Source organism: uncultured Thiocystis sp. (genome assembly GCF_903866365.1).
GTDB lineage: Bacteria > Pseudomonadota > Gammaproteobacteria > Chromatiales > Chromatiaceae > Chromatium.
Genome location: NZ_CAIPNF010000310.1, coordinates 1 through 57,671 on the forward strand (window position 1 = coordinate 1; position 57,671 = coordinate 57,671).

The following is a 57,671-nucleotide window of genomic DNA, read 5'->3' on the forward strand; positions in this document are numbered from 1 at the left end:
CAGCGGGTGGTCTTTTTTCCAACTGCAATCCTTCGTCGAATACAAGGCGAAGCTGCACGGCGTCGTTGTGCAATACATCGACCCGCGCAATACCTCGCGCACTTGCTGTGCGTGCGGGCATATTGCGAAGGCCAACCGCAAGACCCAATCCAGTTTTCTGTGTGTCTCGTGTGGTCATACAGCGAACGCGGATGACAACGCCGCGATGAACATCGCGACAAAGGCTGCCGTCAAACAGCCTATCGTAGCGTGCGATGATCGGAACGGATGCCGGGAGCATAGTTACAAGCTCCGCCCTTCAGGGCGGGGTCGTTGACCCATCTCAAAGTGATGCGCCGATCCGCCGTGATGCCCTATCTTGACGAATTGGCGAAATGGCCGACCTGGGAGGAATACGTCATTTGCGGCTTGATGAGCGAGCGCGGATATTGGCACCACCTGCCCCTCGTCGGTGCCGTCAAGCGCGTAAAACCGACAAGCGAATCGTCGATGCGACTGGCGACCAAGCCGCTGTGGCTGGCCGCCCTGCGCAAGGTGACAAGGCCGTTGATGCAGGCGAAGGCGCGGTGGGAGACGACGCCAGCGTTGGCCGAGTTAGGGGATGCGTTTGAGGTTAGCGGCGGCTGAATTCGCGTCTCAAATCAAGTTGCGCGGTGTCTCAAATCAAGTTGCGCACTACACCCTGTCCGGCGCCAGGAACCCGGACCCGGCTCGATGTTCCGGCCAACATGGTCATCCTTTTGCCCGCCAGAGCGACGGTTCCACCCGTCGTTCTTCCGCTCGACGCCGCCCACCCGCGCGAGGATGCGCCAATAGATCCACCCGATCCTTGCGTCTACAGCAGCGAATCCCGCACATAAAAATGACGCCACCCAGTTCCGCTCGCCGCTCGCAGCAGATCGAGCAGCGCATCGGTTGGCATCGCCTCTCCCGGAAAGACCTCTTCGACGAGAATCGCCCGCCGTCCGAATCCGCCCTGTTCCTTCCAGTCCCACTGCCAGGGCAGCCGGGTTGCGCCGCAGCTCGGGCAGGTGACGTACAGCTCCGGCTGGCTCGCCCACCGCGCCGCGCGTTCGCGCCAGTCTTCCAGTCGTCCACGGCAATCCCGACAGCGCGGAGGTCGCGTGTTGCGTCCGGCGTACAGTTGCGGATGGGGCGCGAGCGGGGGGAAACGAAGATGGCAAAAGGGCGCGCGTGGATCGGGAGCGGTCGCGATCTTGACCGCGCAGCCCGTAAAGGACACCAGACTCAGAAAAGCGGCGCCGACGCGGTAGGCCGCTCCAGAAGGGCCGGCCCCGAGCCTGTCCGACCATCCCTCCAACTGCTCGCCGATCAATTCCGCGCGGGCCAGGGCCGCGATCAGTGCCGCGCCGTCCGGGCTGGCGTTAGGATCCTCGGGCGTCAGAATCAGGCGACCGGTATGGTTAGCGATTACGGTGCCCGGTCGAACGGACGCCATGTCATCATTTAGTGGGCCGCCGTCTTGGACGGAATCAATGGTCATCGGGCGGATACTGGAAATCGAAGTTCAACTCGGGGCTCGGGATTTGCAGATAATTCCCCTGAAGGTAATCCGGGTGGCAATTCCAGACGCGGGCGATGGTGTCCTGGTCCTCGATGCCGGCGGCGATCACGGCGATACCCTGCTCGCGCAGGCGCTCGATCAGATCGATCAACTGTCCCTGCTCGGTGTTGTGTATGGTCTGGAAAGACAGCTTCGCGAACCTCGCCCCCAGTCTGCCGAGCAAGGCCACTTCTTCCGGAGTGCCGGAGACATTCGCCACGCAGACCTGGATGCCGTAGGTGCGCAGACGCTCCAGCACGGGGATCGCGGCGAGGATGTTTCGGTGCAGGTCGCTCATCTGGAATTCAAACAGCGGACTCAACTGGATCAGGTTGCGCTGGACGACCTGATCGCGGAACCAGGGAATCCACTCCGGTTCCGCCAGGGTACCGATGGTTTGATGCACCAGGAGCCGCAGCCGCGGTTTGCCTTGCGCGCCGTCGAAGAGCGGGGTCTGGGTCTGGCGCTGGCGGTCCATGGCCTCCAAGGCCCGTTCCAGCACCCAGCGGTCGACGCGCGGCATCAGCTTGCCGCGCGTCGCGACGGACAGAAAGTCGGCTGGAGGGATCTCTTCGCCGTCCAGCGTGCGGAGTCTGATCTGGGCCTCGTAAATTTCACCATCACTTGGGATGAACGGCAAGATCGGCTGAAACAGCAGGGTCAGGCCGTTCTGGGCAAGTGCGGTGACGATCAGCCGTTGAATCATCGCGTCGGATTCGGGGGCCCCGTCACGCGCCACCACCGGCGTCCAGACGCGGAACTGATTGCCGCCGGCCCGCCGGGCGCTGACCGCCGCCTTTTCTCCCCTGGAGATCATGGTCATGGCGTCGCCCGCGCTCGGCAGGAAGAGACCGATCCCGAGACTGGCCGTGATGCCGACATCCCGCGCCGGTTTCTCCGGTTGAATCTGCGCCAATAGCGCGCAGAGCTTTCTGGCCAGATCCTGCAATTGCACCCTCGTTTCCCGCTGTGCGATCAGCCCATAGCGGCAGTCATCCAGGCGCGTCGCGCTTTCGCGGGTGGTCAGGTGATGACTGATCTGAATTTCCATCTGGCGCAGCAGCTTCTCGACGCCGCCGAGACCCAGGGCCGCCAGGATGTGCGGATAGTCGTCGATGTCGATGACCAGCAGTCCGCACCCATCGCTTTCGATGGCTCCGGAACGCGCGATCCGGTCCAGGTGCCGCATGAAGACATCGCGGGGCAGAAAGCCGTTGGCGCTCTCGCGGCGATTGTCCAGGGTGTACCGATCCATCAGCCAGCGCGACATCCGAATGCGATGTTCGACGGCGCCGATCAACTGTTTGCGACGGATCGGTTTGGCGATAAAGCCATCGCCGCCTGCCTTGAGCGCCTCCAGTTGCTTGTCGAGATCGGTCTCCGCCGAGAGAAAGAGGATGGGGATTCCAAAGAGATCGTCATGATCGCGGATGACGGCGGCCATTTCGGCACCGGTCGCGCCTGGCATGTAAAGATCCATGAGGATCAGGTTGGGCCGGAACGCCTGCATCCGGCCGAGGAGCTTCATCGGATCCTCGACCACCAGCGTCTCCATGCCGGCATTCGCGAGCAGGACCGCAATATATTTGGCCTGGGCCGGATCGTCCTCGACGACGAGGATGCGGTAACGGCTCGTCTCGACCGCGCCACACATCCGGATGATCCGGCTGGCCAGGCGGCGGGGCGGGACCGGTGCCAGCACATAGCTGTTGGCGCCGGCGCGCATGGCCGCCAGGCGATGCTCCAGGGTCTCGTCGTCGGTCTTCCGGCTGGCGAGACAGATAACGCCGGGGCGCTGCCGAACGGAGAGGGAGAGTCCATCGAGAAAGCGTTCCAACCCGCTGGCACCGGCGATGTGGGTCATGTCGAGCAGCAGGGCGGCCGGCGGCGCGCGCCCGAATGACTGTGACAGATCGGCGAGACTGGCGAAGGCCGTCAGATGCAAGCCTCTTGGTTCGAGCAGAGGCGCCAGGTCGGTCAGCAAACGCTGATCGGCTCCGAGATAATCGACGCGGCGGCCAGTGCCCGCGAGGTTGAGAGGTGTCATGGTCGTGAAGAACCTGTCGTCGTGGAGCGAATGATCACCAGCGCTTGACCGGTTGACGGAGGCGCCTGTCGGCATGATGAAACGCTGGCGTGCGCGACGCAATCCAGACGGGCGGGAATTGCGGTTGAAATCACGGCGGCCTTTCGCTAGTTTCAACCACTGGAGACTGCTGGGGGTGCCCGCGCTGACCCTCTGTCGCTGAATCGTCGGTGTCTGGAGCCTGGGAGTCCAGCCGCGGTTCGATCGACAGTCGGCGTCGCGGGCTGAGAAAAGACCCTTTGAACCTGATCCGGGTCATGCTGGCGCAGGAAAGCAGGCGCAGGAAATGGCGACCGAAGATGGCGCCGCCGCACGGCAAACCATGCCCGCTCCCGAGATCGTCGGGAGCGCATGGCCCGCACGGCGACGACGCCTCCGGCATTCCCGTTTCCCGTCAGACTTTCCCCGCTGATCCGGTCGAGTTCCGTCCTGCCCGAGCGCCCTCCAGCCGCCACGCACCGATCGACCTGCGGCGCTCACGCGCCCCGTTTCAGCCTTGAGGACATCCGATGAGCGCCATCCCGCATGAATTCGTCCGCACCACCGCCCGGCTCTCCGAGGAGGTGACTGCACCCTTTCCGAACTCCCGCAAGGTCTATGCGACAGGTTCGCGCCCCGACCTGCGCGTGCCCATGCGCGAGGTCACCCTGACCCCGACCCAGACCAATCAGGGCGAGGAGGACAACCCGCCGGTCATGCTTTATGACACCTCCGGCCCCTACACCGACCCGAACGCGCGGATCGATCTCATGGCCGGTCTCTCTGACGTGCGGACAGGCTGGATCGAGGAGCGCGGCGACACCGAATTCCTGACCGGTCCGACCTCCGCCTTCGGACGCGCGCGCCAGAGCGACCCGCTGCTGGCCCATCTGCGCTTCGAGCATCTGCGTACCCCGCGCCGCGCCAAGGCCGGCTGCAATGTCACCCAGATGCACTATGCCCGTCAGGGGATCGTTACGCCCGAGATGGAATATGTCGCCATCCGCGAAACCCTGCGGCTCGACGAGCTGCGCGCCGATCCGCGCTATGCGAAGGTGCTGCGTCAACATCCCGGCCACTCTTTCGGCGCCAATCTGCCCGATCTGATCACCCCCGAGTTCGTGCGCGACGAGATTGCCCGCGGCCGCGCCATCCTCCCGGCCAACATCAACCACCCCGAAGTCGAGCCGATGATCATCGGGCGCAATTTCCGGGTGAAAATCAACACCAACATCGGCAACTCGGCCCTGAGTTCGTCGATCGAGGAAGAGGTCGAAAAGATGGTCTGGTCGGCGCGCTGGGGCGGCGACACCCTGATGGATCTGTCCACCGGCAAGAACATCCACGAGACCCGCGAGTGGATCCTGCGCAATGCGCCCATGCCGATCGGCACCGTGCCCATCTATCAGGCGCTCGAAAAAGTAGACGGCAAGCCCGAGGAACTCACCTGGGAACTGATGCGCGACACCCTGATCGAGCAGGCCGAGCAGGGCGTGGACTATTTCACCATCCATGCCGGCGTGCTGCTGCGTTACGTGCCGCTGACCGCCGACCGGCTCACCGGCATCGTCTCGCGCGGCGGCTCCATCCTCGCCAAGTGGTGTCTTGCGCACCACCGGGTAAATTTCCTCTACACTCATTTCGGCGAAATCTGCGAGATCATGAAGGCGTATGACGTGACCTTCAGTCTGGGCGACGGACTGCGCCCCGGCTCCATCGCCGACGCCAACGACCGCGCCCAGTTCGCCGAACTCGAAACCCTCGGCGAGCTGACCAAATTCGCCTGGGAGCAGGATGTGCAGGTCATGATCGAAGGCCCCGGCCATGTGCCGCTGCAGATGATCCAGGAGAACATGACCAAGGAACTGGCCGACTGCCATGAAGCGCCTTTTTACACTCTCGGCCCGCTGATCACCGACATCGCGCCCGCCTATGATCACATCACCTCCGGCATCGGCGCGGCCAACATCGGCTGGTACGGCACCGCCATGCTCTGCTATGTCACGCCCAAGGAGCATCTGGGTCTGCCCAACAAGCAGGACGTGCGCGACGGCATCGTCACCTACAAGATCGCCGCCCATGCCGCCGATCTGGCCAAGGGTCTGCCCGGCGCGCAGATCCGCGATAACGCACTCTCCAAGGCGCGCTTCGAGTTCCGCTGGGAGGACCAGTTCAACCTCTCGCTCGATCCCGACCGCGCCCGCGAATATCACGATCAGACCATGCCCCACGCCACGCACAAGGTCGCCCATTTCTGCTCCATGTGCGGACCGCATTTCTGTTCGATGAAGATTACCCAGGATGTGCGCGATTATGCGCAGGCGCATCGGATCGAGAATATCGAGGTCGCGGTGGAAACGGGTATGCAAGAAAAGGCGTGGGAGTTTCGGGAGGAAGGGGCTACTCTCTACAAGGCGGTTTAAACCGCCGGCACGGCTCCATGGCAAGGCGCGCTGGTTGCGCGCCTTGCTAGAATCTGAAATGCCGTTCCTCTCGCTCCACCGGTTGCCGGACTCCAGGACTCAAGGACGCAATGTACATCGATCCTTCCACGCTGCCTTTCGTCGGTCTGGAGAAGGTGCCGCCGATCCCGCCTCGGGCCGCCCGTCTCTATGCCGATCACGCCAACCGTCTGGCCGGCCAGGTCTCGCGCTTGCTGGCGCTTCACCCGCGCATCGATGAATTTCTCAACGGCAATCCCTTCCGTCTGTTTGAGGTCAACCATCGCAATCATGGCGCCTTCGTCGCCGAGGTGCTGCGGACGAATAATTTTGATTTACTGGCCAGGGCCTTGCCCTGGGCCTATCACGCCTACCATCATCAGGGCGTGCCCTACGATTATTTTGCCGTCCAGCTCGATGCCTGGAAGCAGGCGATCCGCGACCAGCTCCCAAGCGCCGAGGCATTAAGTCTGCTGCCGGTCTATGACTGGATGCTGTCCGTCCACGCCGACACCATCCTGGCCGCCGAACGCTATCAGTCAAAACACCCGGTGGTTCCGGCGGACCTGAGCGAGGTGTACGCGCACATCGTCGAGTCGCTGCTTGCGGGTGACCACCTGACGGTGCTCGATCACAGCCGCGCCCTGCTGGACGATGGGATGCCCTTTTCGCACCTGCTTCAGGCGATCTTCTATCCGGCCATGGTCGAGGTGGGCGTGCGCTGGGAGCAGGGCCGCATCACGGTGTCGATGGAGCATCAGGCCACCACCATGGTGTACCTCGTCCTTTCCACGCTCTATTACAAACAACCCTTCCCCGCCGCGCGGCGCGGGCGGGCGCTCGTTGCCTCGGTGAGCAACGAGTTTCATGAACTCGGCGCCTGGATGGTCGCCTCCTGTCTCGAACTCGATGGCTGGGAGGTGACCTTTCTCGCTAGCGATTGCGCCCTGGAGACGCTGGTGCAGACGCTGCGGGAGGAAGCGCCACGCTTCGTTGCCCTGTCGGTCAGTTTGCTCAGCAACCTGGAAGCGGCGCGGGAGACGATCGCCGCCCTACGCGCCGCGCTCGGGCCAGGGTCGGACACCCGCATCCTGGTCGGCGGGCGCGCGCTCTTGACGGCCCCGTCGCTGCTCGATTCGCTCGGCGCGGATCTGTTTCTCACCGACTGCGAGACCGCCGTCAGTTGGGCCCGCACGCTGGGAGAGTCGGATGAAAGATGAACACGTACCCAACCCCAATCTGACCTGGGCGCTGCAAAGCTATGTGATGGATTCGGGGCGTCTGCTGCTGGTCGAGCTTGACGATCAGGGGCGGATCGGCACTGCCAATCTGGCGTTTCGCTCCCGCTTCGCCGGCTTCTCCCGGGTCCATGGCAAACCGCTCGCGTGTTTTCTGCGCCACGAGAGCGGCGATCATCTGGGGATCGAACCCGGGCTCGCGTACCGCACGCCGGTCGCGCATGTCCTGAAGGGGGTGCTCGGCGGCGAGGCGTATCTGTTTCACGCCTATCCCATCGACCAGGGCACGCTGCTCATTGGCGAACTGGCCAATGTCGTCGAGAGCGACATCGTCGAACGCATGGGACACCTGGCGATGGAGATGTCGCGCCTGGTGCGGGATCTGCGCAAGACCAACCATAAACTGGCGCTGGCGAACGAGTTGAATCAGTCGCTGGCGCGCACCGATCCGCTCACCGAACTTGCCAATCGGCGTTATTTCATGGAACGGCTGAACACCAGCATCGCGCATGCCCTGGCGCGCGATCATCGGTTGTCGCTCCTGATGATCGATCTGGATCATTTCAAGCGGGTCAACGACCGGTTCGGTCATGCGGGCGGCGATGCCATGCTGGTGGCCTTCGCGCGTCTGCTGAAGTCCCAGGTGCGCGCCGCCGATCTGCCTGGGCGCTTTGGCGGGGAGGAGTTTGTCCTCTATATGCTCGACGCGGATCTGCGGGCCGCCACCGAGGCAGCCGAGCGCCTGCGGACCCAGCTTGCCGGATTGCGACTGCTCGATGCGGATTTCTGCGTCACCGCCAGCGTTGGCGTGACCGAGCTGAGTGCCGGGGAAACGGCGGAGACGCTCCTGATCCGGGCCGACGATCTGCTCTATCGGGCCAAGACGGAGGGACGTAACCGGGTGATCGCGGAGGCGTGCGGAACCTGAAACGGCACTTGGAACCGCAACGGCGCAAAGGACGCGAAGCACAGCTTGCGCTCCAGACGACCGTTACCCTCTGGGTGACGGTCGTCATCGAGGCACAACATTGCAATCCTTTGTGCTCTTTGCGTTCTTTGCGGTTCAACTGCCGTTTTTAGGGTCAAGCCTTATGCCTTGGGCGGAACGGCGTCGAGATGCCAGATGTCCTGGTTATATTCGGCGATGGTGCGGTCGGACGAGAAATGACCGCTGCGGGCGCTGTTCAGGATGCTCATGCGCAACCAGCGGTCACGGTCTAGATAGGCCGCGGCGGCTTGTTCCTGCACGTCGATATAGCTGCGGAAATCCGCGGCGGTCATCCAGGGATCGTGCGGGTTGCGGATCGCGAGGATGATCTGGTCGAAAATCCCGCCCTCGAACTGATTGAAATGCCCGGCTTCCAGCAGACTCATGACCTCCAGCAGGGCCGGATCGCCGGCGATGATGCCATTGGGGTCATAGTGATGACGGCGTGACTCGACGCCGGCGGCGGTCATGCCGAAGAGGAAGAAATTCTCCTCGCCCACCTGATCGCGGATCTCGATGTTGGCCCCATCCAGGGTGCCGATGGTGACCGCACCGTTCATCATGAACTTCATGTTGCCCGTCCCCGAGGCCTCTTTGCCGGCGGTGGAGATCTGTTCGGACAGGTCGGTGCCGGGCGCGATCACTTCCATGAGCGAGACGCGGTAATCCGGCACGAACGCGACCCGCAACAGGCCCGCGGTTTCCGGATCGTTGTTGACAGCGCGGGCGACGTTATTGATCAGTTTGATGATCTGCTTGGCCATCACGTAACCGGGGGCCGCCTTGCCGCCGATCAGGACGCAGCGCGCGGTCCAGTCGCGGGTGTCGCCGCGCTTGATGCGGTTATAGAGATGGATGACATGCAGGATATTGAGCAACTGGCGCTTGTATTCGTGGATGCGCTTGACCTGCACGTCGAAGATGGCATCCAGCGGAAACTCCACCCGGCAAATTTGCGCGACATGCTCGGCCAGACGACGCTTGTTGTCCTGCTTGATGGCATGCCAGCGAGCGCGAAAGTCCGCGTCCTCGGCAGAGGGCGCAAGCTGCTGGAGTTGGCTGAGGTCGCGCACCCACTCGGTGCCGATGGTCGCGTCGAGCAGTTCGCGCAGACCGGGATTGCACATGGCCAGCCAGCGCCGCTGGGTCACGCCGTTGGTCTTGTTGTTGAATTTCTTCGGCCAGAGGTCATGAAAATCGCGGAACAGACCTTCGATCAGCAGCTCCGAGTGCAGCGCGGCGACGCCGTTAACCGAGAAGCTGCCGATGATCGCCAGATAGGCCATCCGCACCTGCGGGTCGTGGCCTTCCTCGATCAGCGACATGCGCCGCTGGCGGTCGGTGTCGCCCGGCCAGCGGGTGGCGACCTCCGCCAGAAAGCGGGCGTTGATCTCGAAGATGATCTCCAGGATGCGCGGCAGCAGTTGGCGGAACAACCGCACCGACCAGCGTTCCAGCGCCTCGGGCAGCAGCGTGTGATTGGTGTAGGCCATGGTCTGGCGGACGATCGGCCAGGCGGTGTCCCACTCCAGATCGTGATCGTCCATCAGTTGGCGCATCAGCTCGGCGACCGACACGGCGGGATGGGTGTCGTTGAGCTGGAAGCAGTTATGCTCGGCGAAGCGGCTGAAGTCATTGCCGTTGAGCCGGATCCAGTCGCGCAGCACGTCCTTGATGCTGGCGCTGGCGAGGAAGAATTGCTGACGCAGCCGCAATTCCTTGCCGCATTCGTTGGCGTCGTTGGGGTAGAGCACCATGGTGATGTGCTCGGCCTCGTTCTTCTGGGCGACCGACTCCGGGTAGCTGCCGGCATTGAATTCGCCAAGGTCGAATTCGTCGGTGGCGGCGGACTTCCAGAGACGCAACGTGTTGACGGTCTCGTTGCGGTAACCGGGAACCGGGATATCATAGGGGACGGCGAGTACATCATGGGTATCCACCCAGCGGACCGTCTTGCGACCGCGTCGATCCACGCTGGTCTCGGTCCGACCGCCGAAGGGGATGCGCTGGGTGAATTCGGGACGTTCGAGTTCCCAGGGGTTGCCGTCGCGCAACCAGTGATCCGGCTCTTCGAGCTGTTCGCCGCCCTCGATCAACTGGCGGAACATGCCGTATTCGTAGCGCAGTCCATAGCCTCGCACCGGGAGTTGCAGGGTGGCGCAGGAGTCCAGAAAGCAGGCCGCCAGACGGCCCAGACCGCCATTGCCCAGACCGGCATCGGGTTCGTTGCCGGCAATCTCTTCCAGCGCCAGACCCATGCCGTAGAGTCCCTGCTCCACGGCGCTGTTGATCCCGAGGTTGAGCATGGCGTTCGACAGCGCGCGGCCCATCAGGAATTCCAGCGACAGATAGTAGGTGCGCTTGCAGCCCGCCTCGTCATACGACTTGCGGGTCAGCTTCCAGCGCTCCATCAGGCGGTCGCGCAAGGTGATGGATAGCGCCTTGTAGGAATAGTAGATCGCCTGCGCGTCATGGTCCCGCCCAAAGGTGTGGGCGTAATAGCGCCGAAAATCCTGCGCAAGCCCTTCGGAGTCCATGGGCAGCGGCGGAAGATCGAAGAACTGCGCGTTCGGATGCGATTTAGCGAGGTCGTTCAAGGGAGGCATAGGTGGTTGAATCCTGTTGGGTCGGGTTGAATATTGCGCGATATAGTAGCCGCTGGTACGGCGATGCGCGAACCTGTCGTGTCATCCGCGACAGTTCGTGGTAAATCGGCAACATTGAGTCAATCCCGAGTTCGGGATGTCCCGCGTTTAATGTCGCATCGCGATCAGGGTCGGCAGCGGCGAAAGTCCGTGTTTGAAATCGCCCCGCAGCCGGCTGAGCAAATGGGCCCGCTGCTCGGCGTTGGCGACCATCAGGGCCGCGAACGCCGCGCGCCATTGGGCCAGGTATTCCCGGTCGGCCTGAAGCTCGGTGTACAGCATCACCGCCGTGCAGTAATCGGTGGCCCGGAGGTAATCCTTGAACGGACTGTCGGTGGGAACGAGCAGCGGTGCGATCAGTTGGCGCGCCCGCTCCGATGCCGTGAGCTTCGCGGTCGTCATGTGGGCGTTGACATCAGTAGTAGAGTGTCGAGACACGCCAGCCTCGCCGGTCAAGATGCAGCCGCAGGATGACCGGCTCCGCGTTGCGCGGCCCGATCCGCGCGCGGAAATCCCGTGGACTCTCGAAAAAGCCGTCGGCGAGGAGGGACGCAAAACCTTCGCCGGGGAGTGTGCTCGCGGTCAGCTGCGCCCGCACCCAGTCGAGCGTGACGCCGCGCTCCAGCGCCTGGACGCCATGCTGCCGGACCCCCGACTCCAGCCACCCGATAAAGTCGTCGGAGAGTCCGTCGATGGCGCTGGCACGCTCCTTGTTGAGACGGCGCGCCAGTTCGTCGCGAATCGCATCCAGATCCACCAGCCGCTCCAGTGTCGCCGCGTCGCCCTGGACGAGCGCGCGGTGCAGGCTCCAGAGTGTCGTATAGGGCCAGAGTCCGTAGAGGATGACCAGCGCCAGGCCCAGGAGCAGCAGGCGTCTGGCGGGCCGGCGCGCGCGCCGCCACCAGCGGTGGAAGGCCACCAAGACCTGATGACGCGCGCGCGCGATCGCCGGCACTAAAAAAACCGCCTTCTCATGCGCGCGCATCCGGGCACTCGTCGCGGGCATGATATTGTTCGATAGACTCGCTGACCTCAAGCCAAGCGTCCTCGGTCGCTTCCAGATCCGCGCTGACCTGACGCTGCTCGGCCAGCAGGGTCAGCAATCGCGCCTTGCTCTCGGGCGCGTAGAGCTCGGATGCCGCCAGCGCCTGATCCAGGGCCGCGCGGCGCGCGTTGAGCGTCGCGAGCCGCTGTTCCAATTGCTTTTCGCGGTTGCGCAGCGGCTGCAATGCCTTGCGCGTCTCTGCCGACTGTCGACGCTGCTGCTTGCGGTCGCCGCCGTCGCGGGCGCTGTCCTCGTCCCCGACCGGACGCGCGCCGGGATCGCGTCCCGCCAGCCAGGCCGGGTAATCGTCCAGATCGCCGTCGAACAGGCGTACCCCGCCGCCGTCCACCAGCATCAACGTGTCGCTGGTCACCCGCAGCAGATGGCGGTCGTGCGAGACCAGCACCAGCGCCCCCTCGAAGCCCTGCAACGCCCCGCTGAGCGCGTGGCGCATCTCCAGATCCAGATGGTTGGTCGGTTCGTCGAGCAGCAGCAGATTGGGCTTCTGACGGATGATCATGGCCAGCACCAGACGCGCCTTCTCGCCGCCCGAGAGCGGCGCGATGGGGTCGAGCGCGCGGTCGCCGGCGAAACCGAAACCGCCCAGATAGTTGCGCAGGGTCTGTTCGGTGGCGTTCGGATCGAGCCGGCGCAGATGGCCGAGCGGGGTGCCGTGGCGGTCGAGTTGATCCAGTTGATGCTGGGCGAAATAGCCCACGCGCAGATCCTGCGCGCGTTCGCACTGACCCGACAGTAGCGGCAGTTCGCCGGCCAGCACCTTGATGAGGGTGGATTTGCCCGCGCCGTTGCGTCCCAGCAGGCCGATGCGGTCGCCCGGCTCCAGACTGAACCCGACGCTCTGGAGGACGGGCTTCGCGCCATAGCCGGCGGTTGCCTTGTCCATCCGCAGCAGCGGACGGGGCAGATTCCCGGCTGGCTCGAAACCGAAGCGGAAGGGCGAGTCGATATGCGCCGGGGCGATCAGTTCCATGCGCTCCAGCGCCTTCACCCGGCTCTGCGCTTGACGCGCCTTGGTCGCCTTGGCGCGGAAGCGCTCCACGAAGCTGTGCATGTGAGCGATTTCGCGTTGCTGACGCACATAGGCTGACTGCTGCTGGGCGAGCCGCTCGGCGCGCTGGCGCTCGAAGGCGGAATAATTGCCCGCGTAGAGCGTCAGTCGCCGATGTTCCAGGTGCAGGATGTGGCTGCCGACCGCGTCGAGAAAATCGCGGTCATGCGAGATCAGCAACAGGGTGCCCGGATAGCTTTTGAGCCAGCCTTCGAGCCAGATCACGGCGTCCAGATCGAGATGGTTGGTCGGCTCGTCGAGCAGCAGCAGGTCCGAGCGGCACATGAGCGTGCGCGCCAGCGCCAGCCGCATGCGCCAGCCGCCCGAGTAGCTGTTGACCGGACGGCGTTCGTCGCCCGGCGCGAAGCCCAGGCCATGCAACAGACGCGCGGCGCGGCTCGCGGCGTCGTAGCCGCCGATGGATTCCAGGCGGCCCAGCAGTTCGCCGTGACGCAGACCGTCGCCGGCGGCATCGGCGGCGGTCAGCTCGATCTCGATCTGGCGCAACTCGCGGTCGCCATCCAGCACGAACTCGATGGCCGCGCGCTCGGTGTCCGGGGTGTGCTGGGCGACATGCGCGACCTCCCAGCCGGCCGGGATCGAAAACCCGCCCGCGTCCGCGTGCAGATCGCCCAGCAGCAGGGCGAAAAGGCTCGATTTCCCGCTGCCATTGGCGCCCACCAGACCCACCTTCTGGCCGGGATAGATGGCGAGCGACGCCTCTTCCAGCAGGAGGTTGGGGCCACGGCGGAAACTCAGGTCTTTTAGTTGAAGCATGATCGTCGCGGCAAGGAGAGTGAGTGAGAGGTCAACGCGATGCCCTGCGCGATGACGGAAACGGGCACACGGTGAAGCTCAATCCAGGAATCGACGCGGGGTAAATTGTTGCATGGATGCCACCAAAATAGGGATTTGCGACGGCCATTCTAGCAGATGGAAGGGATTTTCCTCATCAAATTGTTGCGCGTTTTGCCTCAAAGTGTCGCTAAAAAGAGAATGCGAAGGGGCCTGATGGCGTCCTGTCGCGGATGGCCTGTCGGTCGGCGCCATGACGCTCAGGCGTGCGGCTGTCCCCGGTCGAGACGGCGATAGCCGATGGCTTCGCTCAGGTGCGTGGAATCGATGGCGTTCGCCTGCTGAAGATCGGCGATGGTCCGGGCGACCTTCAGGATCCGATGATAGGCCCGCGCCGAGAGCGCGAGGCGGGTCAACGCCTGTTCCATCAGGCGCCGTCCGGCGTCGTCGAGCGCGCAGTCGCGATCGATCTCGCTCGGTCCCAGCGCGTTATTCGGCTTGCCGGCGCGGGTCTGCTGGATCGCGCGGGCGGCGGCCACCCGCGCGCGCACCAGCGCCGTGGTTTCGGCGTTCTCGGGACGTGGTCCACCCAGCCGCGAGACATCGAGCCGGGGCACTTCGACGTGCATGTCGATGCGGTCGAGCAGGGGGCCGGAGATACGCCCGCGATAGCGTCCGATCTGCTCGATGGTACAGCGGCAGCGCCCGCTGCTGTCGCCCAGATAGCCGCAGGGACAGGGGTTCATGGCCGCCAGCAACTGGAAGCGCGCCGGAAAGCGTGCCTGGCGCGCCGCCCTGGAGATATCGATATAACCCGACTCCAGGGGTTCGCGCAGCACCTCCAGCACCTTGCGGTCGTATTCCGGCAGTTCGTCCAGAAAGAGCACGCCCTGATGGGCCAGCGAAATCTCGCCCGGCCGGGGATTGCTGCCGCCGCCGACCAGCGCGACCCCTGACGCGGTATGGTGCGGCGAACGGAATGGCCGCTCGCGCCAGCGGGTCGGATCGAACAGATCGCGGTCGCTCACCGAGCGGATCGCCGCCGCTTCCAGCGCTTCGGCCTCGGTCATTGGCGGCAGGAGTCCCGGCAGCCGGTTGGCCAGCATCGATTTGCCCGTGCCTGGCGGGCCGATCAGCAGCAGGCTGTGCGCCCCGGCGGCGGCAATTTCAAGCGCCCGCTTGGCATGCTCCTGACCGCGCACCTCGGCCAGCTCGGGATAATCGGGGTCATCGAGGATGGGATCATTGCCCGACACGAAGGCGGACAGCAGGCTGGTGCCATTCAGATGTTCGCAGACCTCCATCAGATGACCCGCCGGACGCAGCGAAAGACCGCTCACCAAACCCGCCTCGGCGGCATTCTCGCGCGGCAGGATGAGTTCGCGGCCCGCGTCGCGCGCGGCCACCGCGACCGGAAGCACCCCATTGACCGGCCTTAGCGCCCCGGACAGGGCCAGCTCGCCGATGAATTCATACCGATCGAGCGCCTTGGCGGCAACCTGACCCGAGGCGCCCAGGATCCCGAGCGCGATGGGCAGATCGAACCGACCGCCTTCCTTGGGCAGATCCGCGGGCGCCAGGTTGATGGTGACATGCCCGTCGGGAAAGCGGAACCGGCCGTTGAGCAGGGCGCCGCGCACCCGGTCCTTGCTCTCTTTCACCGCCAGTTCCGGCAGGCCGACCATCGAGAGCGAGGGCAGCCCGCCGGACAGATGGACCTCGACCGTCACCGCCGGGGCATGGATGCCGACGCGGGCGCGGCTGTACAGGATGCAGAGCGCCAATTCCCTGGCCGCGCGCTCAGTCCGCGTGCGGTCGGGTGACCGCGAGCGCTTGCTCCAGCGCCTTCACCTGTGTCTCCAGCGCGACCAGTTTTTCGCGTGTCCGGGCCAGCACGGCCGACTGCACATCGAACTCCTCGCGCGTCACCAGATCGAGGCGGGCCAGCCCCGATTCCAGGGAGGCGCGGAGGTTGCGATTGAGGTCTTCCTGCAACACCTGGAGACCCTTCGGCATGGCCGAGGACAGACGCTGGAACAGGTCGTCGAATTGTTTCGGATCCAACATTGGGAGTTACCTCTGCGCGGGGGGTCGGTGGCGACCCGTGAGCAAATCAAGCGTGGCCCGCCCGTTGGAAGACAGGCGGCCGGGGGAGCATGCTGGCAAACATTATAAGGGTGGTGCGTTGGCGCGTCTGCGTCGAAAGCCGCTCTATTTTGGTGCGCTTCAGGATTTTATCGAACAGTGCCGATTTTTCTTGGTGCAATGTCTGTTGCGAATTTGGCACGCAAGAACAAAAACGTCTTGTTTTTGCCGCAACAACGGAATGGCATGTAACATGCCTTACGAGACACTACGTCATTTGCGGCATTCCGGCCTTTTTCCAGGCGCCGGTCCGTTCCGCCCTCTCTTCTAAACGGATGCCTGGATCCTATTGAGGTACAACCCAATGAAACCAACACACATCGGCAGCGCACTGGCGGTTGGAGCCCTCGCCATAAGCGCGGGCGCTTTCCAGGCCGCCATGGCCGAGGATCCCCACTCGATCAGCGCCAACATCGGCGTCGTCAGCAATTATATCTGGCGCGGACAGACCCAGACCGATAATCAGCCGGCGGTTCAGGGCGGACTCGATTATGCTCATGCGAGCGGTTTCCACGCCGGAACCTGGCTGTCGAATGTCGATTTCCTCGACAGCGAGGGTAACGACACTAATTACGAACTCGACGTCGCCGCCGGTTTCGGTCAGTCAATCAATGACGATTTCAGTTACGACCTCAACGCGATCTACATCGCGTATCCGGATGGCCGCGACCTCGACTTTGCCGAGATCGGCGGCAGTGCGACCTACAAATGGCTCACCACGGGCATTGCTTACACCGTTTACGGGCAGGCCGACAATGCTCCCGGCGTTGCCGACTCCGAGGCGCTGTACATCCAGGGCGACCTCTACTATCACGCCGCGCTGGACTTCGCGCTGCCCTATAACCTTGGCCTGAATCTCCACGGCGGGTACTACGACTTCCGTTACAACGAGGGCGGTAACGACTACGGTCACTGGGGCGCCTCCATCAGCCGCGAGGCCGGCGATTTCGGCACCTTCAGCTTCAACTACGACCAGATCGGCCGCGACACCTACGACGAGGATCCGAAGCTGTGGATCGGCTGGAACAAGGAATTCTAATCTCGACAAACTTTGCGACTTCAACCCCCCTGCTCGGGGCGTCATCGCCCCGGTCTTCAACAGGAGCTAAAACGCCATGAAAATGGTTGCAGCCGTTATTAAACCCTTCAAGCTCGACGATGTCCGCGAGGCGCTCGGAGACATCGGCGTCTCCGGCATCACCGTCATCGAGGTCAAGGGCTTCGGTCGACAGAAAGGCCATACCGAACTCTATCGCGGCGCCGAATACGTCGTCGATTTCCTGCCGAAGATCAAGGTCGAGATCGCGGTCGACGACGAGATGGTCGAGAAGGTGATCGAGGCGATCAGCAACGCCGCCCGCACCGGCAAAATCGGCGACGGCAAGATCTTCGTGTTCGAACTCAACCAAGTCATCCGCATCCGCACCGGCGAAACCGGGTCGGACGCATTGTGATCGCCGCCAAGGAGACCCTATCGATGTCAAAACTGGATCCCAAACGGCTTGCCACGCCGGCCCTGGCCAGCATCCTGACCCTGGCCCCCATGCTCGCGCTGGCTCAGGAGGAGGTTCCCGTCCTGAACAGCGGCGATACCGCCTGGATGCTGACCGCCACCGCGCTGGTGCTGTTCATGACCATCCCCGGTCTGGCCCTTTTCTATGGCGGTCTGGTGCGTTCCAAGAACGTGCTCTCGGTGCTGATGCAGTGTTTTGCCATCACCGCGCTGATGACCGTGCTCTGGGTCATCTACGGCTACAGCCTGGCCTTCTCGACCACCGGGATGGAAAAGGCGTCCTGAATCTAAATTCCTTCATCGGCAGCTTCGACAAAGCGCTGTTCGGCGGGGTGACCCGCGAGAGCCTGACCCTCGCCATCCCCGAGACGGTCTTCGCAACCTTCCAGATGACCTTCGCCATCATCACCCCGGCACTCATCGTCGGCGCCTTCGCCGAGCGCATGAAGTTCTCCGCCCTGCTGTGGTTCATGGGGATTTGGTTCACGGTCGTTTATCTGCCGATCGCGCACATGGTGTGGAGCGGCGACGGCGCCCTGATGTGGGACTGGGGCGTGCTCGACTTCGCCGGCGGGACCGTGGTGCACATCAACGCCGGTGTCGCCGGTCTGGTCGCGGCGCTCGTGCTGGGCAAGCGCAAGGGCTATCCGACCACCGCCATGCCGCCGCATAACCTGGGCTATACCGTGATCGGCGCCTCCATGCTGTGGGTCGGCTGGTTCGGCTTCAACGCCGGCAGCGCGGTCGCGGCCAACGAGAGCGCCGGCATGGCCATGCTGGTCACTCAGATCGCCACCGCCACCGCGGCGTTGGCCTGGATGTTCTCGGAATGGGTCAACCACGGCAAGGCCAGCGTGCTCGGCATCGCCACCGGCGCCGTCGCCGGTCTGGTCGCCATCACCCCGGCCTCCGGGACCGCGGGACCGCTTGGCGCGCTGGCGATCGGCGCGGCCTCCGGCATCGTCTGCTTCCTGGCCTCGACCAAGCTCAAGCGGGCGTTGGGCTACGACGACTCGCTCGATGTCTTCGGCGTGCATGCCGTCGGCGGCATCGTCGGCGCGCTCCTGACCGGCATCTTTGCCGCCGCGAGCCTGGGCGGCGCCGGTCTGGCCGAGGGCGTGACCATCGCCGGTCAGCTCTGGATCCAGACCAAGGGCGTGGTGGTGACCCTGGTCTATACGGCGGTTTTGAGCTATATCATCCTCAAGCTGGTCGATCTGACGATCGGTCTGCGGGTGAACGAGGAGCAGGAAACCGAGGGTCTCGACCTCTCGCAGCACGACGAACGCGGTTACATTCTCTGAACCGCGCGCGGCGGTCGCCGGGAGGCGGCCGCGACCTGGATCTTTTCTCGATTCGCCACGGATCAGGCTCCCGCTGACACGACGCTCCAATTCCCGCCGGCAAGCTTCTTGCCGGCATCTCGATTGGGTTGGAGATCGTCGCTATTCTCTGCTGTCGTGACTTGACTTCGGGGCCTGACGGCCCCTTTTTTCGCCGAATCAGTCTCTCGGCCCGGCAATTGCCGCAAGCCCTCGCCGCACGAACTCCGGCTGAGCCAGGGCCGCGCGGTGAATCCCGGCGTTGTAATACTGGGTCTTGAATGGCTTGCGTTCCGCGTCCGCGACCCGGAAATCGGCCAGCGCCACCGCCTTGCCGGCCAGGGTCGCGCTCCACCAGCCCGAGGGGTAGATCGGCTGGGGGAACGACAGAGTTTGGGTGTCGGCAAAGCCGGCGGCGCGCATCGCGCCATGCATCTCTTGCAGGAGGCGCAGGTGATACAGGGGCGATTCGCTCTGCTGCACCAGGATCCCATGGGTATCGAGCGCGCGCAGGCACTCGGCGTAGAAGTCCTGGCTGAAGAGTCCCAGGGCCGGGCCGACCGGGTCGGTGCTGTCGACGATGATGAGATCCAGACTGCCGGTGGGGGCTTCCCGGATCCAGCGAATCCCGTCCTCGAACCGCAGTTGGGCGCGCGGGTCATGGTTCGCGGCGGTGAGTTCGGGGAAATAGCGCTCGGCGAGCCGGGTGACCCCTTCGTCGATATCGATCTGCACCGCCGACGCGACCCCCGGATGCTTGAGTACCTCGCGCAGGGTGCCGCAGTCGCCGCCACCGATGATACAGACCCGTCGCGGTGCCGGATGGGTGAAGAGCGCCGGGTGGGACATCATCTCGTGATAAAGAAAATTCTCGCGACTCGACAGCATGGTGCAACCGTCGATCACCATCAGGTTGCCGAAACCCTCGGTGGCGTAAATCTCGATGAGTTGGAAGGGCGTCTGCTCCTCGTGGAGCTTTTCGCGGATCTTCAGCGAGAAGGCGCTGCCGTCGTCTGCGGCAACTTCCGAGAACCATTGGTTGGGGTCGTCGAGCATGGCGGGTTTCCCTTGCGAAATGGAAATGGTTGAATCAAGACTTGCGTCACCATGACCGCCAGGCATCAGCCTGAAGCTGGTTCAGCGGCGGTCTTCGAGGTGAAAGCCAAACAGTTCGAGCAGCAGACCGGTCAAGGCGCCGCCGAGCAAACCGCCCAGCAAGCCCGGCGGGATGTCATGGAGAACCCGTCCGATCGCATCCTGGGTGCTCACATCCAGCATGGCCGAGGTGGTTCCGTCCAGGATCCAGATACTCGCGCCAACGACCGCGGCAATCAGTCCCGCGACCACGGGTGCGGACAGGATGCCGGGTAGCCAGCCAGAGGTGCGCGCAAGCAGCCAGCGCTCCGAGATCTGGAAAAAGGTGCCGACCAGGGCCACCACGCCAGCCGCCAGGACGAACATCCCGACCTCTTCGCCGCTCATCGCCAGCACCACCGCGAGCACACCGCCCGCCAGCAATCCGGCGAGGAGTCCCGTGAGGGTCTCGGCGAGCGGTTGGCTGCCACCCGTCACCATCCAGGCGTAGAAGCTTCCCGCCACGAGTCCGGCGGTTCCGGCAATACCGACGATCATAAATAATTCGATTTCTTGACCGGTCGCAATCAAATAGCCGATCGAGGACAGCACACCGGCCATCGCGCCTACCAGCGCGACGGGCATCGCGCTATAAAAGGCGGATGTCGTCATGGCGGCCGCCGCGGCCGCCATGATTAACGGTTGCCAGCCCGTGAGCCCCAGCACCTGCAAGACCTGATAAAGACCGGCAAACAGTGCGCCGAATAACGCCCCGGCAAAACCCCACATGAAAAGTATCATGACGATCGCGGCAAACTGGTCCTTGGTGAGCATTCTTAATTTTCCTGACGTTTCTAAATTTTAGTGGCCATAGTCTAGCCTTTCTCCGGATGCCAGCGAGTATGTATGAAACTCCAGTCAATGGCAGCAGGCGCTTGATCGATGGCGTCGAGCGTATCTATTACGATGGCTACTGGGTCAAATATTACGAACCGCCACAGGACAGCTTCGAGGTCAGGCGGCATCTGGTACAGGCGTTGACGCGGCGCTTGTTCAATCATGTCGAACACGGCATCAACATCCCCGGGGTGCGGCTCAAGGAAGCCCGCGCCGCCTATGAAGCCGAAAGCGAGATTGAACGCAAGCGGGTCAACGGCGCCATGCTGGCCGGCGCGCTGTTCAATCGCGCGGCGGATATTTTCCACTGCCTGGTGGATCTCCAAACCGCCGGGGTCGAGATTTTCCCCGAGCATGCACTGATGCGAGAGTGTGGACAATGCCTGCTGGAAGCGCTGGAGCTTGGCAAGATGGTACGTCACCGCGGTGGCGACGAGGGGATCGACGAGCTGTGGGGCGAGCCTTTCAAGGCGTTTTCCATGCCGATCGAGGATTTCTATGCGAGCCGCTATCTGAAGATCGCAATGACCATGCACGCCGTCGACCGGATTGCGGCGGCGCTGAAAGACACCTTCGCGGGCAGCCGGAAAATCGCCGACAGCGATACCAGGCTCGATGAGCTTGCCGAGGCGGCCAAGCGAAAATGCGAAACCCTCCGCACCGATCCAGCGGTGTTCGATGTCTGGCCAGCCTATGTCGTGGCCAGTGAGCGGCTGCGCAAATCCGATCCCATCCTGCCGAACACACCCACCGCCATGGACATACGGGAGGCGCTGGAGAGCATCGGTCTGTTGCGCGAAGGAGCCGATCTCATCTGTTTCATCGTCCGCGCCCGCGTACCGATGCCGAAAAGCACCCACGAGTTCATTGATCGCTGCCAGCAGTTTCGGCGCGCTTTTATCGAATCGGAAGCGATCTTGCCAGGTTGCGACCTGGAGGTCGTCTCTGCGTAACAACGCGCGTTCAAAGCGTCAGTCGTTCTTTCAAGAATGACCGCGTTCAGGAGCCTGACTGGACGATCCGCTCAACCATCTGGAAACCCGCGACGTAGGTGCCAATGGCCGCGCCCAGATTGCTCAACGCAAAGACCACTAGAATCCGCGCGACCCGATTACGCCACCAGCCAGTCCAGGAGGTGACATCCGCGCGCAGCCGACCAAAATCCCCGACGTTCGGTTTGCGCAGATAAAGCTCCACCGCCCCCGTGACCATCCCAGCGCCAATGGCTGGATTCAAGGTCGTCAGCGGCGCGGCCAGGAAGGCCGACAGGATCGTGAGCGGGTGCCCGGCCGCCATCAGCGTACCGAGTGCCGACAAACCGCCGGTGATCAACATCCAGTTGAGCACCAGATCCCAGCCCAGATCGGGGTTCATTGCAAAACCCCAGGCAAAGCCTCCCAGAATCAACGCGAGTACCGTCCATGCCAGGATCCTGGGCCAGCGGCCAGGCGCTGGGATGCGCTCCAATTCGGCAATGATGTCCACCGCATCCTCGCGGTTTTGACCGAGCTTGTCGGCGATGCCTTTGAGATGACCGACCCCGACCACGGCAAGCACACGCTTGACGCCGAGCCGCGCGACCTCGCGCCGCAGTTTGGCGGCCATGTAGCGATCGCGCTCTTCGATCAGTGGCACATAGAGGTCCTTGCGATCGGTCGCGAATTCGGCAAAGGTGGTCTCAAGCACGTCCCCTTCCTTGAGTCGCTCAACTTCATCCTCGGATACTTCATTCGAGGTCACCATGGCAGCCAGCAGACCCGAAAAAAGCGTAGCGCGCTGCCACCAGCCAAGATTGGCCGAGATTCGCTTCAGGGTGATGCCGATTTCGCGATCGATCAGCAGAACCGGCAGATCGCGCTCCCTGGCCAACCGAAGCGCCATGCGCTGTTCCGCGCCCGGCTCGATCCCGAACTGATCGGCGAGCCGTTGCTGATAGGCCGACAAGGCCAGGCTGGCGGCGACCATATAGACGCGGTTCTGACGGATGACGGAGAAGAGGTCCGTCTGGGCGAGCGAGCGCGGATCCATCAGGGCGTTGAAGCGACTCCGGCACAACTCGACCGCCACGGCGTCATAGTCGCCGCTCTGGATCAGCCTCTCGACCTGCTCGACACTGATGCGCGAAACATGAGCGGTGCCGAGTAGGGTCACCTGGACGTCATCCAGGACGATTTCGCAGCGGGGTTCGAGTGACTCGGTCATGGGATATTGCCATTAGGGAATACGAAGCAAGGGGCGAAATGATACTCCAGTCGGCGAGGGACGCATTCAGCGCGACCGGCGTTGCCGCGAGTGTCCCCGCGCATCGCCTTCAGTCGACGCGATCGGCGGAATGCGGTTCAGGCATGGGGTCGTGCGTTGGGCGCTGTCTCCGCCGTCTGGATGCCGTATCATCAACGCAACGATCAAGATTGCCGCCCAGCATCGCTTCGATGGGAATTCCGATGTCCAGTCCAACGCATACGTGGTCGATGTGCTCGTTCGGCCTGCTTTACGCGCTCCTCGCGTCGCTCCTGCTCAGTGGTTGCGGCGCCGTGGAGAAAGATAAGCGATCCGTCGGTCTGCAGGCTGCAACCAACGGCTATCAATCCGCGCTGCGCTGGGGATACTACGAAACCGCCTATGGTTTCGTGCATCCGGATCTGCGCAAGGATAAGCCTTTGCCACCCCTGCTTAACGGGCTGCGCCTCACCGGCTACGACGTCGTCCAGCCACCCACGCTGCAGGACAAGGACAGCGCGACTCAGATCGTCGCGATCGAGTACCTCTACGAAGACCGGCAAGTCGTCAAGCGACTCTCCGACCGTCAGCTCTGGCGTTGGGACGAGAAGCTGGATTCCTGGTGGCTGCAATCCGGCCTGCCCAACTTCGATTAGACCGCGTCCGGGATCGGGAGAACCCGTGTCGCATCGGCTTGGGCGCTCAAGTTGCTACCGCCCCGTTGGCGTAGCACCCGCCGCTTGCCAACGGGAAACCCCGACGGACTGTTAGACTAGCCGGACTTTCCTCTGTACGACTGCGCCAGTTGCAAGACAGCATGCCCACGCTCGACACCCCATTTGTACTGACCGCCCGCCACGGCGGCGGCACCGCCCGGCCGACCGAAAGGCGCGCCAACCGCTCCTGCATCGGGCAGACCGAGCGTGAATTGTCGCGTGGAGAGCATGGTCAATGAAAGCCTTCCCCGGCCATCCCGCCAACGCACCCAACCCATCGATCGAGCATGCCGATCTCGCCCAGCACACACCCGTGATGCAGCACTATCTGCGTCTCAAGGCGGACTACCCGGACCTGCTGCTGTTCTACCGCATGGGGGATTTCTACGAACTCTTTTTCGAGGACGCCGAGCGGGCGGCGCGGCTGCTCGACATTACCCTAACCAAGCGCGGCCAGTCCGCCGGACGCTCGATCCCGATGGCGGGAGTGCCCTATCACACCCTGGAGGGCTACCTCGCCAAGCTGGTGCGCAAGGGCGTCTCGGCGGCAATTTGCGAGCAGATCGGCGATCCGGCCAAGAGTAAGGGTCTGGTGGAGCGTCGGGTGACCCGCGTGGTGACGCCCGGCACCCTGACCGACGAGGCGTTGCTGGAAGAACGGCGGGAGAATCTTCTGGCCGCCATCGCAGAGGGCAAGGACGGCTTTGGTCTGGCGGTGCTGGAACTCTCCAGCGGACGTTTTTCGGTGCTGGAGGTCGCCACCCGCGAGGCGCTGGCCAGCGAACTGGAGCGGCTCAAGCCGGCCGAGATCCTGGTCGCGGAAGACAGCCGGATCCCAAGCGATCTGCGCATCGAACATGGCATCGCCCGCCGCCCGGTCTGGCATCTGGATCCGGACAGCGGCGAGCGACTGCTCTGCCAGCAGTTCGGCACCCGCGACCTGAGCGGTTTCGGTTGCGCCACGCTGCGTCTCGCGGTCGGGGCGGCCGGCTGTCTGCTCCAGTATATTCGCGACACCCAGTTCGCCGCCCTGCCCCATCTGCGCGGCCTGATCACCGAACAGCGCGACGAGGCGCTCATCCTCGACGCCGCGACCCGGCGCAATCTGGAACTCACCGAGAGTCTGAGCGGTCGCGCCGAACACACCCTGGCCGGGGTGCTGGACCGCACGGCCACCGCCATGGGCAGCCGTCTGCTGCGCCGCTGGCTGCATCGTCCGCTACGCGACCGGAGCGCGGTGCGCGAGCGCCATTCCGCGATCCGGACGCTGCTCGCCGAGGGCAATCTGTCCGATCTGCACCCGACGCTGGCGGGCATCGGCGATCTGGAACGCATCCTCGCGCGCATTGCCCTGGGCACGGCGCGCCCGCGCGATCTGGCCGTGTTACGCGATTCGCTCGCGGTCTTTCCGGCGTTGCACGACCTGTTGGCCGGCATTGAGGATCCCTTGCTCGCGCGTCTGAACGCCGACATCGGCGACCATCCTGACACCCGCGATCTGCTCACGCGCGCCATCCTCGCCCAACCGCCGATGCTGATCCGCGACGGCGGCGTGATCGCCTCTGGTTTCGATGAAGAACTGGATCAACTGCGCGACCTGTCGAACAATGCCGATCGCTTTCTGCTGGAGTTGGAGACCCGCGAACGCGAACGCACCGGCCTTCCCGGCCTCAAGGTCGGCTACAACCGCGTCCACGGCTATTACCTCGAAATCCATCGCACGCAGGCCGGCCGGGCACCGCTGGATTATGTCCGTCGTCAGACCCTGAAGGACGCGGAGCGGTATATCACCCCCGAACTCAAGCGGTTCGAGGACCAGATTTTGAGCAGCCGCGAGCGGTCGCTGGCGCGCGAGAAGGCGCTCTATGAGGATCTGCTGGGCCGGCTGGCGGAATCTCTAGCCCCCTTGCAGACCAGCGCGGTCGGCATTGCGACGCTCGATGTCCTCGCGAATCTGGCCGAGCGCGCCGAATCCCTGAACTGGAACTGCCCGCAACTCACCGACACGGCGTCGATCGAGATTGAGGACGGGCGTCATCCGGTGGTCGAGGGAGTCATCGACATTCCCTTCGTCGCCAACGGTCTGCGCATGGACGCGCGCCGGCGGATGCTGATCATCACCGGCCCCAACATGGGCGGCAAGTCCACCTACATGCGTCAGAACGCGCTGATCGTGCTGCTTGCCCATGTCGGAAGTTTCGTGCCGGCGAGCGCCGCGACCATCGGCCCGGTGGACCGGATCTTCTCGCGCATCGGCGCCTCCGACGATCTGGCCGGAGGGCGCTCGACCTTCATGGTGGAGATGGAGGAGACGGCCAATATCCTGAACAACGCCACCGCCCAGAGTCTGGTGCTGATGGACGAGGTCGGGCGCGGCACCAGCACCTTCGACGGACTCTCGCTGGCCTGGTCCTGCGGGGTGGAACTGGCGACCCGGATCGGCGCCTACAGCCTGTTCGCGACCCATTATTTCGAGCTGACCACGCTGCCGGAGGAATACCCCGGCATCGCCAACGTCCATCTGGACGCGGTCGAGCACGGAACGTCCATCGTTTTCATGCACGCCGTGCGCGATGGACCGGCAAATCAGAGTTATGGTCTGGCGGTCGCGGCGCTCGCCGGCGTGCCCGCGCCCGTGATCGCGCGCGCGCGGGAGCGGCTGCTCGAACTGGAAGAAGCCGCCCGGCGCCACGCGGAGCGGGAGGCGGTGCAACTGTCGCTGTTCCCCCTCATTCCTGAACCGACGCCACCGCCCGAGCATCCGGTCTGCGGCGCCTTGCGTGAATTGGACCCGGATCGCCTGACGCCCAGGGACGCGCTGGAGAATCTGTATCGGTTAAAAGAGATGATGGAAGACCGGATGCCGTCGCGTTGAACCGCGACCGCGCCAGTCAACCGCCACATCATGCGCGTGACCCGATCATCGCTTGAGCTTCAGAGCAGGCGTGATATGGCGGGTGTGCGCGATGTGTTTGTTTGTGGAGAACCGCTTGAGAAGATAAGCTATCCACGAAATGCAGGCGTGATGTCGGGGAACCCGGACGGGTCAATCCAGACTCACTTCGCTACTGTTAATAGGGTTCAGCCAATGATAGCTGATGACGTTTTCGGGCCAAGATTCATGACTAACAAGCTTTCGCAAAAGCAAATACCAGCCCGCCAGCGACTGATCCTCGCGCTCGATGTTCCGGATATGACAGCGGCTAAACAGCTTGTGGATGATCTCGGAGATTCGGTGCAGTTCTACAAGATCGGTCTTGAACTGTTCATGTCTGGAAATTACTTCGAATTGATCGATTGGCTGCGAGCCCGTGGCAAGCGTGTTTTTTGCGATCTTAAGTTTTTCGATATCCCGGAGACAGTGGCGAGCGCGGTGCGGCAACTCAAGGACCGAGGCGTTGATTTTGCGACGGTGCATGGCAACGACACCATGCTCGCGGCGGCCGCGCGAGAAAAAAACGACCTGAAAATCCTTGCCGTGACCGTGCTGACCAGTCTGGACCGCTCGGATCTGGAATCGCTCGGATTCCAGTGCAACGTGGAAGACCTTGTCTTAGCTCGCGCAAAAAAGGCGATCAAGTTAGGTTGCGATGGAGTCATTTCGTCAGGTCTTGAAGCATCCAGGCTGCGCGATGACCTGGGCGATCGGTTTTTGATTGTTTCGCCGGGGATCCGTCCGGTCGATAACTGTACGGAAGACGATCAAAAGCGTGTCGTGAGTCCAACTCAGGCATTCCTGAATGGCGCGGACTATATCGTCGTGGGCCGTCCGATTCGCGATGCGCAGAATCCGCGGGAGGAAGCCGAAAGAATCCAGGCGGAAATCTCCGCATTATTTCCCGAATAACATCGCCCTTGACGCGCATTTGCGCTGCCGGGATGCGCGGTTATCTCCCAACCGTCAGATAGTCGCCCCGCCTCAAGGCCACAACAACACGCTCAAGTGCCTTGTCGTGCTCGATTATCGCCGTGTTGGGCGTGTTCTACCCGGCATTCCGACCGTTCTGGATGCCTTGTTTTTTTGGGCCTCGCGCGCCCCCCATCAATCAGGTTGACATCGTCATGGCATGGGAAACCGTCATCGGTCTTGAGATTCATACGCAACTCGCGACCCACTCCAAGATTTTCTCCGGCGCGCCGACCGCGTTCGGCGCCGCGCCCAACACCCAGGCGAGCGCCATCGATCTGGGCCTGCCGGGCGTGCTGCCCGTGCTCAATGCCGAGGCGGTCCGGCTCGCCGTGCGCTTCGGCCGGGCGATCGGCGCCGAGATCGCGCCGCGCTCGATCTTCGCGCGCAAGAATTATTTCTATCCGGATCTGCCCAAGGGCTACCAGATCAGCCAGTACGAGCTGCCGGTCGTGGGCAAGGGTCAGGTCGAGATCGTCCTCGACGATGGCGCGGTCAAAACGGTCGGGGTGACGCGCGCCCATCTGGAAGAGGATGCAGGCAAGTCGCTGCATGAGGATTACCACGGCTATACCGGCATCGATCTGAATCGCGCCGGGACGCCGCTGCTGGAGATCGTCTCGGAGCCAGACCTGCGCTCGGCCCAGGAAGCCGTGGCCTATGCCAAAAAAATCCATCAACTCGTGCGCTATCTCGGCATCAGCGACGGCAATATGCAGGAAGGCTCTTTTCGGGTCGACGCGAACGTTTCGGTGCGTCCGGTCGGTCAACAGGAACTCGGCACCCGCGCCGAGATCAAGAACGTCAACTCGTTCCGCTTTCTGGAGAAGGCCATCGCGTTCGAGATCGAGCGACAGATCGATCTGATCGAAGGCGGCGGGCGGGTCATCCAGGAAACCCGTCTTTATGACGCAACCAAGGACGAAACCCGCTCCATGCGCACCAAGGAGGAGGCGAACGATTACCGCTATTTCCCCGATCCCGATCTGCTGCCGCTGGAAATCGACCCCGACTTTCTCGCCGCCGCGACCGCCGATCTGCCGGAACTGCCGGATGCCAAGCGCGCGCGTTTTCATGACGACTATGGTCTGTCGGCGTATGACGCCAACCTGCTGACCGCCACGCGCGAGTTGGCGGACTATTTCGAGACGGTCGCCCGCGAAACCGGCGAACCCAAGCTGGCGGCCAACTGGATCGGCGGCGAGCTGATGGCTGCGCTCAACAAGGCCGAGGGCGATATCGCCCGGAGTCCGGTGTCGGCGCCAATGCTTGCGGGTCTGATCCGGCGTATCCAGGACAACACCGTCTCGGGCAAGCTCGCCAAGCAGGTGTTCGAGGCGATGTGGGCTGGCGAGGGCGACGCGGACCAGATCATCGCGGCCAGGGGGCTCACCCAGATCACCGACAGCAGCGCCATCGAATCCCTGATCGCGGAGATCATCGCCGCCAATCCGGGTCAGGTGGAACAGTACCGCGCCGGCAAGGACAAGGTGTTCGGCTTCTTCGTCGGGCAGGCGATGAAGCAGAGCGGCGGCAAGGCCAATCCAGGGCAGGTGAACGAGATCCTGAAGCGGCTGCTTCAGGGTTGAACCTCAAACCGTTCGCGGTTCGACCCTTCGGGGCGGGACTTGGGACTCACCGCGAACGAAACCTCTGATCGTCGAGACAACGGTCGACGGCCTCGCAAAGCACCTGATGCCCTTTGGGGCTGTAGTGGATGTCTTCTCGCGCCAGAAACAGCGAGTCGAGATCGCCCTGGCGCGCGAAGTCGTCGTAGGGGTCGCAGTATTGCAGGCCACGCCGATCGAACAGGTCGCGCACCAGCAGGCGCGCTTCCCCGAATTCCGAAGGATTGCGCAGTTCGTTGAGTTCCGGAAAGAGGATGAAGCCGAACGGGATATCCGCGCCCTTCAGCAGTGACGCGAAGTCGTCGAGTTGCGTCTCGAATCGCTGTCTGTTTTCCTCCAGCCGCCAGCCCGTGACCACCGAACGCATCCATTTCGTGTGGTACTCCTCAAGCTCGTCCGTGTTCAGCAGCGCATAGGAGACGCGTGTCCTGATTTCGCGCAGGAAGCGGACGGCATAGGTGCGACCGATACGCTCCTGTACACGGGCGACCCAGTCGAGTTTATGCCATTCCCCGGCATACCGCTGGACACGTCGCGCCGGACCGTTATTCTCCATCGGCGCGAAGTCGTTCAAGGTGATGCCGACGAGCACCGCGTCGGGATCGGCACCCGAAAAACCCAGCTGTGCCAGCGTCAGGTAATGGCCGAAGCTATAGGAGTTCACGCCCAGGTTGAGTACCCGTCGGTCCGCGCGACCGGTTTGATCCGGGGCGCCGAGACATTCCGTGAATCTGTCTTCCTGGCGCACGCCGGCGCCAAACACGACCGAATCGCCTAAAACCGCAAGACGCCAGGCATCGCCGGGGCGGGCCGCGAAATCGCGGTCGCGGAACCCTTGCGCGTTGATCTCGATCGGAATGTCCTGGTATGCCGAGCCTTTGAAATAACCGGAGAAATTCGGCTGGTAGGCATAGCCCATTCGTGGATGAGCAACGGTCAGACCCACCGGATAGCCATAGTCGCTGATGGGCTGACTCACCTTGAGCGTATAAAAGGCGAACCCCGCTCCCTGCAGCAGCAAGAAGACGAACATCAACCAGACCAAACTGAACAGTATTTTTCGCATCGGATCTTGTCGCTTCGGTATACTGCGCGCCCACCGCCCCAGTCTTTACCGCGAACCCATGGCTGTCACGATCCTCGGAATCTCCGCATATTATCATGACAGCGCGGCCTGCCTGGTGCGCGATGGCGAGATCCTGGCCGCCGCGCAGCAGGAGCGCTTCTCGCGCAAGAAGCACGACGCGGGCTTTCCGGCGGCAGCGATCGACTACTGCCTGGAAGAGGCCAAGCTGACGCTCGCGGATCTTGACCATGTGGTCTTCTACGACAAACCGCTGGTCAAGTTCGAGCGTTTGCTGGAGACCTATCTGGCCTATGCGCCGCGCGGGTTGCGCTCCTTCCTGGCCGCCATGCCGATCTGGCTAAAGGAAAAACTCCTCCTCAAGCGCTTGCTCCGCGAGGAACTCGCCGCGCTCGGCGACATCGCTCCGGCGGATCTGCCGCCGCTGCTGTTCACCCGGCACCATCAGGCGCACGCCGCGTCCGCGTTTTTTCCCAGTCCCTTCGAGCGGGCCGCCGTGCTGTGCATGGATGGCGTCGGCGAGTGGGCGACCACCTCGGTCTGGCTCGGCGACGGCAATCGCTTGATCCCTCAATGGGAGATTCAGTTTCCGCACTCACTTGGGCTACTTTACTCGGCCTTCACGTCTTTCGCCGGTTTCAAGGTCAACTCCGGCGAGTACAAGCTGATGGGACTGGCCCCGTATGGCGAACCGAGGTACCGGGATCTGATCCTCAAGCACCTGCTGGAGCTGAAGGAAGACGGCACCTTTCGCCTGAACATGCGCTATTTCAACTACGCCCAGGGTCTGACCATGACCAACCGCGCCTTCGACCGGCTCTTTGGCGGCCCGCCGCGCCAGCCCGAGGCGCCGATCACGTCGCGGGAGATGGACCTGGCCAGTTCCATTCAGGCGGTTACGGAAGACGTCGTGCTGCGTCTCGGGCGGACGGTCCATCGGGAGTTGGGGGTCGACCGTCTGTGCCTGGCCGGTGGCGTGGCGCTGAACTGCGTCGCCAACGGCCGGTTGCTGCGCGAGGGGCCATTCTCGGACCTCTGGATTCAACCCGCGGCGGGCGACGCCGGCGGCGCCCTCGGCGCCGCGCTGTCGGTCTGGCACGAATATCTGGACAAGCCCCGCGCCGGCGCCGACAGCGACCGCATGCGAGGCGCCTACCTGGGGCCGGCATTCGACAACGCCCGGATCGAGACCTACCTAAACAGCGCCGGCATTCCCTACGAGCGCCTGGACGACGACACCTTGATGGAGCGCTTGGCGGCGCTGCTCGACGCCGAGCAGGTCGTCGGCTGGTTCCAGGGTCGTATGGAGTTCGGCCCGCGGGCGCTTGGCGCGCGCTCGATCCTCGGCGATCCGCGCAGCCCAAGGATGCAGTCGGTGATGAATCTGAAGATCAAGTACCGGGAATCCTTCCGACCCTTCGCCCCGGCGGTACTGGCCGAACGGGTATCGGATTGGTTCGAGCACGAGGGTGCGAGCCCCTACATGCTGATCGTTGCGCCGGTGGCGGAAGCTAAGCGCATCGCCATAACCGAGGATCCGCAAGGCAGGTTCGGCATCGACCGGATACAGATGGCGCGCTCGCAGATCCCGGCCATCACCCATCTGGACTACTCGGCCCGAATACAGACCGTGCATGCCGACACCAACCCGCGCTTCCATCGGCTGATCGCGACCTTCGCCGAGCGCACCGGCTGCCCGCTCCTGGTCAACACATCGTTTAACGTGCGCGGCGAGCCCATCGTCGGTTCCCCTCAGGATGCCTACCGCTGCTTCATGCGCACCGAGATGGAGTATCTGGTGCTGGAGAACTGCCTGCTGGCCAAGTCCGAACAGCCCGCGCAACCGCGCGACCAACGCTGGCGGCACGAATTCGAACTGGACTGAAGAGTATCCGCCCATGCACGCGATCCCAGAACTCGACACGGGTGGACTGCGCCGTTTTGCGCTCACCACCGGCGCCATCGTCGCCACGCTGTTCGGGCTGATCCTGCCCTGGCTGTTCGGCCTGCGGTTGCCGATCTGGCCCTGGCCCCTTGCCGCCATCCTGATGCTCTGGGGACTGGCCGCGCCACGCTCGCTGCGTCCCGTCTATCGCGGCTGGATGCGGTTTGGGCTCTTGCTGAACCGTGTCACGACGCCGCTTATCCTGAGCCTGGCGTTTTTTCTGGTCTTCGTACCGACGGGGCTCATCGCGCGTCTCGCCGGGCATGACCCGATGAAACGCCGTCTGCTGCCGGATGCCGACAGCTACCGCGAACCAAGCCAGCAGGCCACACCCGAATCGATGGAGAAACCTTACTGATGCTCGACCTTCTGAAAGACCTTTGGGGCCTCATGCGCGAACGCAAAAAATTCTGGCTCGCGCCGATCATCGTCGTCATGTTGCTGCTAGGCGCGCTGATCGTGCTCGCGCAGGGCTCGGTCGTGGCGCCTTTCATCTACACCCTGTTCTGAGATCAGGCGAAGCCGGCTAACGCCGTCTGTCCGGCGGCATTAGCCTCGCGTCACCCGGCGGTCATTGCGCTTTTTTGGACATCACCTTAAAGCAGGAAAATATCCCGATACGCGACATAGATGGAAATAGTCAGAATGGGCAGAACCAAAATCAGCCCGAGCATGAATGGAATGGTTCCCAGCAGCACCAGTGCAATGGCGACGAGCGTGAAGACGAGGAAGGGCAGGATATTCTTCAGGCAACCGAGGAAACTCAGCCGGAAGGCTTGCAGCACGGGGACATCGTTTAACGCGACCAGGCTGGGGGCGAAAAAGACCGCCATCGCGAGCGGGAGACCAAGCAGCATCAAGATAAGGAATGGCAGCGCGAGCATCGGACTCATCGCCATCAATGAATCCAAGTCATTCGGATCCAGGGTCGCGGCATCCATCGCAACCCCGGTCGAGGCCATGATGCCCACGAAGAGTGCCGCGACGACGAGCACGATCCCAATCCCCAGCAGCAGATAGAGCCCACCCACCAGGGCCAGCGGACCTGGTTTGTTCGACACCCCGGCAAACAGATAGCCGACCCTGAAATCCTCGCCCTGCGCTTGGGCGTGGGCGCCAATCATGAGTCCGGCGCTCAGCATGGGACCAAGAATGGTGGTCGCGAGTCCGCCGAGCACGGGCACCAGACTGAGCACCATCAGGATCAGATAGAACAGCAGCACCGCGCCGATCCAGGCCCAGGGACGCTGGCGGAACAGGGACCAGGCATCGGCGATCCAGCCCCAGCCGCGCCTGATCGGAACCGCGCTGGGCGCGGGCGAGCCGGCTTCGTCGTCGCGCGTCTGACGCGGCGACGCGTAATGCGACCCGTGCGAGCCGGCGGCTGGGGCGGATGCCCCGCCCGACACGCGCGTCCCATCCTGGGCTTCGATCCGGATGACCAGGCCGGCGGTCGAGAGTTCCGCACCATAGCGATCGGCTTCCTCCGCGGTGAGATCGTGTTTGATGACGCGGCCACCTCCCTTCTCGATCAGCTCGCGAGCGACGTCATCGCGCATGCCGAACGTCACGGCCAAGCGGTTGGCGACATCGCGCGGATCCTGACCGGGCAGCAGGTTTCCAGAAAACAGGATGCGATACTGTGTATCCATGTGCCGATACCTCGCTTCGGTGGTGGTCGTTCAGGCAGTGAAACGTTTCAGCCAGGCCAGGATGCCGGGCTCGGCCAACCAGACATCGCGCATCTCCTCGCGATACAGCCACGCCTGATCGTCGCCACCGGGCGTCATCCCGAGCGGATTCAGGCGCGGCTGTTTGATGCGTTTGCGGGTCAGGTAGCCGGGGATGCGCGGCAAGCGTCGAATCGCCGTATTCAGCACCAGCCGCGCCCGCTCCTCGCGGCCCAGCCGATATAGCGCCAGCACCTCGCCATAGGCCAGATCGGCGAGCAGATCGTCCGGGAAGCGGCGCGCCAGGGCCAGCGCCCGTTCGTCCTCGCCATCCCGGAGATAGAGATTCATCAGTTCGGCGCGCGCGCCATGGTTGTCCTGAGGGTTGAGACGCAACAGGGTTTCCAGGGTGTCGATCGCCCCCTTGGGCTCGCCTTCCTGAATCTGGCTGAGATAGCGGCGGAATAGCAGGCGTAACGCCGGGCGATTGGTCGCCGCCGACCAGGGAATGCAGCGGGCGCCCTCCGGCGGGAGGGTCCGCTCCAGGATCGACCAAGCGCGGTCCAGGAGCGGCCGCAGCAGGGCGTGCGAGATCCAGGGCAGCGCGCTTTCGGGATGTTCATAGAGCGCGGTGGCCAGATCGTCGAGGACATCCAGGCTATCGGCAACCTCGGGATGTTCGAGCAGATAATCCAGCCAGGCAGGTTCGGCCCACGCATCGACCCCTTCCGCCAGCGTGAGGTGAGTCGATTGGGGCTTGGCGGCCGGGTACAGCGATCGCCAGACCGACTCGATCCGGCGCACTGCCGAGGGTGGCCGCAGTTCCGCACGACTGTCAGGCCCGGCGACCAGATCGCCAGTCGGTGCATTGATGGCTCCGGCGGGAAACCGGGAACCGGGACGTCGCCGGATTTCTTCCGCCGGCCCTTCGAGCAAAGCGAACGGGTCAACATGACGATGTCGGGAGGCGGCATCCCGCAACAGGGCCGTTCCATACGTGGGCAGCGGTCGGACGCCAATGCCGGCGACCCAGTCGCGCAAATCCACTAACAGAGGATCCAGCGCATCCGCATGACTATTGACCATCGCCTCCTGAGGATCGGCAATGGCCCGCTTCAAAAATTCCATGAAGATTTCATCCTTGAAGCCAAGACGACGGAAACGGTGCAGCCAGAAGCGCGCCCGTTCGCGGGCCACCAGATCCTTGTGCTGCGCCGCGAGCAGGGTGATTTCCAGCAGCGCGGTACTCGGGTTGTCCGGATTGCTGCGCAAGGCGGAAAGGAAAGCGGCCTCGGCCTGGACGAAATCGCCCTCGTCGATATGCATGGTGCTGAGTCGCTGCCAGGCGGTTGCCTGCAGCGACGGACTGCCCTCGGCGCAGACACGGTTGAGAAAGGCGAGTTTCTTGCGCCAGTGGTCCAGCCGATCGTAGGCATCGCAGAGGATATCGAAGGCCGGTTCGTAGGGAGTACCCAATTCATCCAGCGGCCCGGCAAAGAGGGGCTCCAGCAAGGCAACCGCGCGGATCGGACGATCGTCATCCAGCCAGCGATCGGCGATCTTCGCCAGCAGCGGGCCGGGGATGGCATCGAGCGCCAGGGCATCGCGCAGGGTACGCTCGGGGATCTCGTCAAGCAGGATCTCCCAGATGAGTTCGCTGGAGAGTTCGGGCATCTCGTCGAAATTTCCGCAGCAGTCATCGTAGCGCTGACCCGATCCGCAGAGACAAGGAGCTTCGGGCGGCGGAGACGCGATCGGCAGCGGAAGAAAGTCGTTCGTCGGCAAGGGGGTGGCGTTCCAGATCACCGTTCCGAGCAGCATGGCGAGACGTTGACTTTCGACCTCGTCCAGATAGGCCTCGCGCAATCCGAGCAGCCGGGGAATGGCCTCCCGCGCCCATTGAAGGAACTCCATTGGATTGGGCGAGTTCAGGATCTGTCGCACCGATTGCACGATGACCAGCTCGAAATGCTCGGCATCGGCGGTCTCATGAAGAAACATGGCGGAATACTCCGAATCAAGTGAGGTGACCGCAAACGCGACCGCCTCCACGAATCAGGGTCGACAGCGAGCCTTTCCAGACAGATCATGGCGGCGGCAACACAGACCTGAAGCCCTGGCCGCGACAATACAGTCCTTATCATTGTACCCCGCTGGCCCGGTGCTGTGTCGAGAGGCCGCGCAATTCCCGTGCGAATGCGTGAATTCCGTGAGTTGATTCGGATGCCGACGTCGGCGATTCGCGCCGTCCCACGCTTGCCGCGATCCCGACTCATTGGCGTTCGAACCTTGCGCGGCGCTCGCGACCCGGCCAATCTACCGGCAAGCCAGCGCTTTCCGAATCCAAACCATGACAGAATCCAAGGTCCGTATCTTCGTATCCTCGCCCTCCGATGTCGAGCATGAACGCGCGCTCGTCAAGGACATCGTCGCGGTGCTGGCCCAGGAGTATCGGCCCTATTTCGAGCTTCAGACAGTGCTCTGGGAGGAGGAGGCGCTGACCGCCGCGCGGAGTTTTCAGGCCGGGCTGCTGCGTCCGTCCGAGTGCGAGATCGTGCTCGTGATGCTCTGGACCCGGCTCGGCACGCCGCTCGCCGACGATCCCTATGGCGGCATGACGGGCACCGAATGGGAGTTTGTCGACGCAGTCGAGGCATCCGCGCGGCACGCGACCCCGGAGGTGCTGGTCTATCGCAAGATCGCCCCGCGCCTGGTCGACATCAACAACGCCGAGGCGATCCGCGCGGCGGTGACCGATCGGGATCGGCTCGACGTCTTCTTCCGCACCCATTTTTTCAACCCGGACGGCAGTTTTCGACGCGCTTTCCGGCAGTTCGAGAATGACACCGCCTTCCGCGATCTGGTCGAGACCCAACTGCGCAAGCTGCTGAATCGGCGCATCAGCGCCGAACGTCGCTTTGCCGCGGGCGTCATCGAGTGGCGGGGCAGCCCCTTTCGCGCCCAGGGGCCATTCGATGTCGGCGACGAGCGCGTGTTCACCGGGCGCGAGACGGAAACCCGCGAGCTGGTCGCGCGGCTCGATGGACTGAGGGGCAAGGAGGAAGGGGCAAGGGACAAGGGACAGGGTCTGCTGCTGCTGACCGGTCCCAGCGGCGTGGGCAAGACCTCGCTGCTGCGGGCCGGTCTGCTGCCGCATCTGGTCCGGCCTTATCTCTTGACCGGGGTGGCGGCCTGTCGCTGGTGTCTGGTCGAGCCGGACCCGGACGATCCGCTGCTCTCGCTCGCGCGCGCGCTGGTCTCGCCCGGCATGCTGGGAAGCGCGCTCGCGGCCTTCGGGCTGGATGCCGGGCGCCTGGCCGAACTCTTCGCGAGCGCGCCCACGGTCGGCGCGGACCAGATCCGCGCCGCGCTCGCCCAGACGGTCAACGACGATCTGCAACAGACGGCCGGGCGCGAGGGGCGTCTCCAGCTGGCCGTGATCCTGGATCCGCTCGACGGTCTGTTCGCCGAGAAGCGACTGGACGTGCCACGCACCCAAACCTTTGCGGACACCCTGGCGGCGCTCGCCGCGCAGGAGGGCATCTGGGTCGTCGCCGCGCTGGGCAGCCAGCATCTGCCCGGCCTGACACGGTTTCCGACCCTGACCGCCCTGCTGGACGAACGCAGTTGTTATCGACTGGAACCGCCGGCCCTGGGGCGAATCCGTCAGGTGATGGAAATCCCCGCGCGGGTGGCGGGCATCGAGTTCGAGGCGATGGGCCGGGACTCCGGACACGGACTGGTCGAGGCGTTGGAGTCCGAGGCCAGCACCGTGACGCACTGGCCCGTGCTGCTGGAACCGACCCTGGAGGCGCTTTACCGGCAGCTCGCCTCCTCCGAGACCGCGCAAGGCTCGCTGTTGACGTTGAGCGCCTTCCATGCCATCGGCGGCATCTCTGGCGTGCTGCTCAAGCGCGCCGACGACCTGTGGCAAACCCTGGACGCGGAGACCCGTAACGCTCTACCCATGCTCTGTCGCGCCCTGCTGGCGCTGGAGGGTGGGAGTCGCACACGGGCGAGCGCGCGTGAAGGGAATCTGTCAACCCTGCTGCGCGACGACCGCTGCGCGATCCTGACGCAAGCCTTCATCGCGGCCCGGCTGATCGTCGCCGAATCGGTCTGGGATCCCGCGCAACGCAGTCTCTGCCCCGCGATCGAGATGACGCTCGGGGAATCGCTGCGGCATCTTCTGCTCCAGCTCCGCGAGGAATGGCGGGCGCGCTTCAAGCTCGGACGAGCGGCCGACTCGCTCGACGCCTTCCTTGATGCGCCGGCGACCGACCCTGCCGATCCTGAACCCGCCGCCGATCCGACCTTCCAGTGGGAGGAGTACCGGCCAATCGCCTACTTCGCCCACCCGGCCCTGTTCCTGCGCTGGGAACCGGTGCGCGCCTGGCTGGCGAACCCCGACCATCGCCACGATCTGACCCTGCGTTCGCAGATCGCCCGCCAGGCACGCCTGTGGAAGCGCACCGACTGCAATCGCGAATATCTGCTGGGCGAGGTCGGCCATGCCGCAGCGCGCGTCTTCGCCCAGGCCCACGGGGAGGAACTCGAACCCCTGGAGCTGGAGTTTCTGGCGCGCTCCTGGTCGCGGCTGCAATGGCAGCGGCGGCGCAATCGTCGGGTCATTGGCGCGCTGTTGGCAGTGCTGATGCTGTTTGCCGGCGTCGCCCTGTACGCGCTCTGGGACGCCTCGCGCCAGACCCTGCTCAATCGGCAAAGCGGCCTGCTGCGCGAGGCGGAGATCGCCATTGGCCGCGGCAACACGCCCGAGGCGGTGCGCCTGGCCCTGGCGGCCGGCCCCGACCTACCGGCGGCGGGAACCGACGTGCTCAGCCGCGCGCTCTCCAGCAATCGACTGCTTGCCATGAGCCGGATCGTGGACGCGGCAGCGGGGCGTCCGTTCGCGCCTCAGTTTCGTGACGATGGCGAACAACTGGTCACTTTGTCGAGCAATCGCGGGGCGCAGCTCTGGGTGCGGCAGGATGGCGGTTTCCGGCCTCTGTCCGACCTCGCCGGACCCGAGCTTCCCATCCACGCGATCCGCTTCGCTGGCCGGGGCGAGAACCAGATGATTCTGGGCATTGGCGTCGCCGGCGTCTGGCGTCTTCCGGCCCGGCCCGAACAACCTCCGGACTGGAGTTGTGGCGATATCGAGGAGACCAGCATTGCACTCGACCCTGAAGGACGCTTCCTGGCCCTTGCGCATAAAGCGCCGCCTGACCAGTTTGCCTTGTGCATGCTCGACCTGTCGCGTCCCGGAGCGCCGCTCTGGAAGCGGCCGCTTCAAACGGCCTGGACGCGCAGCCTGACCTTCTCGGCGGACGGAAAACGGCTGATGAGCGCATCGCGCGATGGGCTGACGCGGATCATGGACAGCAAAAGCGGCGACGAGCAGCTCGTTCTGCCACCTCAGGGTTCGCAGCTCCAGACAGCGATACGGGCGGTCTTTAGCCTTGACGGACAGCGGATCGCGGTGGCGTCGCTCGATGAACTGGTCCGTGTTTACGATTTGACCGGGAAGCAAATCGCGGAACTCGGCACCATCCAGCGTGGCGCGCGCACCATCCGGATCCATCAATCCGCGGTCCGGGATCTCGCCTTTTCGCCGGACGGTCTCTCGCTGGTGGTCGGCGATGGAACGGGACAGATCGTCCGTTGGGATCTGCGCACTCGTTCGGCCGAGGTCATCGGCCAGCATGATCTGGGCGTGGACCAGATCGGTATTTCCCCGAATACCGATTCTCAACGGGGCGAATATTTAGTTCTGAGCGTTTCGCAGGACCGGACGGCGCGCCTCTGGAGCCTGACGACCGGCAGGGCGCTAGCGGTCTTCAGTCATGACAAGGCGATCTCGGAGGCCAGGTTCAGCCAGGATGGGCGCCTCATCATGACGACCGCGCAGGCGGATGGCTCGGCGCGTCTGTGGTCGGCGGAACCGGCAAACCCTCTGGCCTACCGGCTGGACCAGGACGATCACGTCTGGCACGTCGCCATGGCTGAAGCGCCAGCGGGCTGGGAGGTCGCGGCCCACAACGCCCCGCCCCTCGCTTCGACCTCGCCCGGCGCGCGTCGCGCAAACGAAACAAGGGCGACCCTGATGGCGACCGCGGCCTTCGATGGTCATGTGGCGGTTTGGAGCCATGACCGCACGAACGGCACCACGCATCCCGTCCAGCTCAAATCACTGGCTGGCCACCAGGGCCGTGTGCGTCGGGTCGACTTTTCGCCATCGGCGCAATGGTTGACGAGCGCGGGCTCCGACGGCACCGCCAGGCTCTGGTCGCTGAATACCGCTGACACCTGCCGTCTGCGGGTCGCCAGCCAACGCAAGGTCTGTCTGACCGATGGCGCGGCGGACTGTCCGAACGTTTATCGAATCCTGTTTTCGCCGGACGAGCGTTGGCTGCTGACCGCCTCCAGCGATCCCGACCAGCCGATCCGGTTCTGGGATCCCGAGAACTGCGCGGCCTTGCGCCTGCCGGACGTCTTCGCGCAGATGAAAGGCAGTGTTCGCAGCGCGGCCATGACAGCCGCCGCGGACGACGAGGTCTTGCTGGCGACGGGCAGCGAGCAAGGGGCGCTCCGGTTGATGCGCCATGATCGGCGGGGCGTCTGGTCCAGTCTATGCGAGTGGGACGCGCATCAAGGGGCGATCACCGAGCTGACCTTCTCGCCCGACGGTCATTGGCTCGCCGCCGCCAGCCGGGATGGGCGCGCCTCGCTGTACCGGGTCGACGAGGGGTTCGCCGAGCGTCCATGCGGCAAACCCCAGTATCTGGACGGTCAGTCCGGGCGTCTGTATGGCGTCCAGTTTGCCCCCGATGGCAAAGCGCTCGTGACCGCCTCGTTCGAGGCCAAGGCGCATGTCTGGTCAATCGATGGAAGCCTGCTTGCCGAGCTGAGCGGGCATAAAAATCGTGTTGCTTCCGCCCAGTTCAGCCCCGATGGACGTTGGATCCTGACCGCCTCTCGGGACGGTACGATACGGATCTGGAAGCGTCCGCTCCGCGCGCATGCCAAGCCCATGGATGCCTATCTGACGCTTGACGCGAATCTCGGCAGCGTCACCCACGCGGTGTTCAGCCCCGACGGTCATGCCATCGGCGCCGGTTATTGGGAGAATGCCGCGCTGCTGTGGCGATTGTGGGACGAAGATCCGCGACCCGATCGACATCTGGAAGGGCTTTGGGGCCGGGACCGATCCCGGCTTCAACTGCTTCGGGAGGCGCTGCGTTTCCAGAAAAAATTCAGCAACACCGATGCTGAACGGGCTTCTCCCGCGGACACGAAGTAAAAATGCTCGATCCGAGCCGATAAAGCGCCATGCGCTGTCAGCGAGCTGGCGAAGGCGGCCAGTCATCGTATCGTGAGGAAGCCTTGACCGAGCTGTGTAACGTAGCGGATTCCGCATGCAGATCTTACGGTGGACGATATCCTGCTGGTGGCACATAACCGATTCCGAAGCGGAACAGGTCGAAAGAGCGGTAGATGTCCAGCCCGTTGGAAGCGACTTGCCCGGAGGAGGCCGGCCGCCGGCCATTGAACCAGGTGCCATGGATGCACTTAAGATCCTCCAGCCAGACGCCATCGGCGCGGAGGATCAGTCGCGCGTGCTCGCGCGAAACCAGCGGCGAATCGATCGGCAGCCCGCCGCCGGGCGAGCGGCCAATGACGATGTCCTCAAGATCATTGCGTGCGCTGGGTGCGGACGTCGCTTGAGGTTGTCTCTCGGTTTGATCGGGCTGGTCTGCGTCGGGAACGCAAATCTGGATCAGGATATCGCCAAACGCGAGCCAATCGCCATCCTTGATCAAGTATCGCTCGGACAGCCCTCGAATAAAATTATGTGAACCGCATCACAAATTCGATAATTATTTGGACTCCGCGCTCGGTTGCCGAGACGGAACGGTTGAATTATGCTTGGACTCGGTCTGATCCTCGCGGATCCAACCAGGGCTTTGAGCGATGAGATATTTCCCAAGATCGCTTCGTTATTATTATTTGACTTAAAAGAACCAGGGCAACACCATGAAAAAACAAGTAAAATTTTTGTTTGTCGCTGCATTCGCCATTGGCCTTTCAACCCCAGCGATCGCTCAAAACACGAATACAACCATTCAGGAAGGTCGTGTCAACACCAACGACAGCTATCAGTCCGGCAAGGACAACGATAATGCCACATACCAGGAAGGCGCGGACAACGCCAATCGCTCCCGTCAGCGTGGCGACATCAACACCAATCAGACCGGACAATATGGCGGGCAGAACTACAACGAGTCGATTCAGGAAGAGCGTTTCCGACGCTGAGTTCGCCGCCCGCATGCAACCTGCTCGTGTCAATCGTCGAGTCGAATCGCTCCTGATTGCCGTCGAGAACGCTCAACCTGTTTGCTAAACCCGATCAAGGTCAGGCCGACGCCAGAAAACCAGGCGTCGGCCGCGTTGACGATCCATGAACAGAGATCAGGTCTTCAGATGAAAACACTTCTTTCTCTTTTGGTTTTAGGATTGACGCTTTCAAGCGCTTCGGTGTACAGCCAAGCCGCGCGCGACAACAGCAACCGGCCCTGTTTCGATGTGAATGTGCAGATCGATCGGAATAACCGCTCCAACGTCGATCAGGATTGCGGCCAAAACTACAGCAGAACCATGCAGGCGGGACAGAACAACGAGGCGACAACCTACCAGAGTGGCGATGTCAACGACAATAAAGTCAGACAGTATGGACAGGACGGGCCGAGTCGGCGGTAGCCCGACGCTGGCGGCTTAATCCGTCATCTCTTCAACCCTTGCCGGTTGCGCCAGCGTTCGATGGGCGGTGCAACCGCCTCTCGAACCGCTAGGCGATCCCTCCTACTGTTAGAGACGAGAAATCCATGGCTTCATCCAATGATCTTGTTCGTTTTTTCGTCGCTGTCTTGATCGGGTTCTCTTTCAGCTCGATGGGTTGCGCGGCGACGGAGGTCCATCAACAGGGTGGCTCGACCGCGGTGATCGAGCAAAGCGGGGGGAGCGAACCGAGCAGAACCCAGGTCACGAAAACACCCAATGGCCAGAAAATCATTACCCGCGACGGCAATAGCTCCGATGTCACGATCCAGAGCAATCGTCCCTCTGGCAAGGGAACCAACGGCGCGGCGAAGCCACAGGTCGACAGCGATCGTTTTAATCGGAGTTCGGTCAGCTCGCGGGATTGCGTCGATTGCCCGGCGCCCGGCAGGTTCAGGGAGACGGATATTCCAACGGCCAAGGAATATAAAGACAGCATTCGCGATCGGATGCGACCCCTTTTGCCAAAACAGTAACTCGCCCTTCATGCCAGGCGGTCTTGTTCTGGCACCACGAAGTCACTTGATTTTGTCCGGTCAGTACTTTTCATAAGGCGTATCACGATGAAGCATTCTGTCGGACCCCGGCTCCCTCTTTTGATGGTTTCCATGGCCGCCTGCTTTTCCACGACCTCTGTCGTCGCGGGCTCCCAGGCAAGCATCAATGGAGCCAATTTCAAGGCGGTGGATTCCCCCATCACGATCATCCAGGATGGCTTTTCCAATTCGGTCGGCATCGTTGACGAAGGGCTCGTTGCGGATTCGGCAGTCAAGCAAACCGGCTTCTATAACCGGACGGCGATTCTTCAATTCGGCAACGACAAGCTCGCGATTCTCAGCCAGCCTGGCCGGTTCAATCGTGCGATGATCGTTCAGGTTGCCGCAAGCGATCAGGATTTCCAGACGGTCGATAGCGTGCAGGGAGCAAGGACGCTGGCGTCGACCAATTATCTGTTTTCGCTGCAAACCGTCGTCAATGACGCCAACCCCATTGCCCAACAGTTCAGCCTTCTGTCCTTCGATCAAGCCAAAACGGTCGCCACCAACTTCCTCTTTGCGCCCGAATTATCACGCGTGAATACCGCGATGCTGGAAGACATCACGCGGCATTTCACCTCTTTATTGGAGAACCGCCTGGCTCAGGGGCGCGTTGGCTCCTGTGCCAGCGATCGGGATGCGGGGCCATCCGCCAAGCGCGATCCTGCCTGCTCCTCCTCGCCCTTCTTCGCCGCTCTGAGTTATGGAAACACCGAACGGGACGCGGCGTTAGGCGTGTTGGGATACGAACAGGAGATTCGCTCCGCCACCCTTGGCGCGGATTTTCAACTCAATCCTGTCAGTCGAGTCGGCGTTGCCTTCAATCTCGAGGAATCGGACGGCGACCTTCAAGGTCTCGGGGATGTGACCACAACCGGCTACCAGATCGGTGGCTTCGGCTCGTTTTCGCATGCGAACTACTACCTTGACCTGATCGCCACGCTCGGCCAGGTCAATTTCACCTCGGAGCGATTTGCCGGGTTGACGAAGGTGCGCTCGGATGTCGATGGTTGGAGCTATGCCGGACGCTTACAGGGGGGGTATTTCTTCGGTCAGGACAAGTTCCGGTTTGGTCCCGTGCTGGGCGCCGGTTACTCGAAGGGCACCGTGGACGCCTATTGGGAAAAGGGACATGTTCTGCTGACCCAAAGAATCGAGGAGCAGGAGAGCGAGCGGTTCGTGGCGTCTGTCGGCGCCGCCTTCGATCGCCGCGATCAGATCGGCGGTCTGCCGCTTCATTCCTATCTGAAACTCGAGCTGGAGCGTGATTTTGGCATCGGGCGCGAAGAGCTTGTCGAATCCAGGTTTGCCTTCTCGCCGGATTTCGTCGTCTTCACTCCGCTGGACGATGTCGCCGAAGATACCTATGGCAGGATTTCCGGCGGGCTCAGTCTCGCAATCAACCGACAGGCCACGGTTTCGCTGGCGGGAATGACGCTGCTGGGCGCCGACAGGCTCGATACCTTCGATCTTTACGGCGAGCTTTCAGTCGCCTTTTAATCCACGATCCTTGGCGGGGACGCGGTTTAAAATTTATCTGTATTCATCGCTTAAACCGCGCCCGCGACGACAGTCGTAGAGGCTGCCGAGGTTGCTCCAATCCAAAAACATCGCATACCGCGCTCGGTGCGGTTTAATCCCAAAGTTCCCTGGGATAGTCCCGGTAAATGGCCTTCAGCCCCTTGTGGTACTGCCGGCTGGCGCGGGCCACCCGCATCATTTGATCAGGCGATGCCAGATGACGGTTGACGCGCATCGGTACTTTCTCCAGCGCCGAATGGGCCAGCTCGGCGAAGGTCAGGGCATACTCGCGCAGCGGCATGGCCGTCGGCGTCAGCGGATGCATGCAGTCGTGCAGATCGTGCGGGTTGTCGACCCAGATGCGTGGCTGCATCGCTAGATAATCGGGGGTGCCGGGCGAAGGGGTGCAGACGGTGAAGCTGCATTGCAGCGGTGGCAGACCCCGAACGTAATCGCGCAGTCTGGCAAACTCGGCTTCGCCGTACTCGGGCTGGACCATGAAGGCGGCATGCACCGCGATGCCCAGCGAGCGCAGCCGCTCCAGTGCGCGCTCGTTCGCGGCGACGCTCCCGCCCTTGGCCGCCCGCTTGAGCTCGGCGTCGGTCGGAAACTCGAAACCGAGAAAGGCGGCGTCGAGCCCGATCTCGCGCCAGCGTCGCAACAGCTCCGGCGAACGGTTGACGGTCGTGGCCCGAGTCCAGGCGAAATAGCGTTTCCTGACACCACGGGCGGCCAGTGCGTCGGCCAGCTCCCAGGCAAAGTCCTCGCAGATGAAGTTCTCGTCATCGCTGAAATAGACATGCTCGGCCTCCAGTGAGGCGATCTCATCGACCACGGAGGCCACCGGACGCGGCCGGTGCACGCCACCGCACAGGTGCGGCACGATGCAGAATGAGCATTTCATCTTGCAGCCCCAGGAGGTCCGCACCATCGCGACCCGCGGAAACAGCGGATGCCAGCGCGGCAGCTTTTCGGCAGTCCAGACACTGCGGTATTGGCGCGTATCCCAGAGATCGCGCCGTGGCAGCGGCAGGAGCGCGGGGTCCGGAAATTGCGGCCACTGACGCTCTTCGTCGTCGCGCCAGGCCTGGTCCGGGCACAACACTTGGGGAATCCCGTCGAGTTCGCGACCGGCCGCGATGGCGGCGACGATCTGCTTGAAGGGCGCGCAACCCTCGCCGCGCACGATGGCGTCGATGGCGTCGATCCGATAGTCCCGCGGAGCGACGGTCGCGTGGTGGCCGCCGACGACGATCCAGGTCGCCGGCAGATGCCCGCGCACGGTTTGGGCGATCCGCTTGACGATGGACGCCTCGTGGCTGTATCCGGTGATACCCACCAGATCCGGTCGGAAGCGCCGCAGCGTCAGATCCAGTGCCGGCCAGGGCCAGGCGGCTAGACGCAGATCCAGAATGCGCGTCTCATGCCCGGGGCCAGCCGCCGCGGCCAGATAGCCGAGCTCCAGTGGCTCCATCCGCTGAAAGGCTTGCAGCCCGAGCACGGATGGCAGTCTCGCCTTGGGCTTGATCAGCAGAATACGCACGTCAGGCACCTCCGCCAGCGTTGCCCGTGCGCAACCGAAGGAGGAGCCGGCGCGGGGTTCCTGTGGGAGCTCGCCTTGAAGCGGGACGACTTCCTGCCACGGTTCGCCTCAGGATACCCGCGCGAGCATGCGTCGATTGCGGGTCAGCCTGGCCCACAGTTTTCCGGTCGCGAACCAGGTCACATAAAAACTTTCCAGCAACCAGCGATGCGGCAGGACAGAGCGCGACCATGGCGTGATCGATGCGGCGGCGCAGAGTCGATAAGACAGACCGAGGCTGTTCGCCATCTGCCCGAGTCGCGCCAGGTGATAGCGATTGGAGATCAGCGTCAAGGGCTCGCGCGTCTGCGTCTCGGCCAGCAGCGTCCGCAGGTTGCGCAGATTGGTCAGCGTATCGCGGGATGCCTGCTCCAGGCCGATGGACAGGCTGGCGCCTTCCGGGAGGGCGCGCAGCAGTTGCTCGCCGGCTTCGGCCTCGCTCAGACGCGCGTTCCCGGTGCGACCGCCCAGGAGGAGGATGCGGCTGCCCTGACGGGCGGCGGCGAGCCGGGCGGCCGTTGCGAGTCGGATCCGGTAGTCCCGGTCGGGCTGATCGTTGACCAGACGTTTGCCGAACACGACGATCAGATCGGTCGCCGGGCCGGTCCCAGCCCGGAGCCCAACGGCAATCACTCGGACGAGCGCGACGACGAAGGGAAGACCCGCGCCGACGATCCCGACCAGCAGCGTCAGCGCCAGGGTTCCGAGGTTGTCCCAGTCGATCCGCGAGTGCGTCGCCATCATGTCGTCGAGAGGGTTTAGAGCAGCGCAAAACGCCCAAGAATCTGCTCGTCGAGATTCGCGATCCAACCGCTGTCGTTGGATTGGATCCTCCGCTTCGACGCATCGTACTTGAGGTTCGAGCGGGTCACATCGCGGACGGCTTCGCCAGCCCAGCGAGCGCAGCAGGCCCAAGGGGTACATGCCGCGGCGCAGCAGCTTGCCGCCGACCAGCCGCACGATGCTCCAGGTATCGCGCCAGGGCCGGTAATGACTAGGACGCAGATCCTGGTGATAGCAGGTCGCGATGGCGACGTGGCGCACCCTGGCGCCGGCGGCCACCGCATCGATCAACAGCTCGGTTTCATAGGCGAAGCCCTGATTGCCGCGCGGTCGCGCAATCAGCCGCGCGAGAATCCCGGCGGGATAGAGCCGGAAGCCGGACTGCGTGTCCTCGATCCGCCTCCCACAGGCCCAGGAGATCCAGAAATCGGCAACCTCGTTGGCGAAGCGGCGCAACGGCGGCGCCTGTTCGCGGGCCTCGGTGCGGGCGGCGATGACGATGGCGTCCGGATCCAGCGACGCGGCCTGAAGCAGGCGCGGGATGTCGCTGGCACTGTGCTGACCATCGCCATCCATGGTGACAATCCGTTGCGCGCCGCTGGCAAGGGCATGGGCGATGCCGCGCTGGAGGGCAAAACCCTTGCCGAGATTGGTCTGGTGCTGGAGCAGTTCCAGCGGCGGATTGGTGCCTTCGCGCAACGACGCGCGCACCAGCTCGGCGGTGGTGTCCGTGGAGCCGTCATCGACGACGATGACCCGGTCGACAGCTTGCCCGCGGACGGCCGCGACGACCTCGCGGATGGTCCGCGCCTCATTGAAGGCCGGGATGATCACGCTGGTGTCTGTCATGCCATGCCTCCGGCGCCCTGCATCAGCGTGATGCGGCCACGCGCGCAAGACTGGCCAGCAGCAGTCAGCTCGAAATGGTAGATCACGTTGACGCCGAGGCGGGCATCCAAGCGCGCCGCGACCTTCAGCGGCGCGGCCAGTTGATCGAGTCGCGAGACGGTCAGTTCCAGGTCACGGATCGCTCCCAGCAGCAGGACCGGACCTGCGTCGAGTGCCGTGGAGAGCACGCCATGCACGGCCGCCGCCTGAGCCGCATATTCAACGCCATGAACAGCGGACAGAGCGCCATGACGGCGGAGTGGATTGGTCGGCAACTGGTGCGAGGATGTCGCGCAGAGAATGGATTGCCCGTCCCATTCAAGCACCTCCTCCAGCAGACACATGCCGCCCGCATGCGGGAGCCGGGCGTAGATGTCGTCCAGCATGCTCATGCGCCTCGGCTCAGACGCACATCAAGCCGCAGATCCGGCCAGTAGGGCAACTGAATGGCGGCATCCTGGTCGGCGGCGATGGCCGTCAGCAGCGGCAGTGCGCGGGCCGCCGGATTCCTCCGACGCATGGCTTCCAACTCCGGGTTTCGCATTGGCGTTTGGGTGTTTCCATCATCGGCGGCGCGGAGCGCCAGATCGAGCCTGACCAGCGCCGTGTCCGGCGTCGCCGGTTCCAGCAGCAGCGCGCAGGCAAAGGCGCAGCCAAAGGGTCGATGAGGATGCAGCAGCTCCGGCGCGGGCTGGTCGAAGGCGACCAACAGCGCCGGACCAGCGGTGCAGATCACCTGAGTGGCCGCTTCCAGCAAACCGGCGGCAAAACTTCCGTCGCCGGCCGCGAGACTCGTGGATGGCTGTCGACAGCCCTCGGCGATGGACCAGTAACCAGCGACGGCATTGTGCACCGAATTTTGGAAGACGGTCGGCGAGGGCGGAAAGCAGTGCTGAAAGATGTCGCGGCAAAGGCTGTCGATCAGGCTCATGTCGCCATCGGATGAGGCGAAGACGCTGCTCAGTCGGGCGCGGTCAGTGTCCGTCGTTGCCTGGCGGGCCGCATCCAGTGCGAGCCGGGTGGCGAGAGTCGCGCGGCGGGCCTCGTTGGCAGGCAATCCGAGCAGTGGCCGCGCCTGGATTGGCGCGGTGACATAGGGTCGCTCGCCACGCAGCACGGCGCGAGCGCTGGTCCAGTCGGTGAGCCCCGGCCCGACGATCCCGACCTCGCGCAGCGCGACACGCATCAGATTCGTCCGAACACCAGGGCGCAATTGTTGCCGGCAAAGCCGAATGAATTGCTCAACGCCCGCATGATGGGTTGCCGCCGACTGCGACGGATCGGTCGCACCGACAGCGCGGGGTCGAGCGTCGTCGTGTTCAGTGTGCCGGGCAGCAGTCCATGCTGTAGACAGAGCAGCGACAGCACGGCTTCGACGGCGCCGGATGCGCCCAGGGTATGGCCGGTCCAGCCCTTGGTCGCGCTGGCGATCGGGGCGGCGCCGAAGACCGCCGTCACCGCCCGATCCTCGGACAGATCGTTGGCCGGGGTGCCCGTGCCGTGCAGATTGATATAGTCGATCTCGCCGGCGGTCAGGCCCGCGCTTGCCAGTGCCGAACGCATCGCCAGTTCGGCGCCGATTCCGTCGGGATGGGGCGAGGTGATGTGGTAGGCGTCAGTGCTCTCGCCATAGCCGAGCAGCGCGAGATCCTCGCCCGCGCCGGTGAGTTCCAGCAGCGCGAAGGCGGCACCCTCGCCGACACTGATGCCAGCGCGCCCCTGTCCCCAGGGCGTGCAGGGCTGCGGCGACAGGAGCCCCAGCGCATGAAAGCCCATGATGGTCGTCAGGCAGAGCGTATCGACGCCGCCAACCATCGCCGCGTCACAGAGTCCGGCGGTCAGTGCGCGATGAGCGGCCGCGAAGGTCTTGGCGCCGGACGAGCAGGCGGTGGAGATCACGCAGGCCGGCCCGCGCAGACCGAGCCGGCGACGGCAGTAGTCGGCGAGCGAGACGTAAGCATGCGTGGAGTCGAAACGCAGGTCGTCGCCGAGTCCGGGCGTGCCCTGCTCGAAATGGCGCCGGTAACACTGCTCGGTGTGCCGGATGCCGGACGTGCTGGTGCCCAGGAACAGACCGATCCGGGTCGGACCCCAGGCATCCCGTGCCGCGAGAACCTTTGCAATGAAATCGTCGCCGGTAAGCGTCAGTTCAGCAAGGCGGTTGTTACGGCAGTCGAATTCGGCGAGATCGGCGGGCAAATGGGTGTCATCGAGTGCATCGACAATCCCGACCCACGCGGGAACCGGTGCTTCGTTCATGGTGGATGCGCGCAGTCCCGGGCGCATGTCGGTGAGCGCTTGAATGTGGTGGTTGCAGCCCTGGCCCAGCGCGGTGGTCAGGGTATAGGCGCGAACCCTGGCGGGCGCGATCGGCATGGTCGGTTGATTGATGCGTTGCATGCCTTGGCGGGATGCCTGGCTTTAATCTTTCTGTGTATTGATTCTAACCAATGGGTTCGGCCCTCGCAAGCAATAGCGACAGCGCATAGGCCAGGAAGCTACCGATGGCGACGGTGAGCCCGATCGAGTGCAGCGCCGGGATCGCCGACAGCGCCAGCATGCCGAACGCGGTAAAGGTGGGAACCGCGGCGACAGTGACCGAAAAGAGCGTGCGCAGACGCTCGGCGGCATCGCTGGAGGGGCGATCCAGAAACAGGCTGTAATCGATGTTCAGCCCGGCGACCAGGATCAGCGAAACCAGATGAAATAAATTGACCTTGCCGTGGATCAGCACCAGCAGCATGAACGTCAGCGCCACGGCGATGCTGATCGGCAGCAGCACCCGCCCGAGCCGCGACCGATCGCGCAGCGCCAGCGCCAGCGCCAGGACGATGGCGAGGGCCGCGATGGGCAGCTTCTCCAGGGTCGTGTTGAAAAATCCAGTCAGCAGCCCGGCGGTGCCCTGCCGCAGATCCAGATACTGGAGCCGATGGCGCGTGGCCAGCGCCTGGAGCGCGGTCACTGCCGCCTCGCCGTTGACGCCCGCCAGCGGCACCAGGCCAAGCCAACCGCCGTCGAACGGCTGCAACAGCATTGCCGCGCGCGTCGAGATCGGACCGTTGGCGAGATCGGCGGTCCGCAGTGGCGCCAAGTGCCTTGCGCGTTCCACGTCGTCGAGAAAAGGCGCGAGACGTTCGAGCCGGAAGGGCAGACCCGCATTGGCGACCGCCAGCGTCGCGGCTAGCGACGCGCGCTCCGGCAGGGCGGCCTGGCGCGCTTGCTGGGCACCGGGGCTCGGCAGCCAGCGGGCGAGATTGTCGCTACCGGCGAGCAGTCCCCGCGCTTCCAGTTGCCGCAGATCGGGGAGCGCCGCTTCCAGGCGTTCCAGGACGCCCGCTTCATCGTCGGCCACGGCATAGAGCAGACGCGCCACGTCCGAGGCGCCGAGCTGGGCGCGGATCGCACTGTCTTTCTCGATCTCGGTGGCGGGAACGGTGCTCAAGCGGCGGAGATCCGTTTCCCAGGGACTGCCCTGCGTCAGCAACACCAGGCCGAGCCCGGTCAGGCTGGCCAGCAGGAGCCAGGCGCCGACGCGCGGCGACCAGTGCGGTAGCCGCGCCTGGAGCGCGACGGGCCAGCGCTGTTCAGGCAGCCGATAGCTCGTCGGGATCAGTTGAGGCAGCAGGTAGCAGGAAGTCAGGGCGGCGGTGATCAGACCGGCGGCCGCGAGAATGCCAAGCTGCGACAGACCCTCCAGACTGGTCCAGGCGAGCGCCGCATAGCCAAGGACGGTGGTGGTCATGCCCAGTAACAGCGTGCGCCAGATCGGCTTGGCGTAGCTGGCGCCGGTGCCAGCGACATGGGCATAGACATGGACCGGATAATCCATCGCGACCCCAAGCAACGTGCTCCCCAGTGCGAGCGTGATGCCGTGGACTGAGCCGAACAGCCATGACACCAGCGCCGTGCCCACCATGACTCCGCTCAACAGCGGCAGCAACCCCAGCAGCACCAGCGTCGTGGAACGGAACGCGAGCGCGAGGATGATGACCACGATGACATTGGCGCCGAGGCTGAACGCCACGGTTTCGGTCTTGATCCGCTGCTCCGAGCTCACCGCGAAATAGCCGGGGCCGGCGAGTTCCAGCCTGAGACCGGCGCTCTGCGGCAGGGCCGCGAAGTCGCCGCGGATGCGCTCCACCACGCGCCGTTGTACGGCCAGATCCGAGGCCCGCGCAGCGGTGACGACGACCAGCAGTGCATGGCGTTCGTCCGGGCTGAACCAGACCCCATGCTGGCGGTTCGGAACCTGACTTGGCAGCAGCGAGCGCAGCAGTTGGCGGTAGCAAGCGGTGGGATCGGCGGCGAGGTGTGGCCTGTCGAGCATGGCCACGCCCGAGGCCAGCTCGGCCAGCCGCGCCTCCAGTGCGGCGTGCAGCGCTGGCGCGGCGAGCGCATCGACACAGGCGTCTGGCGGACCAATCAGATAGCGGTAGCCGAACAGGACGGCATCGGGGGCGGATGTCGCGAGGGTCAGCTCGCCATTGATGACCTGAGTCACGCTGTCATCGCCGCGCAGTCGCGCGGCCAGTGAGCGACTCGCCGCGGCCAGTGCTTCAGTGTCGCCCGGCGCTGAGGTTGCGGTCGGAGGCTCGCCACCGATGCGCAGCAGCAGTGTGCGGGCGGCGACACCGCCTCGCACCTGCGACAACAGCACCCGATCCTGTTGCGATGCGCCCGGCGGCAGAAACTGCGACAGGTCGGTTCCCAGACGCAGGTTGAGTCCATTCCAGACCGTCAGCAGCGCCAGACCAGCGAGCCAGACCGTCAGTACCACCGCGCGCCGCGTGATCGTCGGCATCGTTCAGTTGATCTCGACCGGCTCGCGCGCCAGCAGTTGCATGCGCAGCGAGCGCTGGTCGCCGTTAGGCTCCAGAATCTCGATGGTCTCGATGGTCGCGCCATCGCCGATGATCCGAATGCGCTCGAACAGACCCGACAATGCCCCCTCCCTGCTGCCAATGTCCAAAGACCAATGCGTCTGGTCGATCTGGTAATCCAGTTGGTAGTTTGCTTGCAGCGTCGCAAGGTCACCGGCAAAGGTGGCGCGCAGTGCGCCAACCATGGCTTCCAGCGGTTTGATGTCGGAGACCATGAATTCGTTGACGACGCGCCCGCTGGAGATCAGCCGCATCCGCTCGCCGTCAAGTTCGAAGCCGTCGCCCTGATCGCTGAGACGGCGGATGCGTGCCGGAGCCTGATAGAACAGGCGACCGCGCGTGCCGAGCGGAATGTCGATCAGGGTCGATTCGACCGTTTCCTGGTAGGCCACTTCCACCCGCTTGACGCGACCGAGCAGATTCATCAGCGCCTGCGCGTCAACCGGTTGCCTGGAGGTGGCGACTGACTGGGTCGGGCAGAGACTCAATCCCAGAAAGATGAGCGACGCCGCATGACCCAATAATACGCTATGACGTCCGCGCCGAGGCATCGTCATCCTCCCAGAAGTCATAAAAATTGAACCAGTTGTAAGGCGCCGCGCGGGTGTGGTACGCCAGCCGGTCCGCGTAACGCTGCACCCAGACATGAAGCGAGGCCTCGCGCCGCGTCCGCTCGCGCCGCTCCAGTTCGACCCGTTCCGCGAGCAATTCGAAAGAGACATCGTAGCGGTTGCCGCCGCGATAAATGCCGAAGGCCAGGATCACCGGAGCCCCGGTCACTGCCGCCAGGCTCATCGGACCGCTCGGAAAGGCCGCGCGGCGGCCGAGAAAGTCGCAGATCGCCGCCGGCTCGCCGGGCAAGCAGCGATCGCCGAGCAGCCCCACGAGACCATGCGCATCGAGACTTTCCTTGACCGCTAGCAGCGGTTGCGGCGAGGCAAGCGAGATCACCGAATCGGCAATCGTCGGGTTCAGGGCATGCAGCAGTTCGGTGATGATCCGATTGTGAGCCGGATACATCAGGATCTTGAGCGGAATGCGTGCCTCCTCGATGGCGAGCGCGCGCAGTAGCTCGAAGCTGCCGAGATGGGAACCGAGCAGCAGAAATCCCTGGCCGGCGGCGACCCGGTCGGTGACCAGTTCCGGCCGATGCAGACGGATGTCCAGCAGCTCCCGGCGTCCGGCGAGCAGGTAAACCCGATCGAGAATGGTCGCGGCAAAGCTGTGAAGGTGGCGGGCGACCTCCCGCAGCCGCGCGGGCCTGCCCAACACCTGCGTCAGGAAGCGCCGCGACGCACGCCGTTGAGGACCGGCCTTGAGCAGGAAATAGAGCGTGATCGGATAGAGCAGCGCGCGTGCCGGCGCGCGTCCCAGATGCAGCGCGATCCAGAGGATCAGACGCAGTGCCGAGCGGGTGCTGCGCTCGCGCTGGGTCGACCACTCGGTTCTCGCCCGCGCCGTCATGGGGATCGCGTCACGCTCGGTAGCAGCAGCCCCGAGCAAACCGGCTCCTGGTCGCGCAGACACCTGAAACGCACCGCCGGCCCCTGGGCGGCGGGCGCGAAGCACAGGGTCAAGGATTCTCCGGGCCTCACCGGTCGGTGGAATTTCACGATCGACACGCAGACAAGCGGGCCGTTCCAGGCGGCCAGGACGAGATCGAGCAGCAGCGACCCCGGCACGATGGGATGACCCGGAAAATGACCATCGAACACCGGATGACGCAGCGGGATGTCGATGCGCTCAGTCCGCGTCATGGGCGTCGTCATCCGGAGCGATCCGCAGCAGCCGCAGCAAATCCCGCCTGGGCAGTTTGCCGGTCTCGTTACGCGGCAGATGAGCGACAAACAGAATCTGGCGCGGATAAAAGGCCGGATCGAGGTGCCCCGCCAGACCGGCGATGATCGACGGTCGATCCAAACCGGGAGCGACGACGATCGCGGCGAGCCGCCCGACCTGGTCCTCGCCCGGTTCCAAAGCAACGAAGACGCCGTCGCGCACGCCGTCGATGGCGTTCAGCTTCAGATTCAGATCGGCCAGCGACGCACGTTTGCCAGCGACCTTGACCATCTCGGAGGCACGCCCCACCAGTCGAAAACCGCCATTGGCTTCAAACTCCAGCACGTCGGCGAGTTCCACCGGCGCGGGCAGGAAGTCGGCCATGACGCTCAGGCGCTCGCCGTCGCGCCGTGTCCGCACGCTCTCGTACCAGCGCCAGAGCGGATCGCGGCAGGTCTCGCGGCTGGCGATCGAGCCGGTCTCGGTGCTGCCGTAGATTTCGAGGACGCGCGTGGACAGACAGGACTCGACCCGTTCCGCCAGCGCCCGCGGCAGCGGCGCGGTCGCCGAGATAACCATGTCCAGATCGGGCCAGGCGAGACCGGACTCGATACAGGCGGCGAGATGGACCGGCGTCGTCACCAGGATACGCGGCGCGGGTAGGTCGCTCAGCGCGGCGCGGATGTCGGCGGGGAAGAAAGGACGCGCCGCGGCGACCTGGGCGCCGATGGCGAAGGGCACCAGGATCGACAGTTCCAGGCCGTACATATGCTGGGGCGCCACGGTGGCGACGATGCCATGCTCGGGGCGGAAGCCGAAGCGACGCGCCGCCACGCGGGCGCAGCTTACGAGGTCGCCCCAACATTTGGGGTGAGGCAGGGGGCGGCCGGTACTGCCGGAGGTGAAGATGACGAAGGCTTCGCGAGCGGCCTCGATCTGGGTCGGCGGCGCGTCGGCGGACCGATCCGCGACCGGCTCTTCGATGAGCTGGAACGGAAGCCTCAGCCCGTCCACGGGCGCGTCGCCGAGACAGGTGGCGCCGGGATAGTCGCGGGCGATTGCGTGGGCGGTTTCGACCAGTCGGTTTGGCGGGAAGAGACTGATCGCGCCGCGCATCAGCGCGGCGGCGAATCCAAGCGCGAACAGGTAGCGGTCATTGCAGAGATTGATCAGGTAACGCGATGCCGGCAGTGTCCGGCTCAGGGCCGCGGCCCCGGACACGAATGCCGCGTGGGAGATCACGCGCGCGCTCGACCCCGCGCCGGTCAGAAACAGGGGGCGGTCAGCCTGACATCCGGGCAGCAGCGGCAGTGGATCGAGCGTCTTTGTCACGGCGTCGCGCTCGCTCGGTCAGGACGAGTGGACGCGCAGCGAGCCGCGCAACGAATCGAGGAAAGAGGTGGGTTCCAGGTCGCCCAGCACCCGCCGGCGGATCGGATACTCCAGCACGAAAAGGAGTGCGATCAGCAGATAATTGATGAAATTGGCGAACAGCGACCACCAGAACGGCGAGGCGTACAGCCCCAGCAGCAGACACTCCAGCCCCAACAGGCCAAGAAACAGAGTCCAGACAAGGGTGAGACGACGCCCATAACGGGCGACCCTCTCCGGCAGCGCGCCGCGCATCCGCTCGCCGATGCTGGAGATCAGCGGGGTGCGGCCCGGCAGCAGGGTACGGCCAAAGATCCAGGCCAGACCGAGGCAGATGGCCACGGGCGGTAGCCGGGACAGCCAGTCGGCATGGCCATGCGCAGGCCCGAGAATCGCCGCGGCCAGACACAGCGGCGCGAGTGCGAGCATCAGAGGCGACCGGGAGCCGGCCAGTAAACCGCCCGCCAGCACCAGACTCAACCACAGCAGGGGGACGGCGGGGGCGTTGTACACAGCCCCAAGATGGCTGACGAGGGGGTAGGCAATCGCGAGGAAGAGAAGCACCGGCGCCAGCATCGGGATCAGTCCGTTCGTCGATCCTGAATGTACGCCGTCAGATGCGTGAGCGAGGAGAAGATCCGCTGGATCTCCGGATGATCGGAGCTGATGGTCACGCCGTACTCGCGGGTGACGGCCAGCGCGAGTTCAAGCGCGTCGATCGAGTCCAGTCCAAGACCGTCGCCGAAGAGGGCCTCGTCCGGATCGATCTTCGTGATGCCCACGTCCTCCAGCCGCAGGGCCTGGATCACCAGCCGCTCGACCTCTTCGATCGCGGGCCGCGAGGCTATCGGTTGTTCTGCCATACCATACCGCACTGTCTCTAAACCGCGTCAAGATCGCCATTATGGATTGCCCGACCGCTTGGGGCAACCGCGCCCGGCGAGACCAGCGATTCTTGTATGGCTTTATGGAACGGACGCCGTGTATTCGTTCAGAAGGGCCAACCGCACCGCGCGGGCGACGTTCTGGAATCCGGCCTCCCGCAAGGCGTCCATGACCACCTCCGGCGCCACGCATTGATCCACGGTATCCCAGTAATAGCGCATCAGCCGACGGGCTTCGCGGTTGCGCGTGACCAGGGACGCGGCCATCGGCACCAGGTCTTTCAGGTAGAACCGGGCGAGCCGATAGCCCAGCCTGGAGGTTGGCGGCACCATTTCCAGGATGAGCAGTCGGCCGCCCGGACGCAGCACGCGCGCGAATTCGGCGAAGGCGATGCCGAGGTCCGCGACGTGGCGGAGCGCGTAGCCCAGGGTAATCAGATCGACGCTCCGATCCGCCAGCGGCAGTTGCTCGGCGATCCCGGCCACCCGGTGCCGGACGCCCCGCGCGTTGGCGACGGCGAGCATTGGCAGGCTCGGGTCAAGCGCGATGACCTCGCCCTCGACACCCACCAGGGCTTGCGCATGCGCCGCCAGGACGCCGGTACCGCAGGCGCAGTCGAGCACCGATTGACCGGGCCGGA

49 protein-coding genes, 2 pseudogenes and 1 riboswitch (1 of these 52 running past the window's edge) are annotated in these 57,671 nt (G+C 64.0%); of the genes and pseudogenes, 20 read left to right on the top strand and 31 right to left on the bottom strand.

The genetic code is table 11. The annotated features are described in order from the left end of the window. Nucleotides 1-67 precede the first annotated feature (67 nt). Nucleotides 68-316 carry a zinc ribbon domain-containing protein gene (locus QZY07_RS17570; protein ID WP_295405624.1) on the top strand — a complete coding sequence of 83 codons (249 nt, stop codon included), beginning with the start codon at nt 68-70 and terminating at the stop codon, nt 314-316. Next, a complete protein-coding gene (locus tag QZY07_RS17575) occupies nt 313-627 on the top strand; it encodes a hypothetical protein (RefSeq protein ID WP_295405517.1) in 315 nt (104 codons plus the stop codon). Before QZY07_RS17570 ends, QZY07_RS17575 begins: the two co-directional genes overlap by 4 nt. Nucleotides 628-835: 208 nt before the next feature. On the opposite strand, the gene QZY07_RS17580 is transcribed toward QZY07_RS17575, so the two are convergent. Further along, nucleotides 836-1,459, bottom strand: coding sequence for a hypothetical protein (locus tag QZY07_RS17580; RefSeq protein WP_295405519.1), 624 nt, complete (start codon nt 1,457-1,459; stop codon nt 836-838). 34 nt (nt 1,460-1,493) lie between these two features. Then, nucleotides 1,494-3,611: an EAL domain-containing protein gene (locus QZY07_RS17585; RefSeq protein ID WP_295405521.1), complete on the bottom strand. Its 2,118-nt coding sequence runs from the start codon at nt 3,609-3,611 to the stop codon at nt 1,494-1,496. A gap of 161 nt (nt 3,612-3,772) precedes the next feature. Further along, a riboswitch (TPP riboswitch) is annotated at nt 3,773-3,939 on the top strand. Between the two features lie 220 nt (nt 3,940-4,159). On the opposite strand from QZY07_RS17585, the gene thiC reads away from it, so the two are divergent. The 3 genes from thiC (at nt 4,160) to QZY07_RS17600 (ending at nt 8,236) form a co-directional block, all read left to right on the top strand. Then, nucleotides 4,160-6,052: a phosphomethylpyrimidine synthase ThiC gene (thiC, locus tag QZY07_RS17590; RefSeq protein ID WP_295405523.1), complete on the top strand. Its 1,893-nt coding sequence runs from the start codon at nt 4,160-4,162 to the stop codon at nt 6,050-6,052. Between the two features lie 110 nt (nt 6,053-6,162). Further along, nucleotides 6,163-7,290: a cobalamin-dependent protein gene (locus QZY07_RS17595; protein ID WP_295405525.1), complete on the top strand. Its 1,128-nt coding sequence runs from the start codon at nt 6,163-6,165 to the stop codon at nt 7,288-7,290. Continuing rightward, nucleotides 7,280-8,236, top strand: coding sequence for a GGDEF domain-containing protein (locus QZY07_RS17600; RefSeq protein WP_295405527.1), 957 nt, complete (start codon nt 7,280-7,282; stop codon nt 8,234-8,236). Before QZY07_RS17595 ends, QZY07_RS17600 begins: the two co-directional genes overlap by 11 nt. A 161-nt stretch (nt 8,237-8,397) precedes the next feature. Here the strand turns inward: QZY07_RS17600 and QZY07_RS17605 are convergent, their stop codons facing one another. From QZY07_RS17605 to QZY07_RS17630, 6 genes are all read right to left on the bottom strand, one after another. Further along, nucleotides 8,398-10,902: a glycogen/starch/alpha-glucan phosphorylase gene (locus QZY07_RS17605; RefSeq protein ID WP_295405529.1), complete on the bottom strand. Its 2,505-nt coding sequence runs from the start codon at nt 10,900-10,902 to the stop codon at nt 8,398-8,400. Nucleotides 10,903-11,049: 147 nt separating this feature from the next. Beyond that, nucleotides 11,050-11,343, bottom strand: coding sequence for a hypothetical protein (locus QZY07_RS17610; protein WP_295405531.1), 294 nt, complete (start codon nt 11,341-11,343; stop codon nt 11,050-11,052). 13 nt (nt 11,344-11,356) lie between these two features. Further along, nucleotides 11,357-11,947, bottom strand: a complete 591-nt coding sequence (locus QZY07_RS17615) for a DUF2939 domain-containing protein (RefSeq protein WP_295405533.1) — start codon at nt 11,945-11,947, stop codon at nt 11,357-11,359. Then, the gene (locus tag QZY07_RS17620) at nt 11,913-13,832 is read right to left on the bottom strand and encodes an ATP-binding cassette domain-containing protein (protein ID WP_295405535.1); all 1,920 of its coding nucleotides are present in this window, start codon (nt 13,830-13,832) and stop codon (nt 11,913-11,915) included. Before QZY07_RS17620 ends, QZY07_RS17615 begins: the two co-directional genes overlap by 35 nt. Nucleotides 13,833-14,110: 278 nt before the next feature. Continuing rightward, on the bottom strand, nt 14,111-15,634 hold the full coding sequence (locus QZY07_RS17625; protein WP_295405537.1) for a YifB family Mg chelatase-like AAA ATPase: 1,524 nt from the start codon (nt 15,632-15,634) through the stop codon (nt 14,111-14,113). Nucleotides 15,635-15,650: 16 nt separating this feature from the next. After that, a complete protein-coding gene (locus QZY07_RS17630) occupies nt 15,651-15,917 on the bottom strand; it encodes an accessory factor UbiK family protein (protein WP_295405539.1) in 267 nt (88 codons plus the stop codon). Between the two features lie 382 nt (nt 15,918-16,299). On the opposite strand from QZY07_RS17630, the gene QZY07_RS17635 reads away from it, so the two are divergent. The 3 genes and pseudogenes from QZY07_RS17635 (at nt 16,300) to QZY07_RS17645 (ending at nt 18,812) form a co-directional block, all read left to right on the top strand. Further along, nucleotides 16,300-17,034 (top strand): TorF family putative porin, encoded by a 735-nt coding sequence (locus QZY07_RS17635; protein ID WP_295405541.1) that lies wholly within the window; start codon nt 16,300-16,302, stop codon nt 17,032-17,034. Between the two features lie 76 nt (nt 17,035-17,110). Continuing rightward, nucleotides 17,111-17,449, top strand: a complete 339-nt coding sequence (locus QZY07_RS17640) for a P-II family nitrogen regulator (protein WP_295405543.1) — start codon at nt 17,111-17,113, stop codon at nt 17,447-17,449. A 23-nt stretch (nt 17,450-17,472) separates the two neighbouring features. Continuing rightward, nucleotides 17,473-18,812, top strand: a pseudogene (locus QZY07_RS17645) (ammonium transporter). Between the two features lie 198 nt (nt 18,813-19,010). Here the strand turns inward: QZY07_RS17645 and speE are convergent. Together speE and QZY07_RS17655 are read right to left on the bottom strand one after the other, a co-directional pair. Next, the gene (speE, locus tag QZY07_RS17650) at nt 19,011-19,886 is read right to left on the bottom strand and encodes a polyamine aminopropyltransferase (RefSeq protein ID WP_295405545.1); all 876 of its coding nucleotides are present in this window, start codon (nt 19,884-19,886) and stop codon (nt 19,011-19,013) included. An 81-nt stretch (nt 19,887-19,967) separates the two neighbouring features. Next, nucleotides 19,968-20,738 carry a spermidine synthase gene (locus tag QZY07_RS17655; protein WP_295405547.1) on the bottom strand — a complete coding sequence of 257 codons (771 nt, stop codon included), beginning with the start codon at nt 20,736-20,738 and terminating at the stop codon, nt 19,968-19,970. Between the two features lie 68 nt (nt 20,739-20,806). Here QZY07_RS17655 and QZY07_RS17660 point away from each other — a divergent pair, with 68 nt between their 5' ends. Next, on the top strand, nt 20,807-21,754 hold the full coding sequence (locus QZY07_RS17660) for a hypothetical protein (RefSeq protein WP_295405549.1): 948 nt from the start codon (nt 20,807-20,809) through the stop codon (nt 21,752-21,754). 46 nt (nt 21,755-21,800) lie between these two features. Here the strand turns inward: QZY07_RS17660 and QZY07_RS17665 are convergent, their stop codons facing one another. Beyond that, complete coding sequence (locus QZY07_RS17665; RefSeq protein WP_295405551.1) at nt 21,801-23,003, bottom strand: TraB/GumN family protein; 1,203 nt, start codon at nt 23,001-23,003, stop codon at nt 21,801-21,803. Between the two features lie 242 nt (nt 23,004-23,245). On the opposite strand from QZY07_RS17665, the gene QZY07_RS17670 reads away from it, so the two are divergent. Continuing rightward, nucleotides 23,246-23,677 (top strand): hypothetical protein, encoded by a 432-nt coding sequence (locus QZY07_RS17670; protein ID WP_295405553.1) that lies wholly within the window; start codon nt 23,246-23,248, stop codon nt 23,675-23,677. Nucleotides 23,678-23,793: 116 nt separating this feature from the next. On the opposite strand, the gene QZY07_RS17675 is transcribed toward QZY07_RS17670, so the two are convergent. Beyond that, complete coding sequence (locus tag QZY07_RS17675; RefSeq protein ID WP_295405555.1) at nt 23,794-23,967, bottom strand: hypothetical protein; 174 nt, start codon at nt 23,965-23,967, stop codon at nt 23,794-23,796. A gap of 5 nt (nt 23,968-23,972) precedes the next feature. Here QZY07_RS17675 and mutS point away from each other — a divergent pair, with 5 nt between their 5' ends. The 3 genes from mutS (at nt 23,973) to gatB (ending at nt 29,233) form a co-directional block, all read left to right on the top strand. Then, nucleotides 23,973-26,612 carry a DNA mismatch repair protein MutS gene (gene mutS, locus QZY07_RS17680; RefSeq protein ID WP_295405557.1) on the top strand — a complete coding sequence of 880 codons (2,640 nt, stop codon included), beginning with the start codon at nt 23,973-23,975 and terminating at the stop codon, nt 26,610-26,612. 246 nt (nt 26,613-26,858) lie between these two features. Continuing rightward, nucleotides 26,859-27,584, top strand: a complete 726-nt coding sequence (gene pyrF, locus QZY07_RS17685) for an orotidine-5'-phosphate decarboxylase (RefSeq protein WP_295405559.1) — start codon at nt 26,859-26,861, stop codon at nt 27,582-27,584. Between the two features lie 215 nt (nt 27,585-27,799). Further along, nucleotides 27,800-29,233 (top strand): Asp-tRNA(Asn)/Glu-tRNA(Gln) amidotransferase subunit GatB, encoded by a 1,434-nt coding sequence (gatB, locus tag QZY07_RS17690; RefSeq protein ID WP_295405561.1) that lies wholly within the window; start codon nt 27,800-27,802, stop codon nt 29,231-29,233. A 46-nt stretch (nt 29,234-29,279) separates the two neighbouring features. Here the strand turns inward: gatB and QZY07_RS17695 are convergent, their stop codons facing one another. Further along, entirely contained in the window at nt 29,280-30,338 is a 1,059-nt protein-coding gene (locus QZY07_RS17695; RefSeq protein WP_295405563.1) for an SGNH/GDSL hydrolase family protein, read from the bottom strand. A 58-nt stretch (nt 30,339-30,396) separates the two neighbouring features. Here QZY07_RS17695 and QZY07_RS17700 point away from each other — a divergent pair, with 58 nt between their 5' ends. The 3 genes from QZY07_RS17700 to QZY07_RS17710 are packed head-to-tail and all read left to right on the top strand — an operon-like array spanning nt 30,397 to nt 32,811. Then, nucleotides 30,397-32,241 (top strand): carbamoyltransferase, encoded by a 1,845-nt coding sequence (locus QZY07_RS17700; protein ID WP_295405564.1) that lies wholly within the window; start codon nt 30,397-30,399, stop codon nt 32,239-32,241. Nucleotides 32,242-32,254: 13 nt separating this feature from the next. Then, nucleotides 32,255-32,659 carry an SxtJ family membrane protein gene (locus QZY07_RS17705; RefSeq protein ID WP_295405566.1) on the top strand — a complete coding sequence of 135 codons (405 nt, stop codon included), beginning with the start codon at nt 32,255-32,257 and terminating at the stop codon, nt 32,657-32,659. Further along, a complete protein-coding gene (locus QZY07_RS17710) occupies nt 32,659-32,811 on the top strand; it encodes a DUF5989 family protein (RefSeq protein WP_295405567.1) in 153 nt (50 codons plus the stop codon). The genes QZY07_RS17705 and QZY07_RS17710 overlap by 1 nt, the downstream gene beginning before the upstream one ends. Before the next feature lie 86 nt (nt 32,812-32,897). On the opposite strand, the gene QZY07_RS17715 is transcribed toward QZY07_RS17710, so the two are convergent. Further along, the gene (locus QZY07_RS17715) at nt 32,898-33,953 is read right to left on the bottom strand and encodes a BPSS1780 family membrane protein (RefSeq protein ID WP_295405570.1); all 1,056 of its coding nucleotides are present in this window, start codon (nt 33,951-33,953) and stop codon (nt 32,898-32,900) included. Nucleotides 33,954-33,983: 30 nt separating this feature from the next. Then, nucleotides 33,984-35,972: an SEC-C metal-binding domain-containing protein gene (locus tag QZY07_RS17720; protein WP_295405572.1), complete on the bottom strand. Its 1,989-nt coding sequence runs from the start codon at nt 35,970-35,972 to the stop codon at nt 33,984-33,986. Nucleotides 35,973-36,321: 349 nt separating this feature from the next. Here QZY07_RS17720 and QZY07_RS17725 point away from each other — a divergent pair, with 349 nt between their 5' ends. Continuing rightward, nucleotides 36,322-41,271, top strand: a complete 4,950-nt coding sequence (locus QZY07_RS17725) for a hypothetical protein (RefSeq protein WP_295405574.1) — start codon at nt 36,322-36,324, stop codon at nt 41,269-41,271. 124 nt (nt 41,272-41,395) lie between these two features. On the opposite strand, the gene QZY07_RS17730 is transcribed toward QZY07_RS17725, so the two are convergent. Then, a complete protein-coding gene (locus QZY07_RS17730; protein WP_295405576.1) occupies nt 41,396-41,791 on the bottom strand; it encodes an FHA domain-containing protein in 396 nt (131 codons plus the stop codon). Between the two features lie 214 nt (nt 41,792-42,005). Here QZY07_RS17730 and QZY07_RS17735 point away from each other — a divergent pair, with 214 nt between their 5' ends. Both QZY07_RS17735 and QZY07_RS17740 read left to right on the top strand, forming a co-directional pair. Beyond that, nucleotides 42,006-42,284, top strand: coding sequence for a hypothetical protein (locus QZY07_RS17735; protein WP_295405578.1), 279 nt, complete (start codon nt 42,006-42,008; stop codon nt 42,282-42,284). Between the two features lie 81 nt (nt 42,285-42,365). After that, nucleotides 42,366-42,728, top strand: coding sequence for a hypothetical protein (locus QZY07_RS17740; protein ID WP_295405579.1), 363 nt, complete (start codon nt 42,366-42,368; stop codon nt 42,726-42,728). 131 nt (nt 42,729-42,859) lie between these two features. On the opposite strand, the gene QZY07_RS17745 is transcribed toward QZY07_RS17740, so the two are convergent. Continuing rightward, nucleotides 42,860-43,294, bottom strand: coding sequence for a hypothetical protein (locus tag QZY07_RS17745; protein WP_295405581.1), 435 nt, complete (start codon nt 43,292-43,294; stop codon nt 42,860-42,862). A gap of 120 nt (nt 43,295-43,414) precedes the next feature. On the opposite strand from QZY07_RS17745, the gene QZY07_RS17750 reads away from it, so the two are divergent. Continuing rightward, nucleotides 43,415-44,842, top strand: a complete 1,428-nt coding sequence (locus QZY07_RS17750; protein WP_295405583.1) for an autotransporter domain-containing protein — start codon at nt 43,415-43,417, stop codon at nt 44,840-44,842. A 133-nt stretch (nt 44,843-44,975) separates the two neighbouring features. Here the strand turns inward: QZY07_RS17750 and QZY07_RS17755 are convergent, their stop codons facing one another. From QZY07_RS17755 to QZY07_RS17820, 14 genes and pseudogenes are all read right to left on the bottom strand, one after another. Further along, nucleotides 44,976-46,406, bottom strand: coding sequence for a radical SAM protein (locus tag QZY07_RS17755; protein WP_295405585.1), 1,431 nt, complete (start codon nt 46,404-46,406; stop codon nt 44,976-44,978). A gap of 108 nt (nt 46,407-46,514) precedes the next feature. Next, complete coding sequence (locus QZY07_RS17760; protein WP_363184441.1) at nt 46,515-47,189, bottom strand: YdcF family protein; 675 nt, start codon at nt 47,187-47,189, stop codon at nt 46,515-46,517. A gap of 147 nt (nt 47,190-47,336) precedes the next feature. Further along, nucleotides 47,337-48,077 (bottom strand): annotated as a pseudogene (locus QZY07_RS17765) (glycosyltransferase family 2 protein); the annotation flags it as partial. After that, entirely contained in the window at nt 48,074-48,508 is a 435-nt protein-coding gene (locus tag QZY07_RS17770; RefSeq protein ID WP_295405587.1) for a 3-hydroxylacyl-ACP dehydratase, read from the bottom strand. The gene QZY07_RS17770 and the pseudogene QZY07_RS17765, both read right to left, overlap by 4 nt. Next, nucleotides 48,505-49,302, bottom strand: a complete 798-nt coding sequence (locus QZY07_RS17775) for a beta-ketoacyl synthase chain length factor (RefSeq protein WP_295405589.1) — start codon at nt 49,300-49,302, stop codon at nt 48,505-48,507. Before QZY07_RS17775 ends, QZY07_RS17770 begins: the two co-directional genes overlap by 4 nt. Further along, nucleotides 49,302-50,516, bottom strand: a complete 1,215-nt coding sequence (locus QZY07_RS17780) for a beta-ketoacyl-ACP synthase (protein ID WP_295405590.1) — start codon at nt 50,514-50,516, stop codon at nt 49,302-49,304. The genes QZY07_RS17775 and QZY07_RS17780 overlap by 1 nt, the downstream gene beginning before the upstream one ends. 43 nt (nt 50,517-50,559) lie before the next feature. Continuing rightward, complete coding sequence (locus QZY07_RS17785; RefSeq protein ID WP_295405592.1) at nt 50,560-52,917, bottom strand: MMPL family transporter; 2,358 nt, start codon at nt 52,915-52,917, stop codon at nt 50,560-50,562. A gap of 3 nt (nt 52,918-52,920) precedes the next feature. Beyond that, nucleotides 52,921-53,547 carry a LolA-related protein gene (locus QZY07_RS17790; RefSeq protein ID WP_295405594.1) on the bottom strand — a complete coding sequence of 209 codons (627 nt, stop codon included), beginning with the start codon at nt 53,545-53,547 and terminating at the stop codon, nt 52,921-52,923. Then, a complete protein-coding gene (locus QZY07_RS17795; protein ID WP_295405628.1) occupies nt 53,525-54,460 on the bottom strand; it encodes a lipid A biosynthesis acyltransferase in 936 nt (311 codons plus the stop codon). The genes QZY07_RS17790 and QZY07_RS17795 overlap by 23 nt, the downstream gene beginning before the upstream one ends. Further along, on the bottom strand, nt 54,457-54,753 hold the full coding sequence (locus QZY07_RS17800; RefSeq protein ID WP_295405596.1) for a hypothetical protein: 297 nt from the start codon (nt 54,751-54,753) through the stop codon (nt 54,457-54,459). The genes QZY07_RS17795 and QZY07_RS17800 overlap by 4 nt, the downstream gene beginning before the upstream one ends. Beyond that, complete coding sequence (locus tag QZY07_RS17805; protein ID WP_295405598.1) at nt 54,740-56,107, bottom strand: AMP-binding protein; 1,368 nt, start codon at nt 56,105-56,107, stop codon at nt 54,740-54,742. Before QZY07_RS17805 ends, QZY07_RS17800 begins: the two co-directional genes overlap by 14 nt. Before the next feature lie 18 nt (nt 56,108-56,125). Further along, nucleotides 56,126-56,722, bottom strand: a complete 597-nt coding sequence (locus QZY07_RS17810) for a ketosynthase (RefSeq protein ID WP_295405600.1) — start codon at nt 56,720-56,722, stop codon at nt 56,126-56,128. Nucleotides 56,723-56,727: 5 nt separating this feature from the next. Next, on the bottom strand, nt 56,728-57,009 hold the full coding sequence (locus tag QZY07_RS17815) for a phosphopantetheine-binding protein (protein WP_295405602.1): 282 nt from the start codon (nt 57,007-57,009) through the stop codon (nt 56,728-56,730). Between the two features lie 102 nt (nt 57,010-57,111). Continuing rightward, nucleotides 57,112-57,671: the 3' portion of a class I SAM-dependent methyltransferase gene (locus QZY07_RS17820; RefSeq protein WP_295405604.1), read on the bottom strand. It continues 196 nt past the right edge of the window; the window shows 560 of its 756 coding nt (coding positions 197-756); the start codon falls outside the window, past its right edge — the gene reads right to left on this strand; it ends in the stop codon at nt 57,112-57,114.

Bases quoted from the DNA above. Each gene is read 5' to 3' on its own strand.
- QZY07_RS17580 (WP_295405519.1), bottom strand. From the start codon at position 1,459: ATGGCGTCCGTTCGACCGGGCACCGTAATCGCTAACCATACCGGTCGC.
- QZY07_RS17585 (WP_295405521.1), bottom strand. From the start codon at position 3,611: ATGACACCTCTCAACCTCGCGGGCACTGGCCGCCGCGTCGATTATCTC.
- thiC (WP_295405523.1), top strand. From the start codon at position 4,160: ATGAGCGCCATCCCGCATGAATTCGTCCGCACCACCGCCCGGCTCTCC.
- QZY07_RS17595 (WP_295405525.1), top strand. From the start codon at position 6,163: ATGTACATCGATCCTTCCACGCTGCCTTTCGTCGGTCTGGAGAAGGTG.
- QZY07_RS17600 (WP_295405527.1), top strand. From the start codon at position 7,280: ATGAAAGATGAACACGTACCCAACCCCAATCTGACCTGGGCGCTGCAA.
- QZY07_RS17605 (WP_295405529.1), bottom strand. From the start codon at position 10,902: ATGCCTCCCTTGAACGACCTCGCTAAATCGCATCCGAACGCGCAGTTC.
- QZY07_RS17610 (WP_295405531.1), bottom strand. From the start codon at position 11,343: ATGACGACCGCGAAGCTCACGGCATCGGAGCGGGCGCGCCAACTGATC.
- QZY07_RS17615 (WP_295405533.1), bottom strand. From the start codon at position 11,947: ATGCCCGCGACGAGTGCCCGGATGCGCGCGCATGAGAAGGCGGTTTTT.
- QZY07_RS17620 (WP_295405535.1), bottom strand. From the start codon at position 13,832: ATGCTTCAACTAAAAGACCTGAGTTTCCGCCGTGGCCCCAACCTCCTG.
- QZY07_RS17630 (WP_295405539.1), bottom strand. From the start codon at position 15,917: ATGTTGGATCCGAAACAATTCGACGACCTGTTCCAGCGTCTGTCCTCG.
- QZY07_RS17635 (WP_295405541.1), top strand. From the start codon at position 16,300: ATGAAACCAACACACATCGGCAGCGCACTGGCGGTTGGAGCCCTCGCC.
- QZY07_RS17640 (WP_295405543.1), top strand. From the start codon at position 17,111: ATGAAAATGGTTGCAGCCGTTATTAAACCCTTCAAGCTCGACGATGTC.
- speE (WP_295405545.1), bottom strand. From the start codon at position 19,886: ATGCTCGACGACCCCAACCAATGGTTCTCGGAAGTTGCCGCAGACGAC.
- QZY07_RS17655 (WP_295405547.1), bottom strand. From the start codon at position 20,738: ATGCTCACCAAGGACCAGTTTGCCGCGATCGTCATGATACTTTTCATG.
- QZY07_RS17660 (WP_295405549.1), top strand. From the start codon at position 20,807: ATGTATGAAACTCCAGTCAATGGCAGCAGGCGCTTGATCGATGGCGTC.
- QZY07_RS17665 (WP_295405551.1), bottom strand. From the start codon at position 23,003: ATGACCGAGTCACTCGAACCCCGCTGCGAAATCGTCCTGGATGACGTC.
- QZY07_RS17670 (WP_295405553.1), top strand. From the start codon at position 23,246: ATGTCCAGTCCAACGCATACGTGGTCGATGTGCTCGTTCGGCCTGCTT.
- QZY07_RS17675 (WP_295405555.1), bottom strand. From the start codon at position 23,967: ATGCTCTCCACGCGACAATTCACGCTCGGTCTGCCCGATGCAGGAGCG.
- mutS (WP_295405557.1), top strand. From the start codon at position 23,973: ATGAAAGCCTTCCCCGGCCATCCCGCCAACGCACCCAACCCATCGATC.
- pyrF (WP_295405559.1), top strand. From the start codon at position 26,859: ATGACTAACAAGCTTTCGCAAAAGCAAATACCAGCCCGCCAGCGACTG.
- gatB (WP_295405561.1), top strand. From the start codon at position 27,800: ATGGCATGGGAAACCGTCATCGGTCTTGAGATTCATACGCAACTCGCG.
- QZY07_RS17695 (WP_295405563.1), bottom strand. From the start codon at position 30,338: ATGCGAAAAATACTGTTCAGTTTGGTCTGGTTGATGTTCGTCTTCTTG.
- QZY07_RS17700 (WP_295405564.1), top strand. From the start codon at position 30,397: ATGGCTGTCACGATCCTCGGAATCTCCGCATATTATCATGACAGCGCG.
- QZY07_RS17705 (WP_295405566.1), top strand. From the start codon at position 32,255: ATGCACGCGATCCCAGAACTCGACACGGGTGGACTGCGCCGTTTTGCG.
- QZY07_RS17710 (WP_295405567.1), top strand. From the start codon at position 32,659: ATGCTCGACCTTCTGAAAGACCTTTGGGGCCTCATGCGCGAACGCAAA.
- QZY07_RS17715 (WP_295405570.1), bottom strand. From the start codon at position 33,953: ATGGATACACAGTATCGCATCCTGTTTTCTGGAAACCTGCTGCCCGGT.
- QZY07_RS17720 (WP_295405572.1), bottom strand. From the start codon at position 35,972: ATGTTTCTTCATGAGACCGCCGATGCCGAGCATTTCGAGCTGGTCATC.
- QZY07_RS17725 (WP_295405574.1), top strand. From the start codon at position 36,322: ATGACAGAATCCAAGGTCCGTATCTTCGTATCCTCGCCCTCCGATGTC.
- QZY07_RS17735 (WP_295405578.1), top strand. From the start codon at position 42,006: ATGAAAAAACAAGTAAAATTTTTGTTTGTCGCTGCATTCGCCATTGGC.
- QZY07_RS17745 (WP_295405581.1), bottom strand. From the start codon at position 43,294: ATGAAGGGCGAGTTACTGTTTTGGCAAAAGGGGTCGCATCCGATCGCG.
- QZY07_RS17750 (WP_295405583.1), top strand. From the start codon at position 43,415: ATGGCCGCCTGCTTTTCCACGACCTCTGTCGTCGCGGGCTCCCAGGCA.
- QZY07_RS17760 (WP_363184441.1), bottom strand. From the start codon at position 47,189: ATGATGGCGACGCACTCGCGGATCGACTGGGACAACCTCGGAACCCTG.
- QZY07_RS17770 (WP_295405587.1), bottom strand. From the start codon at position 48,508: ATGAGCATGCTGGACGACATCTACGCCCGGCTCCCGCATGCGGGCGGC.
- QZY07_RS17775 (WP_295405589.1), bottom strand. From the start codon at position 49,302: ATGCGTGTCGCGCTGCGCGAGGTCGGGATCGTCGGGCCGGGGCTCACC.
- QZY07_RS17780 (WP_295405590.1), bottom strand. From the start codon at position 50,516: ATGCAACGCATCAATCAACCGACCATGCCGATCGCGCCCGCCAGGGTT.
- QZY07_RS17785 (WP_295405592.1), bottom strand. From the start codon at position 52,917: ATGCCGACGATCACGCGGCGCGCGGTGGTACTGACGGTCTGGCTCGCT.
- QZY07_RS17790 (WP_295405594.1), bottom strand. From the start codon at position 53,547: ATGCCTCGGCGCGGACGTCATAGCGTATTATTGGGTCATGCGGCGTCG.
- QZY07_RS17795 (WP_295405628.1), bottom strand. From the start codon at position 54,460: ATGACGGCGCGGGCGAGAACCGAGTGGTCGACCCAGCGCGAGCGCAGC.
- QZY07_RS17800 (WP_295405596.1), bottom strand. From the start codon at position 54,753: ATGACGCGGACTGAGCGCATCGACATCCCGCTGCGTCATCCGGTGTTC.
- QZY07_RS17810 (WP_295405600.1), bottom strand. From the start codon at position 56,722: ATGCTGGCGCCGGTGCTTCTCTTCCTCGCGATTGCCTACCCCCTCGTC.
- QZY07_RS17815 (WP_295405602.1), bottom strand. From the start codon at position 57,009: ATGGCAGAACAACCGATAGCCTCGCGGCCCGCGATCGAAGAGGTCGAG.